General features: G+C 55.5%; 52 protein-coding genes and 1 pseudogene (2 of these 53 only partly in view). 27 read left to right on the top strand and 26 right to left on the bottom strand.

The features are described from left to right. Together ACMGG3_RS18165 and polA are read left to right on the top strand one after the other, a co-directional pair. On the top strand, window positions 1–50 hold the end of the coding sequence (locus tag ACMGG3_RS18165; RefSeq protein ID WP_370978182.1) for a hypothetical protein. It extends 229 nt beyond the left edge of the window; 50 of the gene's 279 nt are visible here — the last part of the coding sequence; its start codon lies off the left edge, out of view; the stop codon is at window positions 48–50. 322 nt (window positions 51–372) lie between these two features. Beyond that, the gene (gene polA / locus ACMGG3_RS18160; RefSeq protein WP_020883988.1) at window positions 373–3,165 is read left to right on the top strand and encodes a DNA polymerase I; all 2,793 of its coding nucleotides are present in this window, start codon (window positions 373–375) and stop codon (window positions 3,163–3,165) included. 312 nt (window positions 3,166–3,477) lie between these two features. Here the strand turns inward: polA and yihA are convergent, their stop codons facing one another. Then, a complete protein-coding gene (yihA, locus tag ACMGG3_RS18155; RefSeq protein ID WP_014172255.1) occupies window positions 3,478–4,107 on the bottom strand; it encodes a ribosome biogenesis GTP-binding protein YihA/YsxC in 630 nt (209 codons plus the stop codon). Between the two features lie 578 nt (window positions 4,108–4,685). Here yihA and yihI point away from each other — a divergent pair. After that, window positions 4,686–5,201: a Der GTPase-activating protein YihI gene (yihI, locus tag ACMGG3_RS18150; protein ID WP_014172254.1), complete on the top strand. Its 516-nt coding sequence runs from the start codon at window positions 4,686–4,688 to the stop codon at window positions 5,199–5,201. Between the two features lie 188 nt (window positions 5,202–5,389). Then, window positions 5,390–6,763: an oxygen-independent coproporphyrinogen III oxidase gene (hemN, locus tag ACMGG3_RS18145; protein ID WP_414149356.1), complete on the top strand. Its 1,374-nt coding sequence runs from the start codon at window positions 5,390–5,392 to the stop codon at window positions 6,761–6,763. A gap of 64 nt (window positions 6,764–6,827) precedes the next feature. Here hemN and ACMGG3_RS18140 read toward each other — a convergent pair whose 3' ends face one another. From ACMGG3_RS18140 to glnA, 4 genes are all read right to left on the bottom strand, one after another. Continuing rightward, a complete protein-coding gene (locus tag ACMGG3_RS18140; protein WP_032670298.1) occupies window positions 6,828–6,938 on the bottom strand; it encodes a YshB family small membrane protein in 111 nt (36 codons plus the stop codon). 110 nt (window positions 6,939–7,048) lie between these two features. Further along, on the bottom strand, window positions 7,049–8,461 hold the full coding sequence (gene glnG, locus ACMGG3_RS18135) for a nitrogen regulation protein NR(I) (RefSeq protein WP_020883985.1): 1,413 nt from the start codon (window positions 8,459–8,461) through the stop codon (window positions 7,049–7,051). Window positions 8,462–8,472: 11 nt separating this feature from the next. Then, window positions 8,473–9,522 (bottom strand): nitrogen regulation protein NR(II), encoded by a 1,050-nt coding sequence (gene glnL / locus ACMGG3_RS18130; protein ID WP_014172250.1) that lies wholly within the window; start codon window positions 9,520–9,522, stop codon window positions 8,473–8,475. 185 nt (window positions 9,523–9,707) lie between these two features. Next, complete coding sequence (glnA, locus tag ACMGG3_RS18125) at window positions 9,708–11,117, bottom strand: glutamate--ammonia ligase (protein WP_014172249.1); 1,410 nt, start codon at window positions 11,115–11,117, stop codon at window positions 9,708–9,710. A 387-nt stretch (window positions 11,118–11,504) separates the two neighbouring features. On the opposite strand from glnA, the gene typA reads away from it, so the two are divergent. Beyond that, window positions 11,505–13,328 (top strand): ribosome-dependent GTPase TypA, encoded by a 1,824-nt coding sequence (gene typA / locus ACMGG3_RS18120; RefSeq protein WP_014172248.1) that lies wholly within the window; start codon window positions 11,505–11,507, stop codon window positions 13,326–13,328. An 83-nt stretch (window positions 13,329–13,411) separates the two neighbouring features. Here the strand turns inward: typA and ompL are convergent, their stop codons facing one another. The 7 genes from ompL to yihU all read right to left on the bottom strand — a co-directional run bounded on the left by ompL (window position 13,412) and on the right by yihU (window position 22,149). Continuing rightward, window positions 13,412–14,098, bottom strand: coding sequence for a porin OmpL (gene ompL, locus ACMGG3_RS18115; RefSeq protein WP_414149355.1), 687 nt, complete (start codon window positions 14,096–14,098; stop codon window positions 13,412–13,414). A gap of 74 nt (window positions 14,099–14,172) precedes the next feature. Beyond that, window positions 14,173–15,597 carry an MFS transporter gene (locus tag ACMGG3_RS18110; RefSeq protein WP_151887105.1) on the bottom strand — a complete coding sequence of 475 codons (1,425 nt, stop codon included), beginning with the start codon at window positions 15,595–15,597 and terminating at the stop codon, window positions 14,173–14,175. 43 nt (window positions 15,598–15,640) lie between these two features. Then, on the bottom strand, window positions 15,641–17,023 hold the full coding sequence (locus ACMGG3_RS18105) for an MFS transporter (protein ID WP_414149354.1): 1,383 nt from the start codon (window positions 17,021–17,023) through the stop codon (window positions 15,641–15,643). Between the two features lie 45 nt (window positions 17,024–17,068). Next, entirely contained in the window at window positions 17,069–19,093 is a 2,025-nt protein-coding gene (locus tag ACMGG3_RS18100) for an alpha-glucosidase (RefSeq protein ID WP_414149353.1), read from the bottom strand. A 16-nt stretch (window positions 19,094–19,109) separates the two neighbouring features. Next, window positions 19,110–20,351: a sulfoquinovose isomerase gene (gene yihS / locus ACMGG3_RS18095; RefSeq protein ID WP_059306256.1), complete on the bottom strand. Its 1,242-nt coding sequence runs from the start codon at window positions 20,349–20,351 to the stop codon at window positions 19,110–19,112. A 14-nt stretch (window positions 20,352–20,365) separates the two neighbouring features. Beyond that, a complete protein-coding gene (gene yihT, locus ACMGG3_RS18090; RefSeq protein ID WP_025202734.1) occupies window positions 20,366–21,241 on the bottom strand; it encodes a sulfofructosephosphate aldolase in 876 nt (291 codons plus the stop codon). A 17-nt stretch (window positions 21,242–21,258) separates the two neighbouring features. Then, window positions 21,259–22,149 carry a sulfolactaldehyde 3-reductase gene (gene yihU / locus ACMGG3_RS18085; protein ID WP_414149352.1) on the bottom strand — a complete coding sequence of 297 codons (891 nt, stop codon included), beginning with the start codon at window positions 22,147–22,149 and terminating at the stop codon, window positions 21,259–21,261. A 155-nt stretch (window positions 22,150–22,304) separates the two neighbouring features. On the opposite strand from yihU, the gene ACMGG3_RS18080 reads away from it, so the two are divergent. The 6 genes from ACMGG3_RS18080 to fabY all read left to right on the top strand — a co-directional run bounded on the left by ACMGG3_RS18080 (window position 22,305) and on the right by fabY (window position 27,053). Continuing rightward, entirely contained in the window at window positions 22,305–23,201 is an 897-nt protein-coding gene (locus tag ACMGG3_RS18080; protein ID WP_414149351.1) for a sugar kinase, read from the top strand. Between the two features lie 34 nt (window positions 23,202–23,235). Continuing rightward, a complete protein-coding gene (locus ACMGG3_RS18075) occupies window positions 23,236–24,036 on the top strand; it encodes a DeoR/GlpR family DNA-binding transcription regulator (RefSeq protein ID WP_032679260.1) in 801 nt (266 codons plus the stop codon). A 122-nt stretch (window positions 24,037–24,158) separates the two neighbouring features. Next, window positions 24,159–24,758 (top strand): glucose-1-phosphatase, encoded by a 600-nt coding sequence (gene yihX / locus ACMGG3_RS18070; protein WP_014172238.1) that lies wholly within the window; start codon window positions 24,159–24,161, stop codon window positions 24,756–24,758. Then, a complete protein-coding gene (locus tag ACMGG3_RS18065; protein WP_014172237.1) occupies window positions 24,752–25,633 on the top strand; it encodes a virulence factor BrkB family protein in 882 nt (293 codons plus the stop codon). Before yihX ends, ACMGG3_RS18065 begins: the two co-directional genes overlap by 7 nt. Next, window positions 25,630–26,067, top strand: a complete 438-nt coding sequence (gene dtd, locus ACMGG3_RS18060; protein WP_020883977.1) for a D-aminoacyl-tRNA deacylase — start codon at window positions 25,630–25,632, stop codon at window positions 26,065–26,067. Before ACMGG3_RS18065 ends, dtd begins: the two co-directional genes overlap by 4 nt. 44 nt (window positions 26,068–26,111) lie before the next feature. Further along, complete coding sequence (fabY, locus tag ACMGG3_RS18055) at window positions 26,112–27,053, top strand: fatty acid biosynthesis protein FabY (RefSeq protein ID WP_020883976.1); 942 nt, start codon at window positions 26,112–26,114, stop codon at window positions 27,051–27,053. Window positions 27,054–27,081: 28 nt separating this feature from the next. On the opposite strand, the gene ACMGG3_RS18050 is transcribed toward fabY, so the two are convergent. The 5 genes from ACMGG3_RS18050 to fdnG all read right to left on the bottom strand — a co-directional run bounded on the left by ACMGG3_RS18050 (window position 27,082) and on the right by fdnG (window position 33,785). Then, a complete protein-coding gene (locus ACMGG3_RS18050; protein WP_073397756.1) occupies window positions 27,082–27,996 on the bottom strand; it encodes an alpha/beta hydrolase in 915 nt (304 codons plus the stop codon). Between the two features lie 265 nt (window positions 27,997–28,261). Then, window positions 28,262–29,191, bottom strand: coding sequence for a formate dehydrogenase accessory protein FdhE (gene fdhE, locus ACMGG3_RS18045; RefSeq protein WP_014172233.1), 930 nt, complete (start codon window positions 29,189–29,191; stop codon window positions 28,262–28,264). Next, complete coding sequence (fdoI, locus tag ACMGG3_RS18040) at window positions 29,188–29,823, bottom strand: formate dehydrogenase cytochrome b556 subunit (RefSeq protein WP_014172232.1); 636 nt, start codon at window positions 29,821–29,823, stop codon at window positions 29,188–29,190. Before fdoI ends, fdhE begins: the two co-directional genes overlap by 4 nt. Further along, entirely contained in the window at window positions 29,820–30,722 is a 903-nt protein-coding gene (gene fdxH / locus ACMGG3_RS18035) for a formate dehydrogenase subunit beta (RefSeq protein ID WP_014172231.1), read from the bottom strand. The genes fdoI and fdxH overlap by 4 nt, the downstream gene beginning before the upstream one ends. Window positions 30,723–30,734: 12 nt before the next feature. Further along, a complete protein-coding gene (fdnG, locus tag ACMGG3_RS18030) occupies window positions 30,735–33,785 on the bottom strand; it encodes a formate dehydrogenase-N subunit alpha (RefSeq protein ID WP_088202997.1) in 3,051 nt (1,016 codons plus the stop codon). A gap of 383 nt (window positions 33,786–34,168) precedes the next feature. Here fdnG and fdhD point away from each other — a divergent pair, with 383 nt between their 5' ends. Together fdhD and ACMGG3_RS18020 are read left to right on the top strand one after the other, a co-directional pair. After that, a complete protein-coding gene (gene fdhD / locus ACMGG3_RS18025) occupies window positions 34,169–35,005 on the top strand; it encodes a formate dehydrogenase accessory sulfurtransferase FdhD (RefSeq protein WP_025202740.1) in 837 nt (278 codons plus the stop codon). Between the two features lie 114 nt (window positions 35,006–35,119). Continuing rightward, window positions 35,120–35,332 (top strand): DUF1471 domain-containing protein, encoded by a 213-nt coding sequence (locus ACMGG3_RS18020; protein WP_008501827.1) that lies wholly within the window; start codon window positions 35,120–35,122, stop codon window positions 35,330–35,332. Window positions 35,333–35,372: 40 nt separating this feature from the next. On the opposite strand, the gene ACMGG3_RS18015 is transcribed toward ACMGG3_RS18020, so the two are convergent. Together ACMGG3_RS18015 and ACMGG3_RS18010 are read right to left on the bottom strand one after the other, a co-directional pair. Next, window positions 35,373–35,696, bottom strand: a complete 324-nt coding sequence (locus ACMGG3_RS18015) for an AzlD domain-containing protein (protein WP_032680064.1) — start codon at window positions 35,694–35,696, stop codon at window positions 35,373–35,375. Continuing rightward, window positions 35,696–36,356, bottom strand: a pseudogene (locus ACMGG3_RS18010) (AzlC family ABC transporter permease). Before ACMGG3_RS18010 ends, ACMGG3_RS18015 begins: the two are co-directional and overlap by 1 nt. A gap of 104 nt (window positions 36,357–36,460) precedes the next feature. Between ACMGG3_RS18010 and ACMGG3_RS18005 the strand changes: the two are divergent. The 4 genes from ACMGG3_RS18005 (at window position 36,461) to ACMGG3_RS17990 (ending at window position 41,560) form a co-directional block, all read left to right on the top strand. Further along, a complete protein-coding gene (locus tag ACMGG3_RS18005; protein WP_014172225.1) occupies window positions 36,461–37,009 on the top strand; it encodes a helix-turn-helix domain-containing protein in 549 nt (182 codons plus the stop codon). Window positions 37,010–37,026: 17 nt separating this feature from the next. Next, on the top strand, window positions 37,027–38,022 hold the full coding sequence (locus ACMGG3_RS18000) for a substrate-binding domain-containing protein (RefSeq protein ID WP_183516918.1): 996 nt from the start codon (window positions 37,027–37,029) through the stop codon (window positions 38,020–38,022). A gap of 104 nt (window positions 38,023–38,126) precedes the next feature. Continuing rightward, window positions 38,127–40,250: an alpha-galactosidase gene (locus ACMGG3_RS17995; RefSeq protein WP_414149350.1), complete on the top strand. Its 2,124-nt coding sequence runs from the start codon at window positions 38,127–38,129 to the stop codon at window positions 40,248–40,250. A 44-nt stretch (window positions 40,251–40,294) separates the two neighbouring features. Then, window positions 40,295–41,560 carry an MFS transporter gene (locus ACMGG3_RS17990; RefSeq protein WP_025202744.1) on the top strand — a complete coding sequence of 422 codons (1,266 nt, stop codon included), beginning with the start codon at window positions 40,295–40,297 and terminating at the stop codon, window positions 41,558–41,560. Window positions 41,561–41,597: 37 nt separating this feature from the next. Here the strand turns inward: ACMGG3_RS17990 and rhaM are convergent, their stop codons facing one another. The 4 genes from rhaM to rhaB form a co-directional block, all read right to left on the bottom strand. Further along, on the bottom strand, window positions 41,598–41,912 hold the full coding sequence (gene rhaM / locus ACMGG3_RS17985) for an L-rhamnose mutarotase (RefSeq protein ID WP_041162913.1): 315 nt from the start codon (window positions 41,910–41,912) through the stop codon (window positions 41,598–41,600). 27 nt (window positions 41,913–41,939) lie between these two features. Continuing rightward, entirely contained in the window at window positions 41,940–42,770 is an 831-nt protein-coding gene (gene rhaD / locus ACMGG3_RS17980) for a rhamnulose-1-phosphate aldolase (protein ID WP_014172220.1), read from the bottom strand. A gap of 109 nt (window positions 42,771–42,879) precedes the next feature. After that, window positions 42,880–44,139: an L-rhamnose isomerase gene (rhaA, locus tag ACMGG3_RS17975; protein WP_020883965.1), complete on the bottom strand. Its 1,260-nt coding sequence runs from the start codon at window positions 44,137–44,139 to the stop codon at window positions 42,880–42,882. Then, entirely contained in the window at window positions 44,136–45,605 is a 1,470-nt protein-coding gene (gene rhaB / locus ACMGG3_RS17970; protein WP_333098150.1) for a rhamnulokinase, read from the bottom strand. Before rhaB ends, rhaA begins: the two co-directional genes overlap by 4 nt. A gap of 301 nt (window positions 45,606–45,906) precedes the next feature. Here rhaB and rhaS point away from each other — a divergent pair, with 301 nt between their 5' ends. Both rhaS and rhaR read left to right on the top strand, forming a co-directional pair. Continuing rightward, a complete protein-coding gene (rhaS, locus tag ACMGG3_RS17965; protein ID WP_025202747.1) occupies window positions 45,907–46,743 on the top strand; it encodes an HTH-type transcriptional activator RhaS in 837 nt (278 codons plus the stop codon). A gap of 73 nt (window positions 46,744–46,816) precedes the next feature. After that, window positions 46,817–47,665: an HTH-type transcriptional activator RhaR gene (rhaR, locus tag ACMGG3_RS17960; protein WP_014172216.1), complete on the top strand. Its 849-nt coding sequence runs from the start codon at window positions 46,817–46,819 to the stop codon at window positions 47,663–47,665. On the opposite strand, the gene rhaT is transcribed toward rhaR, so the two are convergent. Then, the gene (gene rhaT, locus ACMGG3_RS17955; protein WP_020883962.1) at window positions 47,666–48,700 is read right to left on the bottom strand and encodes an L-rhamnose/proton symporter RhaT; all 1,035 of its coding nucleotides are present in this window, start codon (window positions 48,698–48,700) and stop codon (window positions 47,666–47,668) included. 289 nt (window positions 48,701–48,989) lie between these two features. Between rhaT and sodA the strand changes: the two genes are divergently transcribed. Then, window positions 48,990–49,610, top strand: coding sequence for a superoxide dismutase [Mn] (gene sodA / locus ACMGG3_RS17950; protein WP_014833772.1), 621 nt, complete (start codon window positions 48,990–48,992; stop codon window positions 49,608–49,610). A 70-nt stretch (window positions 49,611–49,680) separates the two neighbouring features. Then, window positions 49,681–50,355: a 6-hydroxyaminopurine reductase gene (gene yiiM / locus ACMGG3_RS17945; RefSeq protein WP_025202749.1), complete on the top strand. Its 675-nt coding sequence runs from the start codon at window positions 49,681–49,683 to the stop codon at window positions 50,353–50,355. Between the two features lie 54 nt (window positions 50,356–50,409). On the opposite strand, the gene cpxA is transcribed toward yiiM, so the two are convergent. Together cpxA and cpxR are read right to left on the bottom strand one after the other, a co-directional pair. Then, entirely contained in the window at window positions 50,410–51,783 is a 1,374-nt protein-coding gene (cpxA, locus tag ACMGG3_RS17940; RefSeq protein ID WP_010436910.1) for an envelope stress sensor histidine kinase CpxA, read from the bottom strand. Further along, on the bottom strand, window positions 51,780–52,478 hold the full coding sequence (cpxR, locus tag ACMGG3_RS17935) for an envelope stress response regulator transcription factor CpxR (RefSeq protein ID WP_014172213.1): 699 nt from the start codon (window positions 52,476–52,478) through the stop codon (window positions 51,780–51,782). The genes cpxA and cpxR overlap by 4 nt, the downstream gene beginning before the upstream one ends. A gap of 150 nt (window positions 52,479–52,628) precedes the next feature. Here cpxR and cpxP point away from each other — a divergent pair, with 150 nt between their 5' ends. The 6 genes from cpxP to ACMGG3_RS17905 all read left to right on the top strand — a co-directional run. After that, the gene (gene cpxP / locus ACMGG3_RS17930; protein ID WP_020883960.1) at window positions 52,629–53,135 is read left to right on the top strand and encodes a cell-envelope stress modulator CpxP; all 507 of its coding nucleotides are present in this window, start codon (window positions 52,629–52,631) and stop codon (window positions 53,133–53,135) included. Between the two features lie 153 nt (window positions 53,136–53,288). Then, window positions 53,289–54,182: a CDF family cation-efflux transporter FieF gene (gene fieF, locus ACMGG3_RS17925; RefSeq protein ID WP_020883958.1), complete on the top strand. Its 894-nt coding sequence runs from the start codon at window positions 53,289–53,291 to the stop codon at window positions 54,180–54,182. A 173-nt stretch (window positions 54,183–54,355) separates the two neighbouring features. After that, window positions 54,356–55,318, top strand: coding sequence for a 6-phosphofructokinase (gene pfkA / locus ACMGG3_RS17920; protein ID WP_014172210.1), 963 nt, complete (start codon window positions 54,356–54,358; stop codon window positions 55,316–55,318). A gap of 209 nt (window positions 55,319–55,527) precedes the next feature. Next, the gene (locus ACMGG3_RS17915; RefSeq protein ID WP_032680073.1) at window positions 55,528–56,517 is read left to right on the top strand and encodes a sulfate ABC transporter substrate-binding protein; all 990 of its coding nucleotides are present in this window, start codon (window positions 55,528–55,530) and stop codon (window positions 56,515–56,517) included. 109 nt (window positions 56,518–56,626) lie between these two features. Next, entirely contained in the window at window positions 56,627–57,370 is a 744-nt protein-coding gene (locus tag ACMGG3_RS17910; RefSeq protein WP_025202751.1) for a CDP-diacylglycerol diphosphatase, read from the top strand. Window positions 57,371–57,443: 73 nt separating this feature from the next. Beyond that, window positions 57,444–57,671 carry the 5' portion of an SLC13 family permease gene (locus ACMGG3_RS17905; RefSeq protein ID WP_025202752.1) on the top strand. It continues 1,077 nt past the right edge of the window, so the window shows 228 of its 1,305 coding nt (coding positions 1–228); the start codon lies at window positions 57,444–57,446; its stop codon lies off the right edge, out of view.

Below are 57,671 nucleotides of genomic sequence, written 5' to 3'. Positions count from 1 at the left end.
CAGAAATCAGACAAAATAAGGGTGCTTTCATGCCAGGCGTTGCGGGATAACGCCTGGGAGCAGAAGATTTCGCTATAACGGCATGCGGCCCTGGGCTTATATCCACATAGACTAAATTGTCATCAATTGGCCATAAAGATCAAATGAAACATAATAACTCTATGATATATAGCATCTATTTATTATGAGGTATGTACTTTTAGCGTCTGTTATTCCTATGACGTAAAAGTATGCACAAACTTATCCACAGATTTATTTTTGCGAGCGATCCTCACGATCGCAAAATCTTTTCCTGTATCTGGCGCTAATAACTGATGTTTTCATCCTTCTGTGGCATCCTTTACGCATAAATTGATTAAAGGCACGGACATTATGGTTCAGATCCCAGAAAACCCTCTTATTCTCGTCGACGGCTCTTCTTACCTGTATCGGGCGTATCATGCGTTTCCTCCTCTGACCAATAGCGCAGGGGAACCTACCGGCGCAATGTACGGCGTGCTAAACATGCTGCGCAGCCTGATTCTTCAGTACCAGCCAACCCATGCGGCAGTGGTGTTTGATGCGAAAGGTAAAACCTTCCGCGACGAGCTTTTTGAGCATTACAAATCTCACCGTCCGCCAATGCCTGACGATCTGCGTGCGCAGATTGAACCGCTGCACGCGATGGTAAAAGCGATGGGCTTGCCGCTGCTGGCCGTCTCTGGGGTCGAAGCCGATGACGTAATAGGTACGCTGGCACGTGAAGCAGAAAAAATGGGTCGTCCGGTACTGATCAGTACAGGGGATAAAGATATGGCGCAGCTGGTAACGCCAGGTATTACCCTGATTAACACCATGACCAACACCATCCTTGGGCCTGAAGAGGTGGTCACAAAATATGGCGTGCCGCCAGAGCTGATTATCGACTTCCTCGCGCTGATGGGCGACTCCTCGGATAACATCCCAGGTGTACCTGGCGTGGGTGAAAAGACCGCCCAGGCGCTGCTTCAGGGATTGGGCGGGCTGGATACGCTGTACGCGGAGCCGGACAAAATCGCCGGGCTCTCCTTCCGTGGTGCAAAAACCATGGCCGGAAAGCTGGAAGAGAACAAAGAGGTGGCTTATCTCTCCTATAAGCTGGCAACCATTAAAACCGATGTTGAACTGGAACTGGGTTGTGAGCAGCTTGAAGTGCAGCAGCCTTCCGCAGACGAACTGCTAAGCCTGTTTAAGAAATACGAATTCAAGCGCTGGACCACGGACGTGGAAGCCGGTAAATGGTTGCAGGCAAAAGGGGCCAAACCGGCTGCTAAGCCAAAGGAGACGATTGTCGTTGATGCCGAAGAGCTGGCAGAAGAAGAGGCCATCGCGCTCTCTTTCGACAACTACGAAACCCTCCTTGAAGAGTCACAGCTGGTGGCGTGGATTGAGAAACTCAAAAAAGCGCCGTTCTTTGCCTTCGACACGGAAACCGACAGCCTCGATAACATCTCGGCCAATATGGTCGGCCTGTCATTTGCGACGGAGCCGGGAATGGCGGCCTATGTGCCCGTGGCACATGATTACCTTGATGCGCCTGATCAGATCCCGCGTGAGCGTGTGCTGGAGCTGCTGAAGCCGATTCTGGAAGATGACAAGGCGCTTAAGGTTGGGCAAAACCTCAAATATGATCGCGGCATTCTGCAAAACTATGGCATTGAGCTGCGCGGCATTGCGTTCGATACCATGCTGGAATCTTACATTCTCGACAGCGTGGCGGGTCGTCATGATATGGACTCCTTATCCGACCGTTGGCTCAAGCATAAGACCATTACCTTTGAAGAGATTGCCGGAAAAGGTAAAAACCAGCTCACCTTCAATCAGATTGCCCTGGAAGAAGCGGGTCGCTACGCGGCCGAAGACGCCGATGTCACGCTGCAACTGCACCTGAAGATGTGGCCAAAACTGCAGAAGCACGAAGGTCCGCTGAACGTGTTCCAGCACATTGAGATGCCGCTGGTACCTGTGCTCTCGCGCATTGAGCGCAACGGCGTAAAAATTGATCCGACGGTGCTGCATAACCACTCTGGAGAACTGGCGCAGCGGTTGACCGAGCTTGAGCAGAAGGCGCATGAGCTTGCCGGCGAACCGTTTAACCTTTCGTCTCCGAAACAGCTTCAGACCATCCTGTTTGAAAAACAGGGAATTAAGCCGCTGAAGAAAACCCCTGGCGGCGCGCCATCAACGTCTGAAGAAGTGCTTGAGGAACTGGCGCTGGATTACCCGCTGCCAAAAGTGATTCTCCAGTACCGTGGTCTGGCGAAGCTGAAGTCTACCTATACCGATAAACTTCCGCTGATGATCAACCCTAAAACGGGCCGCGTGCATACCTCGTATCATCAGGCTGTGGCGGCGACCGGTCGTCTCTCCTCGACCGATCCAAACCTGCAGAACATCCCGGTACGCAATGAAGAAGGCCGTCGTATCCGTCAGGCGTTTATCGCGCCAGACGACTACCTGATCGTCTCGGCCGACTACTCGCAAATTGAGCTGCGTATTATGGCGCACCTGTCACGCGACAAGGGGCTGCTGACGGCCTTTGCGGAAGGAAAGGATATCCACCGTGCAACGGCGGCTGAAGTCTTTGGACTGCCGCTGGACAGCGTGACTCATGAGCAACGTCGCAGTGCGAAGGCGATCAACTTTGGTCTGATCTACGGCATGAGCGCCTTTGGCCTTTCGCGCCAGCTCAACATTCCGCGTAAAGAGTCGCAGAAGTATATGGATCTCTACTTCGAGCGTTATCCGGGCGTGCTGGAATATATGGAACGCACCCGTGCGCAGGCGAAGGAGAAAGGCTACGTCGAAACCCTGGATGGTCGTCGCCTTTATCTGCCGGACATCAAATCAAGCAACGCCGCGCGTCGTGCCGGTGCAGAACGTGCTGCCATCAACGCCCCGATGCAGGGGACGGCGGCAGACATTATTAAGCGCGCGATGATCGCGGTTGATGCCTGGCTGGAAAAAGAGAAGCCACGCGTGAAGATGATCATGCAGGTACACGATGAACTGGTATTCGAAGTCCACAAAGATGATCTGGACGCCGTGTCGAAGAAGATCCACGAACTTATGGAAAGCAGCATGACCCTTGACGTGCCGTTGCTGGTGGAAGTGGGCAGCGGTGAAAACTGGGATCAAGCTCACTAAGGGTTCTGCCAATAACGCGCTTTTTATGTAAGTTAGCAACATAACAAAGTGCGTTTTGTGACGATCATTAGAATTCCCTATGTAAAGAATGAAAAAAAACTACAAAAAGTGCTTTTTCTACAGCAAAAAAAGGGGTAGAGTTATTCGCGTAGGGTACAGAGGTAAGATGTTCTATCTTTCAGACCTTTTACTTCACGTAATCGGATTTGGCTGAATATTTTAGCCGCCCCAGTCAGTAATGACTGGGGCGTTTTTTATTGCGGCAAAGAAAAATCCAGGCAAAAAAAAGCGCGGACATCGCCGCGCTCGGTATTACTCTTCTTCCGCTTCCGTCGCGGGTTCCAGCTCGTTGAACCAGCTATCGAGCTTCTGACGCAGCTTGTCGACACCCTGCTTTTTCAGCGAGGAGAACGGCTCTACCTGTACGTCGCCGTTAAAAGCCAGCACCGCTTCGCGAACCATATTCACCTGCGCTTTACGCGCGCCGCTCGCCAGTTTATCCGCTTTAGTCAGCAGTACCAGCACGGCTATCTCACTTGAGACAGCCCAGTCGATCATCTGCTGATCGAGATCTTTCAGGGGATGGCGGATATCCATCAGCACCACCAGACCTTTCAGGCACTGGCGTTTTTCCAGGTATTCACCCAGCGCACGCTGCCATTTGATCTTCATCTCTTCCGGTACTTGCGCGTAACCATATCCCGGTAAGTCGACAAGGCGTTTGCCTTCTGCCACTTCAAACAGGTTAATCAGCTGAGTACGGCCAGGTGTTTTTGAGGTACGCGCCAGGCTCTTCTGATTGGTCAGCGTATTCAGGGCGCTGGATTTCCCCGCGTTAGAGCGGCCAGCAAAAGCCACTTCAATGCCAGTATCAGAAGGAAGGTGGCGGATATCGGGCGCACTGGTGACAAAATGCGTCTGTTGGTAGTTCCAGGTAGTCACGTGGTCGTCTCCAAAATCGTAATCTGAGGGGGATTATACCTGAATGCCGGCAAAAGACTTTTTTGATTGCACAGTGCCTGTAGGTTAAAACCCTGGCGGTTGTGAGAGATCGGCTATGAATACTATGGGAGATTTCAGAGAATTCGCAGGCGTTAAAAAAGCCAAATTGTTTTAAATCATAAGCTTATTCTCGGGTAATTATCTGAAAATCCGTTTTTGTGCCGTTTCGTTGCTTGTCAGTTTAACTGAACAGGGTAAAGTGTGCGTCAGGGCGAGGAAGCCAACAGGAAACAGACTTAAGGATTAGGGTCAGGAGCGCCAGGAGGCGAAGACGCAGGATTGTCAGGATGACCAACGCCTGGAGGCGTTTTAACAGGAAACGGAACCGTATCACGGATGGTATTAGCCAAGGGATAAACAGGGTTTGTTGTTGGCAAACACGGAATGTCTGACCCGTTAAGGGTTGTGAGTCAGGAAAAAAGGCGACAGATTGCTCTGTCGCCTTTTTTCTTTGCTTGCTTTCTGCTAGATTTCGCCGCAATTCTATACTGAAGAAAACGACTTAAAGATAAAACATCATGAAAAAACCGACCTCCGCTGCGGGCGCTAAACGCCCTGCAAAAGCACACCGCAAAACGCGCGAAGAACTGAACCAGGAATCGCGCGATCGCAAACGCGATAAAAAACATCGCGGTCATGCTGCGGGTAGCCGTGCAAACGGTGGTGATGCTTCTGGCGCTTCTGCGAAAAACAAGCAGCAGAAAGACCCACGTATTGGCAGTAAAACACCTGTTCCACTGGGCGTGACAGACACCCCGGTCACTAAGCAGCACAAACCAAAGAGCGAGAAACCTATGCTTTCACCGCAGGCTGAGCTGGATTTGCTGGAGAACGATGAGCGCCTGGACGCGCTGCTGGAACGTCTTGAAGAGGGTGAAACCCTGACCGCCGAAGAGCAGTCATGGGTTGATGCCAAACTGGACCGCATTGATGAGCTGATGCAGAAGCTGGGTCTGTCTTACGACGATGACGAAGATGAAGAAGAAGACGAAAAGCAGGAAGATATGATGCGTCTTCTGAAGGGTGGAAACTAACATTTGCATCCGGCAGGGACGATAGTCCTGCTAATAACCCTTCCGGTTATATGTTATCTGGTGTGGTTATTCGTTAAACTACGGCGGTTGTCGCGGCGACAGAAGTGGCTGCGCACCCGAGTGATGGCCCGCGATGGGGCCAGAACGGGCCGCCGTATGCGAACGCGACACCAACGGAAGGAGTGAGCATGTCTGTACCAACTATCGACTGGGATTTGGCCCTAATCCAGAAATATAACTATTCCGGGCCGCGTTATACGTCATACCCCACCGCGCTGGAGTTCTCCGATAGTTTCGGCGAAGCGGCGTTTCAGCAGGCTGTCGCGCGCTACCCCGAGCGTCCGCTGTCGCTCTATGTCCATATTCCGTTCTGCCACAAGCTCTGCTACTTCTGCGGCTGCAATAAAATCGTTACCCGTCAGCAACATAAAGCCGATCAGTATCTGGATGCGCTGGAGCAGGAAATTCTGCACCGTGCCCCGCTGTTTGCCGGCCGTCACGTCAGCCAGCTTCACTGGGGTGGGGGGACGCCAACGTATCTGAATAAAGCGCAGATCAGCCGTTTAATGACGCTCCTGCGCAACAACTTCCGTTTTAACGACGATGCTGAAATCTCGATCGAGGTCGATCCGCGCGAAATTGAGCTGGATGTACTGGATCACTTACGCGCTGAAGGTTTCAATCGCCTGAGCATGGGCGTGCAGGACTTCAACAAAGAGGTGCAGCGGCTGGTGAACCGTGAGCAGGATGAAGAGTTTATCTTTGCCTTACTCAACCACGCCCGCGATATCGGCTTTACGTCGACCAATATCGACCTGATTTACGGCCTGCCTAAGCAAACGCCGGAGAGCTTCGCCTTCACGCTGAAACGCGTGGCCGAACTCAACCCGGACCGCCTGAGCGTCTTTAACTATGCGCATCTGCCGACGCTGTTTGCCGCTCAGCGCAAAATCAAAGATGCCGACCTGCCTTCTGCCCAACAGAAGCTGGATATTCTGCAGGAAACCATCGCCTCGCTGACCGAAGCCGGTTATCAGTTCATCGGTATGGATCACTTTGCTCGTCCGGATGACGAGCTGGCTATTGCCCAGCGCGAAGGCGTACTGCACCGAAATTTTCAGGGCTACACCACCCAGGGCGACACCGATTTGCTGGGGATGGGCGTCTCCGCCATCAGCATGATCGGGGACTGCTACGCGCAGAACCTGAAAGAGCTGAAGCTTTACTACCAGCAGGTAGATGACGCGGGCAACGCGCTGTGGCGCGGTATCGCGTTAACGCGCGATGACTGCATCCGTCGTGACGTGATTAAGGCGCTCATCTGTAACTTCCGTCTTGATTTCAGCGAGGTGGAAGCGCAGTGGGATCTGCATTTCAGCGATTACTTTGCTGATGACCTGAAGCTGTTAGCGCCTCTGGCAAAAGATGGGCTGGTGGATGTTTCAGAACGTGCAATTGACGTGACACCCAAAGGGCGCCTGTTGATTCGTAATATCTGCATGTGCTTCGACGCCTATCTGCGTCAGAAAGCGCGTCTGCAGCAGTTCTCACGCGTCATTTAAGACATGCCAACATATTTGGCCGGGTAAGGCGAAGCCGCTACCCGGCTTTTTTGTTAGCGACTCTCTAGCTAAACAGTCCAACCAGCGCCGCGCACAGCACAGCAGCAACGGCTGTTTGTGGCGTGTGGCTTTCAGCTGCTCCACTTGAGAGCATATTCACTAATGTTTCCAGCATGATGATCACCCTCACTTTCCGGGCACGATCATACAAAAATCATTGATACAGTAAAGCGCAAAATAGCAGCATTTTGCGCTCAATTAATAACCTTTACACAAGGGTAAAGATCACTCCATGCCAAGTTCTTTCAGCTTACGCGTCAGGGTATTACGTCCCCATCCCAGCAGGCGTGCCGCTTCCTGCTTATGGCCCTGTGTATGGCGGAGTGCGGTGGTCAACAGCGTGCGCTCCATCTCGGGCTGGGCTTCAGACAGCAAGTTTTGATGACCGGAACGCAGCGCGCGATCGGCCCACTGCGCCAGCAGCGTCGCCCAGCTGTCCGGCAATGCATGTCCGGTGCTGCTTTCTGGCGCAGTCGCTTCAAACAGTTCAGCCGGTAAATCCTGAATCAGGACTTCCTGTCCGGCGGCCATTACGGTCAACCAGCGACAGGTGTTTTCCAGCTGACGCACGTTGCCCGGCCACGCCAGGCGGGTGAGGGCGGCATCGGTTTCCGGGTGCAACTGCTTGGCTTCCACGCCCAGCTCACGGGCAGCGACCTGCAGAAAATGACGCGCCAGGCGGGGAATATCTTCACGGCGTTCACGTAGCGGTGGCAAATGAACGCGGATCACGTTCAGGCGATGGAATAAATCCTCACGGAATTTACCTTCCTGGACGCGCTGCTCCAGATTCTGGTGCGTCGCGGCAATAATGCGTACATCGACCTTCACCGGCGCATAGCCACCTACGCGATAAAACTGTCCGTCGGCCAACACGCGCAGCAGACGGGTCTGGACATCCAGCGGCATATCGCCGATTTCATCCAGAAAGAGTGTTCCACCATCAGCCTGCTCGAAGCGACCCTGGCGAATGGTATTCGCGCCGGTAAAAGCCCCTTTCTCATGGCCAAACAGTTCGGATTCAATTAAATCCTTTGGGATGGCGGCCATATTCAGGGCGATAAACGGTGCTTTTGCCCGCGGGCTGTGGCGATGTAAGGCATGCGCTACCAGCTCTTTACCGGTTCCCGATTCACCGTTAATCAGTACGCTGATGGACGAGCGTGACAGACGGCCAATGATACGAAACACATCCTGCATGGCCGGCGCTTCGCCAATGATGTCCGTCGTGGGCCCGAAGTCAGGCGTGTGACGAGGCTGCTGCTGCTCCTGGTAGTGGCTGATCGCGCGCTCAACCAGGGCGACCGCTTCGTCGATATCAAACGGTTTGGGCAGGTAATCGAACGCCCCTTGCTGATAGGCGCTCACCGCGGCGTCCAGGTCGGAATGCGCCGTCATTATGATGACCGGAAGCATAGGATGGCGTTGTTTGATCTGCTTTAAAAGCGCCAGCCCGTCCATTCCCGGCATGCGAATATCCGAAAGCAGCACATCCGGCGTTTTGGTGGTGAGTGCGTCGAGCACTTCGCTGCCGCTCTCAAACGTCGTGCAGCTTAATCCTGCCCCTGTGAGCGCGCGTTCAAGCACCCAACGGATGGAGCTATCGTCATCGACTACCCAGACTATCCCTCGTTGCATAAACGTCACCTTTATTTTTTAATCGGCAGGAAAACCGAAAACTCGGTATGTCCCGGCCAACTGGTAAATTCAATTTTTCCAGAGTGTTGATCGATCAAACTACGGGCAATGGATAACCCCAGACCGGTACCGCCTTCGCGACCGCTGACCATCGGGTAGAACAGGGTGTCCTGAAGATGCGACGGAATACCCGGCCCGTTGTCCTCAACGTCGATGCGGGCAGCCAGACGATAGCGCACGCCGTGCAGTGTGAGCTGGAACGCGGTGCGGGTGCGCAAAATAATTTCGCCCCCTTCCGGCCCCAGTGCCTGCAGGGCATTACGCACAATATTCAGCAAGACCTGCTCAATCTGATCCGGGTCGTGCGCCAGTTCCGGCAGGCTTGGGTCGTAATCACGGACCAGCGTGACGTTCTCCGGCAGCTCCATTGAGACGAGTTTCACAACCCGCTCAGCCACTTTATGAATACTTTCTGAGACATGCATACCGGGTTGTTGTGGCCCAAGCAGACGGTCAACCAGGTTACGCAGGCGGTCTGCCTGCTCAATGATGACGTTGGTGTACTCCGCCAGCGCAGGGTCGGGCAGCGCTTTGGTCAGGAGTTGTGCCGCACCGCGTAAGCCACCCAGTGGGTTCTTGATTTCATGCGCCAGGCCTCGCACCAGGTCACGGGCGGCAATTTGCTGGGCATGCTGAAGTTGCTCCTGGCTCAGGCGGCGCTGATTATCCATCGGCGCCATTTCAAGCAGGATCAGCCCTTCAGGAAGCCGTTGTGCGGTAAGCGATAAAATATGTGAGCGCCCGTCGATCACCAGCGTGACTTCGTTATCGGTAAAGCCCTGACCGGCCTGCAGACTTTCCTGCATCAGGCCAATATTCAGCGAGAAATAGCTCAATAATTCCGGAAGCGGGGTGCCAAACAGTTTGCGTGAACTCTGGGCGAGCAGCTGCTGCGCCGCCGGGTTGGCGTAATGTACGGCCAGCTCGTCGTCGACCAGCAAAATACTGTTAATCAAAGAATTGAGGATCTGCCCAGCATCGGGCAGCGTGCCAGTTGCCATTCAGCAGTCTCCTGGAGTTGGTTGCACTAATTTAGTGCAGTATAGCTTTTTCGTCGTAAAAAGCGCGTGAGATCAGTTTGTTGGTGGAGAAAAAAGCCCATCCGGAGATGGGCTGAAAGTTTCCACGGCAACAAATAAAAGCTTGTGAGATCGCGCGTAAAAGGGCGCGCGAAACTCATTGAAACTTAAACGCTGTAGTACAGTTCGAACTCAACCGGGTGTGGCGTCATACGCACACGGTCGTTCTCTTCAGTACGCAGGGCGATGTAAGCATCGATAGCGTCGTCGGTGAACACGCCACCTGCAGTCAGGAACTCGCGGTCTGCGTCCAGCGCCTGCAGGGCTTCTTCCAGAGAGCCTGCAACCTGTGGGATCTCTTTCGCTTCTTCTGGCGGCAGGTCGTACAGGTTTTTGTCCATGGCTTCGCCTGGGTGGATCTTGTTCTTGATACCGTCCAGACCCGCCATCAGCAGTGCTGCGAAGCACAGGTATGGGTTAGCGGCTGGATCCGGGAAGCGAACTTCGATACGACGCGCTTTAGGAGACGCTACCACAGGGATACGGATAGAAGCAGAACGGTTACGCGCAGAGTACGCCAGCATTACCGGTGCTTCATAGCCTGGGACCAGACGCTTGTAGGAGTTAGTGGTTGGGTTCGCCAGGGCGTTGATCGCTTTAGCGTGTTTGATTACGCCGCCAATGTAATACAGAGCCTGCTCAGACAGACCGGCATATTTGTCACCAGAGAACAGGTTGGTTCCGTTCTTGGACAGAGACATGTGGCAGTGCATACCGGAACCGTTATCGCCGAACATTGGTTTTGGCATGAAGGTCGCGGTTTTACCGAAACGGTGCGCAACGTTGTGCACAACGTATTTGTAGATCTGAATTTCGTCTGCTTTTTTGGTCATGGTGTTGAAGCGGGTTGCCACTTCGTTCTGACCCGCAGTCGCCACTTCGTGGTGGTGAGCTTCAACCACCAGGCCCATCTCTTCCATCACCAGACACATGGTGGAACGGATGTCCTGAGCGGAGTCGACCGGAGGAACCGGGAAGTAACCGCCTTTAACGCCAGGACGGTGACCTTTGTTACCACCTTCGTATTTGGTGGAGGAGTTCCATGCACCTTCGATATCGTCGATGGCAACGTGGGAGCCAGAAATAGAGGCACCGAAACGGATGTCATCAAACAGGAAGAATTCTGGCTCTGGCCCGAACAGTACGGTGTCTGCGATACCGGTTGAACGCAGGTACTCTTCAGCGCGTTTCGCGATGGAGCGTGGGTCGCGGTCGTAGCCCTGCAGTGTGCCTGGCTCGAGGATGTCGCAACGGATGATCAGGGTTGGTTCTTCGAAGAACGGATCAATGACCGCAGTGGAAGCGTCAGGCATCAGAACCATGTCAGATTCGTTGATACCTTTCCAGCCGCCAATGGAGGAGCCGTCAAACATTTTGCCTTCTTCAAAGAATTCGGCGTTTACCTGATGAGCAGGAATAGTGACGTGCTGTTCTTTACCTTTGGTATCGGTGAAGCGCAGATCAACAAACTTCACTTCATGTTCGTTCAGCATCGTCAAAACGTGTTCAGCGGACATACTTAACTCTCCAGATTGGTCATTGTCGTCGTGGTAACGAGGTCTTCAATTTCTGTCTTGGGCTGGCTGTGTGCCATTTTTTTGCCGTATTTTTATAAAGCGAAATCTGTGCCAACTTTTAAAACACCCCAAAAAGGCGTTATCATGCGCACCATAGTGCAAAAGTGCTGCACCACAATGGTTATGTTGCACCAGTATAGTGCTTCAGTGTGAACACTGAGCACCATATTGGTGCAATTTTCGTTAAAGTGCCCTTTTTACGCTCCGTGAAAGCGATCACAAAGCATCTCTGCAATACTTGTTTGCGGGGGATGTTTGTGATCCTGTTTTGTAGTGCGATTAATCCGTGTACAATAACGCGCTATTTCTAATGCCTGAGGCAAAGTTGTGATCGAAAATTTGCGTAACATCGCCATCATCGCGCACGTCGACCATGGTAAAACCACCCTGGTTGATAAGCTGCTGCAGCAGTCCGGTACGTTTGATGCTCGTGCCGAAACTCAAGAGCGTGTGATGGACTCCAACGATTTGGAGAAAGAGCGTGGGATTACTATCCTCGCGAAAAACACCGCTATCAAATGGAATGACTACCGTATCAACATCGTTGATACCCCAGGGCACGCCGACTTCGGTGGTGAAGTTGAGCGCGTGATGTCCATGGTGGATTCCGTGCTGCTGGTAGTTGACGCATTTGACGGCCCAATGCCGCAAACGCGCTTCGTGACCAAAAAAGCATTTGCCCATGGCCTGAAACCTATTGTTGTTATCAACAAGGTTGACCGTCCGGGCGCGCGTCCTGACTGGGTTGTTGATCAGGTGTTCGACCTGTTCGTTAACCTCGACGCGACCGACGAGCAGCTGGACTTCCCTATCATTTACGCTTCGGCGCTGAATGGTATCGCGGGTCTGGATCACGAAAATATGGCGGAAGACATGACTCCGCTGTATCAGGCGATTGTCGATCACGTACCGGCTCCGGATGTTGATCTTGATGGTCCGCTGCAGATGCAGATCTCCCAGCTGGACTACAACAACTACGTTGGCGTTATCGGTATCGGCCGCATCAAACGCGGTAAAGTGAAGCCGAACCAGCAGGTTACTATCATCGATAGCGAAGGCAAAACCCGTAACGGTAAAGTGGGCAAAGTGCTGACTCACCTGGGTCTGGAGCGTATCGACAGCGAACTGGCTGAAGCGGGCGACATCATCGCGATTACCGGTCTGGGCGAGCTGAACATCTCTGACACCATCTGCGACCCGCAGAATGTGGAAGCGCTGCCAGCCCTGTCTGTTGATGAACCAACGGTAACCATGTTCTTCAACGTCAACACCTCTCCGTTCTGTGGCAAAGAAGGTAAATTCGTTACCTCTCGTCAGATCCTTGACCGCCTGAACAAAGAGCTGGTGCACAACGTTGCGCTGCGCGTTGAAGAAACTCAGGATGCTGACGCATTCCGCGTTTCTGGTCGTGGTGAGCTGCACCTGTCTGTTCTGATCGAAAACATGCGTCGTGAAGGTTTCGAAATGGCGGTTTCCCGTCCGAAAGTTATCTTCCGCGAAATCGACGGCCGTAAACAAGAGCCGTTCGAGAACGTAACGCTGGACGTTGAAGAGCAGCATCAGGGTTCTGTTATGCAGGCTCTGGGTGAGCGTAAAGGCGACCTGAAAAACATGAATCCAGATGGCAAAGGCCGCGTACGTCTCGACTACGTGATCCCAAGCCGTGGTCTGATCGGTTTCCGTTCAGAGTTCATGACCATGACGTCCGGTACCGGTCTGCTGTACTCCACCTTCAGCCACTACGACGACGTGCGTCCGGGTGAAGTTGGCCAGCGTAACAACGGCGTTCTGATCTCCAACGGTCAGGGTAAAGCGGTTGCGTTTGCGCTGTTCGGTCTGCAGGATCGCGGTAAGCTGTTCCTGGGTCACGGTGCTGAAGTTTATGAAGGCCAGATCATCGGTATTCACAGTCGTTCTAACGACCTGACTGTAAACTGCCTGACCGGTAAGAAACTGACCAACATGCGTGCGTCCGGTACTGACGAAGCAACGGTTCTGGTTCCACCGATCAAGATGACCCTGGAGCAAGCTCTGGAGTTCATCGATGACGACGAACTGGTAGAAGTGACCCCACTGTCTATCCGTATCCGTAAACGTCACCTGACCGAGAACGATCGTAAACGTGCAATGCGCGGTGCGAAAGAAGAGTAATACGGTCAATCCGTAGGCCGGGTAAGCGCATGCGCCACCCGGCACGTAAAAAGCCGCTGAGCGATCAGCGGCTTTTTTTATTATCAGAACGAATACCTTAACCCCAGGCGGATACGGTACTGCTCGCGGTTGTAATCATTCCATCTGTCCAGCCACTGGAGCTCGAGATAGGGCAGCCAGTTTTTATCGATTTTATAGCTAAATTTGTGAGTGATTTCCCAGTGATGGTCTCTGCCATTTTTGCTGTGGTAATCGTTCACGCGCTGGAAAAAATGCGGTTCAAAGGTATAGAAAAACGCATCCGTGACCTTGAAATTCCAGTAGTTAGCGAATTCGTGGGTGTCGTTTTTATCCATCTGGCCGTTGTAGTCCGGCGTATCGTAATTGTTGTGGTTATAGCGATAACGGAAGGTCAGGTTAAACCAGTCGAGAAATTTATAATTGGTATCCAGATAGATAGCGCCTCCGGACCCGGCGCTGCTGTCATTCAGTAAACCGCCAGGCTGAAAGGTGAGTTTATCGGTCGGTCTAAAAAGCGGATACCACCCTTCAATTTCGTTATAGCTGTGCTTAAGCTCGTCCCATTTGCCCACGTTATAGGCGTTAGTGAACATCAGCCCCGCGCCCTTATCGAAGTTATAGCCGGCACGCAGGATCACTTCGTGCAGTTCAGAGGCCGTATTATAGGCTTCGCGCGTTTCGACATAGGCGCCGGCAACTGCCGAGCAGGACACAGACGACACAACCAGTGCAGTAACGATTCTTTTCATAATCAGTCCATGTATGAGGTACAGAAAGGCCCCCCTCCTGTTACACAGGAAGGGAATCAGGGCCGGATTTATTGTTATAAAGTGACTGCTGACGCTTTATTGTTGGTGGTTAACTCAGGGGGTTTTGCGGGTTGTTTTTTCCGTTTTCCAATCTCCTCAATAATAAAGGCGAAGCGTGCTTCGTTGAGTTTATAAAAGAGTCCCATGGTTATCGCGGCAACGATCGCCAGGCCGCACGGCCAGAGAAAAATTAGCTGACGGAGCCCCAGTAGCGTGCCCGTACTCTGCACGGCGTGTGGAATGTAGCCAATCTGCGTCAACATAATGCCCGGCAGGAAACCGGCGAGGGCGGCGGAGATTTTGCGTGAGAAGGTATAACCGGTATAAACCGATCCTTCGGCGCGAATGCCTGTTTTCCACTCGCCATAATCAACGGTATCGGGCACCAGCGCCCAGTTGAGGCTGTTTACGAATGCCGTACCGAAAAAGGCCATGCAGGAAAAGAGCACAAAGAGCAGGGAGCTGGTTCCCCAGAGGAAGTTCATCACGTCGCCCACGGCCCACAGCGTCAGCCCGCCAAGGTAGACCGGCTTCTTGCCGAAGCGCTTAACCGCGCCCGGCACCAGAAACACGCCAACCAGAATGCAGCCCATACTGAAAAAACCCATCCACGACAGCAGATGCAGATCGTTTAGCACGTACTGGGTGTAATAGACCTGAATCGCCAGTTTGATATTAAACGCGGCGAGGGTGCAAAGGTTGGCGATACACAACACCAGCAACGGCGGGTTGCGGAAAATGGCACAGAAGGATTTCAGGATGCCAGGCTTATGATGATCGGGCGTAACCTCCACATAGCGCTCTTTCACACCGCTGTAGCACCACCACATGCAGAACAGACCGCCGGTGACGAACACCAGTGCGGCCACCAGATAGCCGAGGGAGGGCTGGCTGACAAACAGCGCCTGGATTGGCATAAACCCTACGGTGCAGAGCAATAACCCAACCGTTGCGCCGCCCTGGCGCCAGGCCGCAAGCTGCGCCCGCTCGTTCGGATTTTTAGTGATGGCGGGAACCATCGCGCCGTAAGAGCAGTTCATCAGGCTATAACAGAGGCCAAACATCATGAAGAGCAGGGTGGCGATAGCGGTTTTCACCGTCAGGCTAAAATCGGTGGCCACAAACTGCGCCGTGGCCACCAGGGCAACCGGCACCGAGGCATAAAGAATAAACGGCCTGAATTTGCCTCTGGCACCGATGTTACGCCGCGAATCCAGCAACACACCGGTCAGCATGTCGGTGAATGCGGTAAAGAACTTCGCCACCAGGAAAATAATGCCGCCATAAAAAGCGGGCATGCCCAGTTCATCAGTATAAAACTTCAGCAGATACAGCGTGCCAATACAGAGCATCAGGTTAGAGCCAAAATCGCCCATCCCGTAGGCGCACTTTTCGCGCAGGCTCAGCTTCAGGGTTAACGGATCACTCTTGTGTGTCATGGTCGATCCTCACAGCGCCCCGCAGGGCGCTCTCTCAAGTCAGTTATGCTGTACGTTTGCGCAGTTCAATTTCTTCCACGATGCGCACATACATCTTCTCGTTGAGGTTGTAGAAACAGCCCATCGCCACGATGGTGATGACGGCCAGCAGACTGGGGTAGATAAATATCAGCTGCCGCAGCCCTTCAACCGTTCCGGCGGATTGCACCACGTTTGGCACATAGCCGATTTGCGTGAGCATGATGCCGGGGAAGAAGCCGGCCAGCGCCTGTGAGACCTTCCGGAAGAAGGTAAAGCCGGTATAGATCGTCCCTTCGGATCGCACGCCGGTGCGCCATTCGCCGTACTCCACGGTATCGGACACCAGCGCCCAGTTGAGGCTGTTCACGAAGGCTGAGCCGAAGAAGGCCAGACAGGAGAACGCCACAAAGCTCACCGAACCACCGCCAAAGAAGTAGTTGAGCAGGTCGCCTGCCACCCAAATCAGCAGACCGCTGATATAGACCTTTTTCTTGCCGAAGCGACGCACCGCGCTGGGCATCATAAAGACGCCGATAAAAATGCAGCCCATGCTGAAAAAACCCATGTAGGACAACAGAATAGGGTCGTTCAGCACGTACTGCGTGTAGTAAACCTGAATGGCGAGCTTGACGTTAAAGGCCCCCAGCGTGCACAGGTTGGCGATGCAGAGAATAAACAGCGGTCGGTTACCGGCGATGGCGCGAAACGACTGCAGCAGGCCGGGCTTCTGGGCTGGATTGGCGGGCTGCATCTCAACGTAACGCTCGGTCACGCCCTTATAGCACCACCACATAAAGAACAGCCCGAACAGCGAGAAGAGGGTCGCGGCAAAGATATACCCAAGCTGGTCATTGCCTTCAATCAGGTTCATTACCGGCACAAACCCGACGGTACAGAGCAGCAGGCCAAGCGTGGCGCCACCCTGACGCCAGGCGGCCAGCGAAGCGCGCTCGTCCGGGTTTTTGGTAATGGCCGGCACCATCGCACCGTAGGAGCAGTTCATCATGCTGAAGAACAGGCCGTAAAGCATGAACAGCACGGTCGCCATCACTGTTTTGCCGGTGATTTCAAACGGCGTGCCGACAAAGTTTGCGATGGCCAGTAACGTCACCGGGAACGCCGCATACAGCACGAACGGGCGGAATTTGCCCTTAGGACCGATCTTGCGTCGGGAATCGAGCATGATACCCGTGCCCATATCGGTGAAGGCGGTGAAGAACTTGGCAATCAGGAAGATGATCCCGCCGTAGGTACCAGGCAGGCCAAGAACGTCGGTGTAGAACTTCAGCAGATACAACGTGCCGATATCCAGAAGGATGTTAGAGCCGAGATCGCCCATCCCGTAGGCGAGTTTCTCTTTAAACGGCAGGCGTAGCGTTGCCGGATCGGAAGCGTGTTGACGCATTATTGTTCTCCATCTGCCCGCAGGTTTCCCTGCGGGCGAGCCTTATCAGATATGACGTAAGGTGCTAAACAGGTCTGCCCATTCGCTTTGCTGGCGATAAAACACCGGCGGTTTGCCGAGCGGAGCGTCAACGGTGATGTCACCGCCCTCATGCGTTTCACCCGTCCAGGCATTCACCCAGGTGTCCTCAGGCAAATAGAGCGTCCAGTCACGACGGCCTTCTTCATGGACCGGTGCCACCAGCAGATCGCGGCCAAACAGATACTGGTATTTCAGCGTGTAGCTGCGCGCATCGTTTTCGTAATGCAGGAACAGCGGACGCATCACCGGCAGGCCGCTTTTCGCGTTCTGCGCAACGGCGGCTTTGATGTAGGGCTTCAGGGTAGTGAAGACGGTCGTCATACGCGCAAAGTGGGCGATGGTTTCGCCGTCGCCATCAAACTGCCAGTTATCGCCAGGGCGGTTGCCCTCGTGGGTACGCATCATCGGTGTGAAGGCGCTGAAGTCGCACCAGCGCAGCAGCAGCTCTTTGCTGCGTTTCATCTCAAACAGCGTGGTATAACCGCCGATGTCGCTGTGATGCAGCCCGTGCCCGGTCATTGCCAGTGAGAGTGCCGCAGGAACCACTGACGCCAGACCGTCGTCCAGGCTCCAGTCGACGTTCTGATCGCCGGCCCACATCATCACCGAGTGTTTCTGGCTGCCGGTATAACCCGCGCGCATAAAGAACAGGATCTCGCCGAGCTTGCCGGTCTCTTCCAGCGCCTCGTAGTTACATTTCGCCCATAGCGCAGGCCAGGCGTTGTGCATGATTTCCGCGCTCACGCCGTTGTGCAGGAAGGTATCAGTCGGCAAATATTCACCAAAATCAGCCATCCAGCCGCCACAGCCCAGTTCTATCAGGTTCTTTTTGATGATCTCTTTGTACCAGTCGTAGGCTTCCGGATTCGTCAGGTCGATAACGCCCGCATAGAACTCGCCGAACTCGACGTGATAGTCCTGACCGTCGGCGTTTTTGGTCAGATAACCGCGTTTCGCCGCCTCTTCACAGAGGTCTCTGTCGCTCGCCACGTAAGGGTTGATATAGGAGAGGAACTGCACGCCTTCCTGCTTCCACTGCGGGATACGTGTATCCAGCTGCGGATACAGATCGCTGTTCCACTTCCAGTTCCACATCACGCGTTTGCCAAAGGAGGTCATCCGGATGCCGGACCAGTCCTGCGCCCAGATACCGTTCACCTTCACACCGCCGTTGCGCATGGTGTCGAGCTTTTGCTGGCACACGTCGGTGCCGCCCTGAACGCCCAGCGTTACCCCGTCGTAAACCCAGTCCGGCAGTTCGGGCTGACGGCCCAGTAACCCGGTCAGTTTTTCCAGCAGATCGACATACGTTTGCGCACATTCGAAGCGCAGCGTGGCGTTATCTTCCCAGAAGGCCAGCTCGTGGAACCCCGGCGCGCTGAAGTCGAAATTCATATAACAGCTGTTATCCACGTGGCAGTAGTACTTCTGGGTGCTCACAAAGGTGGGTTGCGGGAAGAAGGTCCAGTAGTAATCGCCGCCCGCGTTCTCTTTGCAGTCTGCCTGCCAGGTGACGTAGGTCTGCTTATTACGGCCCACGCCCTGCTCGCTGGTCCACAACGGGAACGGCTTGCCGCGCAGGTCGAAGTAGGAGAACTGCTCTCCGCAACCATAGATATGATCCTCGGGCTGGGCCGCCAGCCGCAGCCAGATGCGGTTATGGCTGGTGGCATCATTTTTGAGTTTCAGCTCCAGGCGTCCTTCGGCATCCATACCCACCAGTAGCGTGGCGCTGACGGCGTCACCCCGGGTAAAGCGAATCGCCCAGCCCGCATTTTGCGGCGCGACGGTGGCCTCGGTCAGGGCAATTTTTTCGTTGAGTTTGTCTTTGATGCTGAAGTTGCCGCGAAACATCTCGATATCGGCTTCACCCGCACCGATCCACAGGCACGGGGTGTCGGCGGTGTGGGACAGAATCAGACGATCCTGCCAGCTCAGGGTGAAACCATGTTCACTGCTTTTAAGAATAATATTGTGTAGGGTACGCATAAGATCTCCGTTTTTATTATTTGGCCTGGCTATCCAGTAATCCGGCGGCAACGGCCGGGGCTAACCCTGGCGCCAGCGGTAAGCGAGGGATCACCAGGCAATGCAGCAGATGATAAATATCCTGCTTGCCGTCCCAGACTTTGGTGGTCACTTCGTTATGGATATCCAGCTCCTGCCACCATGAACCGTTCTCGTAGTCGATCAGGTATTTGATGCAGTAATCCCACCATTTCTGATACCAGGCTTCGTACTGCGCCTCGCCGGTGACGGTATAGAGCGCATAGGCCGTTCCCATCGCTTCGACAATCGGCCAGCGCACGCGCTCGCGAACGATGGGTTTACCATCCCAGCCAACGGAATAGACAAAACCGTCGGCACCATCGGGTGCCCAGGCGTCGCGGATTGTGGCGTGGAACAAGCCTTTTGCATCTTCCAGCAGCCATGCGGGGGGTGTTTCAAAACGCGCTTCCAGCGCAGCGCGCAGGTGCAGCATCAGGCGGCCCCACTCGATCCAGTGGCCTGGCGTACCGCCGTAGGCGCGAAAACGGTGAGCGGGGTTATCAATGTTGTAATCGCGGATGGGGTTCCATTGCGTATCGAAATGCTCATTAACCCGGTACTCGCCCTTACGTGCCACGTCGTGAATGATCACCGAAGCAATGCGCAGGGCGCGGTCGAGCCATTTACGGTCATGCGTCACGTCATACACAATCAGGAAGGCTTCGACAGCGTGCATATTGGCGTTGCCGCCACGGTACTCTTCGGTTTTGCTGAAGGCCTCATCCCAGGATTCCAGGCACATCTGTTCCTGTTCGCTCCAGAAATAACGCTCAATCACCTCGATGGCATCGTCCAGTAACTTGCGAGCCTGTGGATGGCCCGTGGTGACGGCGCTGGCCGCGCCCAGCAAAACAAAGAAGTGCTGATAGCCCTGCTTGGAGGCATCCATAACGCCTTCATCGTTAATACAGGCGTACCAGCCGCCATATTGCCGGTCACGCAGCGGACCATTCAGGGCGTTGATGCCATGCTCCACCAGGGCATATGCGCCGGGACGCCCCATGTTTGCCGCCACGGCATAAACGTGCAGCATACGGGCGGTGATCCACAGATGCGTGCCCATATCGCTGCGCACCTGACCGTTATTGCCCAGCCAGCCAAAGCCGGTCGGCACGGCGGCGTTTTTACCGAAATCGAGAATGCGGTCAGTCTCTTGTTCAAGCCAGCGGTTATGGCTCAGGGTGTTAAACCATTTCATGTTCGGGTCCTTTCTTAACGGCGAGCCATCATTTCGTCGACGATCTCACCCAAACGCTGCAGTTTCGGCACAGAAATATCACGGAGCATCAGTTCCGTGTCCGGCAGGCCAATCACTGATGACCAGACGGCGCGGCCGGCTAAAAAGCCGGATGCGCCCGCCTGCATCGCAACACTCACCGCCCTTGGGAACAACTTATCGTCCACGCCGGATGAGAGGATCACCCACGGCATGGCGATGTTCTCGTTCAGTTTTTGCGAGGCAGTCAGCAATTCCTGCTGAGAGCCTTTGCCGAACAGGGGCATCTCCACTTTGTAAAGGTCAGCTCCGCTGTCTCCCAGCTCTTTTGCCGCGTCGATAATGGCCTGTTCACGATTAAACGTCGCGCCGCGACGCGGCGGGCGGACTACCGGCTCAATAATGCTAAGTAGTCCATTGTCATGGCACAGCTGATTGAACGCCTTCACCATCTCCAGACGCTGCTGCGGATCTTCGTCGCTACGCCACAGCACCAGTAGCTTCAGCGCTTTACCGCCATCGCGCCTGACCGCCTGAGCATCAACGTTTTTATCGATGACGACGCTGTCAACGGGGATCCCGTTCCCCGGAATAAATTCGTCTGCTGCCACAATCATCGCGCAGCTTTTGGCAACGGCCTGTTGCTCAACGATCTGCTGGTAGCAAAACTGCTGATCGACAAGAATGGCGGAGGCATACGGCGACAGAATTTTGGCCGCGTTGACCTTAAAGTCGGTGAGATGCCGATCGGTGACCGGCACCGGAGCGCCCGCCGCAGCAAACATCAGGCGCATCGCTTCGCGCTGGTCAACGGCCAGCATTGCAAAACCGCCGGAAGGTCGGGTGATATCTTTCAGGGTGTACATCGTCATTCCTCAGTCCTTTCGTATCAGTGTGTTTTTTTCAGCCCGGCGGATGCGCGAACCTGTTCAAGAATGGCTGTCCAGTCTTCGCGCCCGCGTCCGGCGGCCCGCGCCTGGTTGTAGACTTCACGGGAGGCGGCGCCCAGCGGCATCGGGACGTGGAGCTGGTTTGCCACGTCCAGCGCGATCCCCAGATCTTTATGCGCGAGGTCGATCATAAAGGCCGGTGTAAGATCGCCTTTGAGCACCTTGTTAGGCCATGAGGTGGTGAAGTGGCCTTTTCCTGCTGGCGTACCGCTCATGACGCTGAGCGCCACATCGAAAGAGAGGCCGAGGGCTTCACACAGCACGGCGGCTTCAGCGGACAGCGCGTTCAGGGCAATGCTCATGTAGTTATTAATAAGCTTCACGCGGATACCCATGCCTGGCCCACCTGCGTTTATCAGTTCATTGCCCATCGCCATCAACACCGGCGTGGCTCGTTCAACCTGCTGCGCGGTACCGCCAGCCAGAAGGAGTAATGTTCCGGCGACGGCATGGTCCGATGTGCGTCCGACAGGCACATCCATCATGCTGAAACCACGTTCAGCCATGTCGCGGATCAGGGCATCGGTCTGTAGCGGGTGAATAGTGGACATATCAATGACCAGCGCTTCGCGGGATAACCCTTCGCAGACGCCATGCTCACCAAACAAGACTGTGCGAACCAGGTCTCCGTTTGGCAGCATGGTGATGACAAATTCGGCCTCCTTTACTGCCTGTGCAGGCGTGGCTGCAGCCAGGGCTCCACGCGCCACCAGGGCCTGTATCGCCTGCGGGTTTACATCAAAAACGTGAAGCTGGTGGCCCTGTTTAAGCAGATTCGTTGCCATAGGCGCACCCATCTGTCCTAACCCGATAAAGGCAATTGCTGACATGCTTCTCTCCTGTCACATCGTGTCAATTATTGAGCGTTTGTGTTGTCTGTTTTTGATCGTATTTGTAATTTATAGTCAAAAAATTGACAGGGGTCACTTTTTAAACATTTCGTGAAATTAAAATGAGAGCATCAGAAAACGCAGAAGGAATCACCATGACTCGCATCGTTTGTGTCGGCATTACCGTGCTGGATCGCATCTGGTATCTCGATGATTTACCGAAAGAAGGTGGCAAATATGTCGCAAAAGACTATACGGAGGTGGGCGGCGGTCCTGCGGCGACTGCGGCGGTGGCGGCAGCGAAACTGGGGGCTGAGGTGGATTTTATTGGCCGGGTGGGTGATGACGATACCGGCAGAAGACTGCTCGCGGAGCTGGAGTCCCTGAGGGTAAACACGCGCTATACGCGGATGGTGAAAGGAGCCCGTTCATCGCAATCGGCCGTGCTGGTGGATGGTCACGGGGAGCGTGTCATTGCTAACTACCCCAGCCCCGATCTCCCGGCTACGGCGGCATGGCTGCAGGATATCGACTTTTCGCAATGGGATATCGTATTAGCCGACGTGCGCTGGCACGAAGGGGCTAAACAGGCGTTCACCCTTGCCCGCCAGCAGGGCGTCAGTACGCTGCTTGATGCCGATGTCACCCCGCAGGATATTGCTGAGCTGGTCGCCTTAAGCGATCACGCGGCCTTCTCCGCGCCGGGTTTGCGGCGTTTAAGCCAGCTGGACGACACGGAAAACGCGCTGAGAAAAGCACAAACGCTCACAAATGGACATGTCTACGTCACGCAAGGGCGTGAAGGGTGTTACTGGCTGGAGCAGGGCGCGCTTCGTCATCAGCCGGGATTTGCGGTCGACGTGGTGGATACCACAGGTGCAGGGGATGTCTTTCACGGCGCGCTGGCGGTGAGTCTGGCGCAGCAGGGGGCGTCACCAGACGCGGTACGTTTCGCGAGTGCGGTTGCGGCACTGAAATGTACCCGGCCCGGAGGACGGGCGGGTATACCTGACTGTGATCAAACCCGCTCTTTTTTGTCACTTTTTGTATAAAATGCGGGGCGTGATGGTTTTCAGAGGACAGCCCATGAGCCTTACCGAACTGACCGGCAACCCGCGGCACGATCAACTGCTTACGTTGATTGCTGACCGCGGCTATATGAACATTGATGAACTGGCGCAACTGCTGGACGTCTCAACGCAAACCGTGCGCCGGGATATCCGCAAGCTGAGTGAGCAGGGGCTGATCACGCGTCATCATGGCGGCGCGGGCAGGGCATCCAGCGTGGTGAACACCGCGTTTGAGCAACGTGAAGTCTCCTTGACCGAAGAGAAGCGGGCCATTGCCGAAGCGATTGCTGACTACATTCCCGATGGTTCAACCATCTTCATTACTATCGGGACGACGGTGGAGCACGTTGCCCGGGCGCTGCTCAACCATAATCATCTGCGCATCATCACCAACAGTCTGCGGGTGGCGCATATTCTGTATAAGAACCCGCGCTTTGAAGTGATGGTGCCAGGCGGTACGCTGCGTCCGCATAACGGAGGCATTATCGGGCCTGCGGCGACGGCGTTCGTGTCAGGCTTCCGTGCCGATTACCTGGTGACCAGCGTCGGAGCAATTGAACACGACGGCGCGATGATGGAGTTTGACGTTAATGAAGCCAGCGTGGTGAAAACCATGATGGCCCACGCGCGACATATTTTACTGGCGGCCGATCATACGAAATACCACGCCTCTGCTGCCGTTGAAATTGGTAACGTGTCGCAGGCAACCGCGCTCTTCACCGATGAGCTACCGGGATCTGCGCTGCACAATCATCTCAAATCCAGCAAGGTTGAAGTCGTTGAGGTGAATTCAGGCGACGAACAGCAGGCAGGCTAACCCTTCTTAATGGCCCGATATTCAGGCTCGGGCCTTTCCTTTCTGTAAGCTGAATCTGGCGCATAGCCAAACCTTATCTTTCCCGCTACAGTTACTTTTCCACGGCGAGCAGGAGATAAAAAATGCTTTATATCTTTGACTTAGGAAATGTAATCGTCGATATCGATTTTAATCGGGTGCTGGGCGCATGGAGCGACTTTAGCCGTGTCCCGCTGGCGACGTTAAAGCAGAGTTTCGCCATGGGCGAGACCTTCCATCAGCACGAGCGGGGCGAAATTAGCGATGAAGAATTTGCTGAACGTCTGTGTCATGAAATGGATGTGCCGTTAAGTTACGAGCAGTTTTCCCATGGCTGGCAGGCAGTGTTCGTCGCGATCCGCCCTGACGTGATCGCCATTATGCATAAACTCCGCGAGCAGGGGCATCGGGTTGTGGTGCTGTCGAATACTAACCGTCTGCATACCACGTTCTGGCCTGACGAGTATCCTGAGGTGCAGGCGGCGGCCGATAAAATCTACCTCTCCCAGGAGATGGGGATGCGTAAACCCGAAGCGCGTATCTATCAGGCGGTTCTGCAGGCGGAAGGATTCACCGCGGCCGATGCGGTCTTTTTCGACGACAATGCCGATAATATAGAGGGAGCTAACCAGTTGGGTATCACGTCAATTCTGGTGACCGGAAAGGAGACGATACCAAACTATTTTGCGAAGCAGTTATGCTAAAAACCGTTCATCAAAAAGCCACGCATCATACTCGTCCGCTCAGGGCGTGGCTGAAACTGCTCTGGCATCGCATTGATGAGGACAACATGACCACGCTGGCGGGTAACCTCGCCTACGTGTCACTGCTCTCGCTTGTGCCGCTGGTGGCCGTCATTTTTGCGCTATTTTCCGCTTTTCCGATGTTTGCAGATGTCAGCCTGCAGCTTCGCCACTTTGTCTTTGCGAATTTTATTCCCGCCACCGGGGACGTCATACAGAACTACATTGAACAGTTTGTCGCTAACTCCAGCAAAATGACGGCGGTCGGGGCGTGTGGCCTGATCGTCACGGCGCTGTTATTGATGTACGCCATAGATAACGCGCTGAATGCCATCTGGCGGAGTAAAAAGGCGCGGCCCAAGGTTTATTCCTTTGCGGTGTACTGGATGATCTTAACGCTGGGGCCCTTGCTGGCCGGTGCGAGTCTGGCTATCAGTTCGTATCTGCTTTCGCTGCGCTGGGCCAGCGATCTCAACGGCGTTATCGATAACCTGTTGCGTATCTTCCCGCTGATTTTATCGTGGCTCTCTTTCTGGCTGCTTTACAGCGTGGTACCGACCACGCGCGTGCCTAACCGCGATGCGGTCGTGGGCGCGCTGGTCGCGGCATTGCTCTTTGAACTGGGCAAAAAAGGGTTTGCCCTTTACATCACCATGTTCCCGTCTTATCAGCTGATTTACGGCGTGCTGGCGGTGATCCCCATTTTATTTGTCTGGGTCTACTGGACCTGGTGTATCGTCTTGCTTGGTGCCGAAATAACTGTCACTCTCGGCGTATACCGCGAACTTAAAAAAGCAGCAGAAGCTGAAAAACAACAAGAAGCAGACCAACCATGATTGCATTGATACAGCGCGTAACCCGTGCCAGCGTCACCGTGGAGGGAGAGGTGACGGGTGAAATTGGCCCAGGACTTTTAGTGTTGTTAGGTGTCGAAAAGGATGATGACGAACAGAAAGCCAACCGCTTGTGCGAGCGCGTGCTGGGCTACCGCATTTTCAGCGATGCGGAAGGTAAGATGAACCTGAACGTTCAGCAGGCGGGTGGCAGCGTGCTGGTGGTCTCCCAGTTTACGCTGGCGGCCGATACCGAGCGCGGCATGCGCCCGGGTTTCTCTAAAGGTGCCGCACCGGATCGTGCAGAAGCCCTTTACGAGTACTTTGTGGCGCGTTGTCGTCAACAGGACATGAATACGCAAACCGGACGATTCGCTGCAGATATGCAGGTATCGCTGGTGAACGATGGCCCCGTCACATTCTGGCTCCAGGTATGAGCCAACTGGCGGCGTGGCCGCGGGTAACAAGAGAGAGTACAGCTATGTATCACCTTCGAGTACCGCAAACGGAAGAAGAGTTAGAAGCCTATTACCAGTTCCGCTGGGAAATGTTACGCAAGCCATTACATCAGCCAAAAGGGTCTGAGCGCGACGCCTGGGATGCGATGGCCCATCACCAGATGGTGATGGACGAAGAGGGTAACCTCGTCGCCGTCGGGCGTTTGTACATCAATGCCGATAACGAAGCTTCAATCCGCTTTATGGCGGTTCATCCTTCCGTGCAGGATAAAGGCCTCGGCACCTTGATGGCGATGACCCTTGAGTCCGTCGCCCGTCAGGAAGGGGTTAAGCGCGTCACCTGTAGCGCCCGCGAAGACGCCGTCGAATTCTTCGCCAAACTCGGTTTTGTTAACCAGGGGGAAATCACCGCCCCGCAAACCACGCCGATTCGTCACTTTTTGATGATCAAACCCATCGCTACGCTGGATGATATTCTCCATCGCGCCGACTGGTGTGGGCAGCTCCAGCAGGCCTGGTATCAGCACATTCCCCTGAGTGAAAAAATGGGCGTGCGTATTCAGCAGTACACCGGGCAAAAATTCATTACCACCATGCCGGAAATCGGCAATCAGAACCCCCATCACACCCTGTTTGCCGGCAGCCTGTTTTCACTCGCCACGCTGACCGGCTGGGGGCTTATCTGGCTGATGCTCCGCGAACGCCATCTTGGCGGCACCATTATTCTGGCCGATGCCCATATTCGTTACAGCGCGCCGATCAGTGGTAAGCCGAGCGCCGTTGCCGATTTGGGCGCACTTGGGGGCGATCTCGACCGCCTGGCGCGCGGGCGTAAAGCGCGCGTACAGATGCGCGTTGAGCTGTTCGGCGATGAAACGCCGGGTGCTGTCTTTGAAGGTACCTACATCGTTCTTCCTGCGAAGCCGTTTGGCGCGTTTGAAGAGGGTGGAAATGAAGAAGAGTAGGTTCCGTCATCCCGGCAGGATTGCCGGGCTAATTCCCCGCGCCGATCCGTCTGGCAATATCCCTTAGAAGATCGCGCGCAGACGGGCTGACCCCGCCAAGCTGGAAAAATCCATGGATAACCCCCAGCCACCGCTGAGCCGTACACGTGACGCCTTGCTCAGTCAGGCGCTGATATAGCGCTTCACCTTCGTCGCAAAGCGGATCAAACTCGGCAGTAATGATGTGCACGGGAGGCAGGCCGCTAAAATCCTTTCGCCAGAGCGGGCTCGCTTCAGGATGCTGGCGTTCCGTGTTGGCCAGATAGAGCTCATATCCGCTCAGCAGCGTATCGCGGGTGATGACGTAATCCGCGCCGTTACGGGTATAACTTTCAAAATAGGCCGTGGCATCCAGCATCGGGTAGATAAGAATGAGCTGCGCAGGCTGCCAGAGTCCGGAAGACGTGAGCCGCAGGGCAGTCACCAGTGCCAGATGGCCTCCTGCGCTGTCCCCGCACAGGGTGATACGGTTTTTATCCACGCCAAACATATCCGCGTATTGCCAGACCAGATGTGCGCCTCTTTCTGCATCATCATGGGCGGCAGGGTAGGTATGTTCAGGAGCAAGTCTGTACTGGATCGCAATGACGCGGCAGTTGCCATAAAACGCTAACTGGCGCAGTTGATTATCGTGAGTATCGAAGCCGCCGCTTATGAAGCATCCCCCGTGGTAGTAGATAACGGTCGGCAGCTTTTCAGCAGCATCTGGCGGAGAGAAGACGCGATATGTGATGCCTTCGAGGTTCAGCGTTTCTACGTCAACGCGCGTTTCTGTCTCACCGGCAAGCGCCGTGCTGGCAATATAGCCTGCTCTCCGGTCATCAATACTTTGGCTACGCGCAGAAGGGCGTCCTGCTGCGATGAACGCCTGAACCAGCGTATCAATCCCTTTTTCGAGTGCCATGTGGGTCCCTTTAATCTGTATGAATATACAGTGTTATAACTCAGTTTGCTGTCGAGTGAAACAGGGAAAATGAGGCTGAAAACGATTCTGGAAAGCGGCTCGCAAAAGTAAACATGGATGTTAAATTTGGCTTTAGTCCTGAATAACGCACGTGTAGTTTGCCTGAACAGTGATGCTGGAAGATATGCGAGAGGAAGGCGAGGATGTTTCAGTCAACCAGATACAGGCCGGGCAAACCAACGTTGCCCGGCACTGTGAGTGGGGATTACTCCCCTTCACCCGGGAACAGGAACGGGTTAATAGAGCTGCGGGCAAAGCCCTCTTGCTCCATTTTGGCGTCCAGAATCAGCGAGGCGAGATCGTCGGCGACGGCTTCGACTTTCGGGTCTTTTTCCTGATAAAGGATCTTCAGGTAGGTACCGCAGTCGCCGCAGCTTTCAGCTTTGACCGCCGCGTCTTCATTTTCCAGCGACCAGTAGTTGAGATCGCGCGTCTGCTCGCAGTTGCTGCATTTAATACGCACCACGTGCCACTCGGTTTCACACAGGTTGCAGTGCAGATAACGCAGCCCCTGAGTGGTACCGATCTGCACCATGCTGGACACCGGCATTGAGCCGCATACCGGGCAGAATTGACGCGCTTCGCCGTATTCGGCGCGGGCTTTACCCGGGATCAGGCTGGCCATTTGCGCCCAGTAAAGCGACAACGCCGCCCAGATGAACGGCGCTTTATCGCTGCTGACCAGGGAGAAATCGGACGCAAACAGCGCGCTCGCCATCTCTTCCAGCTCCTGATCGGAGGCTTTTTCCAGATTCTCAATAACCGCCAGCGCGGTACCGCTCATCTCGGGTTTCAGCTCGGCAATCAGGGAGTGCAGCAGCGTATGCCAGTGCTTATCGCGCGGCAGAACGTGGATATCCAGCGGAGGCTTACCCTGCTCGCTGGCCTCTTTGATGCGCGCGGTCAGGTCAATTTGCAGCGGGTGGTCGTACAGCACCACTTCCTGCGCATGGGCAACCAGCGCGGCAAAACGCAGAAAATCGCCCAGTGGGTTGTTCTCTGCCAGCTCGCGCAGACGCTCTGCGCGGCGGTTATAGAGGTTCTTGAGTCTGGGGAATAACAACGGCGGAATATAATCCGCCGTGCGTTTCTCGCTCGAACCCAGCTCATCTTGCGGGATTATGCGAATACTCATTCAGATGACTTTTCCTGTTTCTGGCGGACCTCTCGGTACCAGCGCGGGTGATGTTTCTTCGCCCACGTACTGGTTACCCAGCCTTCCACCATCGCGGTAATGGTGCCTTTCACCCAGAGGGCGGCGTAAATATGCACCATGATAACCACAATTAACGCCACTGCGGCAAATGAATGCAGCATCAGCGCGAATCGGATCACCGGGATTGAGAAAGCAGGCGCAAAATACGGACGCCAGATGATCACGCCGCTCACCAGCAACAGGACCAGGAAGATAATCGCCGCCCAGAATACGCACTTCTGGCCGAAGTTATAACGCCCGGTATCACCCACTTCCTCGTTGACGACGATCTTACGAATATTCTTCGCCCAAAAGATATCATCCCGATTGATTAGGTTATGGTGCCAGTATCGGAAAAACATGATGATGAACGACGCGAACATGATGACGCCAACAAACGGGTGCAGTATACGCGCCAGTTGTGGTGTCCCCATGATCTGCATCAGCCAGTTGAAGGAGGGGAAGAAGAACCCCAGCCCGCTTATCGCCGCCAGCATGAAGCAGAAGGCGGTGACCCAGTGGTTAATGCGTTCCGGCGCGGTATAGCGCACGATGGTGTCACGTTTTTTCATTTGCGCACCTCGTCTTTCTCTTCATGCAGGTTGTCGTCTTCCTCTTCCGCGCGGTTCGGACCGACACCGACATAGTGGAAGATGCTCGCTGCGAAGGTGGCAGCAAAACCCACCGCTGCCAGCGGTTTCCAGATGCCTTTCCAGAACTTCACGGTCGCGCTGATTTCCGGGTTCTCCGGCAGGCCGTGATACAGATTCGGCTTATCTGCGTGGTGCAGCACATACATCACGTGCGTGCCGCCCACGCCGGCCGGATCGTACAGGCCTGCGTTGTCGTAGCCACGGGTTTTCAGTTCGCCCACGCGTTCAGCCGCCAGCGTTTTCATATCCTCTTTGGAACCAAAGTGGATAGCGCCCGTCGGACAGGTCTTCACGCACGCAGGCTCCTGGCCGACGTTTACACGGTCTACGCACAGCGTGCATTTGTAGACGCGGTTGTCTTCCGGGTTCATGCGAGGGACATCGAACGGGCAGCCCGCTATGCAGTAGCCGCAGCCAATGCACTGCTCGGACTGGAAGTCGACGATACCGTTAGCATACTGAATGATAGCCCCTTCTGACGGACATGCCTTCAGGCAGCCCGGATCCGCACAGTGCATACAGCCGTCTTTGCGGATAAGCCATTCCAGTTTGTCGTTCTGTTCCACTTCCGAGAAACGCATCACCGTCCAGGACTTGGCGGTCAGGTCAGCCGGGTTGTCGTACACCCCGACGTTGTGACCCACTTCATCACGGAGGTCGTTCCACTCAGAACAGGCCACCTGGCAGGCTTTACAGCCGATACAGGTGGTCACGTCGATAAGCTTCGCCACTTCCTGCTGGTGGTCCCGCGCCTGAGGCGCGGGCGTGAAACCGTTAGTCGCGGAACGACGGATAATGTCTTGAGATTGATAAGCCATAAGTCGTCTCCGTTACACCTTTTCCACGTTCACGAGGAAGGCCTTAAACTCCGGCGTCTGCGTGTTCGCATCACCGACGAACGGCGTCAGGGTGTTCGCAATGAACCCTTTCTTCGCCACGCCCTCATAACCCCAGTGAATCGGAATCCCGATGGTATCCACCTGCTGACCGTGAACGTTCAGCGTGCGAATACGCTTGGTCACCACCGCCTTGGCCTTGATGTAGCCACGGTTAGAAGAGACCTTCACGGTATCGCCATGGGCAATGCCGAGCTTGTTCGCCAGCTTCTCGCCGATCTCCACAAACTGTTCCGGCTGCGCGATAGCGTTAAGCAGCGCGTGCTTGGTCCAGTAGTGGAAGTGTTCGGTCAGACGGTAAGTGGTGCCCACATACGGGAACTTGTCTTTTTTACCCAGCGCGTCGAAATCGCCCTTAAAGATGCGGGCTGCCGGGTTAGAGACCACGTTCGGGTGCAGCGGGTTGGTGCCCAGCGGCGTCTCAAACGGCTCGTAGTGTTCCGGGAATGGCCCTTCCGCCATCTTATCGATAGCAAACAGGCGTCCCATCCCTTCAGGCTGCATGATAAACGGCCCGACATCGCTGCCTGGAGGGGCAGTACTGTAGTCCGGAATATCCACACCGCCCCATTTCGCGCCGTCCCATTTCAGCAACTGACGCTTCGGATCCCACGGATTACCCTGCGGGTCAGCGGAAGCACGGTTGTAGAGAATGCGGCGGTTCAGCGGCCATGCCCAGGCCCAGCCCAGCGTATTGCCGAGTCCTGACGGGTCAGCATTATCGCGGTTGGCCATCTGGTTACCTTTCGGCGTCCAGCTACCGGCAAAGATCCAGCAGCCACTGGCGGTCGTGCCGTCATCACGCAGGTGCGCGAAGGTACTGAGCTGATCGCCTTTCTTCGCCAGCACCGTTCCGGTGGCCGGGTCGATAACATCTGCCAGCGCTTTACCGTTGCTCTCCATCGCCACTTCTTCCGGCGCTGGGTTTTCCGGCGTCGAGTAGTTCCAGGTCATGTTCAGCACCGGTTCCGGGTTCGCACCGCCTTCTGCCGCATACATCTTACGCAGGCGTAAGAAGATACCGGCCAGGATCTCGCCGTCGTTCATGGCGATGCCCGGGGCGTCCGCACCTTTCCAGTGCCACTGCAGCCAGCGGCCAGAGTTCACGATGGAACCGTTCTCTTCCGCGAAGCAGGTAGAAGGCAGACGGAACACTTCAGTCTGAATCTTCGATGGGTCAACATCATTCGACTCACCGTGGTTCTGCCAGAAGGTCGACGTCTCGGTGTTGAGTGGGTCAATCGTCACCAGGAACTTCAGTTTCGACAGCGATTCAACCACCTTGTTCTTGTTCGGGAATGAGGCGACCGGGTTAAAGCCCTGGCACAGATAGCCATTCACCTTGCCCTGATGCATCATCTCGAAGTACTGCAGAACGTCGTAACCTTTGTCCCACTTCGGCAGCCAGTCAAAGCCCCAGCTGTTTTCTGCTGTCGCTTTGTCACCGAAGAAGGCTTTCATCATCGAGACGAAGAACTTCGGATAGTTGCCCCAGTAGTTCACCTGACCTTCGAGCAGCGGTTTAGGCGTGCTGGCTGTGAGGTAGGTTTGCAGGTCGGTCTGTTTTTCGCTTGGCAGGTTCATGTAACCCGGCAGGCTTTGAGACAGCAGACCAAGGTCGGTCAGACCCTGAATGTTGGAGTGACCACGCAGGGCGTTCACGCCGCCGCCAGCCATCCCCATGTTGCCGAGCAGCAGCTGAACCATCGCCATGGTACGGATGTTCTGCGCGCCGACAGAGTGTTGGGTCCAGCCGAGCGCGTAGAGGAACGACGCCGTTTTGTCTTTCGCGCTGGTTTCGGCGATAAGCTCGCACACCTTCAGGAAGTCTTCCTTCGGCGTACCACAGATGTTTTCGACAACGTCCGGCGTGTAGCGGGAAACGTGCTCTTTCAGCAGGTTCCACACGCAGCGCGGATGCTGCAGCGTCGTATCACGCTTCGCAAAGCCTTTCTCATCCAGCTCATAGTTCCAGCTGGTCTTGTCGTATTTGCGTTTTTCGGCGTCATAACCGCTGAACAGTCCATCTTCGAAGTGGTAATCCTCACGCACGATCAGGCTGGCGTTGGTATAGGCTTCGGTGTATTCGCGGTTATACTTTTCGTTGGTCATCAGGTACAGCAATACGCCTGACAGGAAAGTGATGTCAGTACCTGAACGAATAGGGGTGTAGAAATCCGCCACTGACGCAGTACGCGTAAAGCGGGGATCGATCACAATCAGTTTCGCACCGTTGTGGATTTTGGCTTCCATCGCCCAGCGGAACCCGACAGGGTGCGCTTCAGCGGCGTTACCGCCCATCACCACAATAAGGTTGGCGTTCTTGATGTCGACCCAGTGGTTGGTCATCGCACCGCGACCAAATGTTGGAGCAAGACTTGCTACCGTTGGTCCGTGTCAGACACGCGCCTGGTTGTCGACCGCGAGCATACCGAGTGCACGCGTAAATTTCTGGGTTAAATAGCCGGTTTCGTTACTGGAAGCAGAGGCACACAGCATCCCGGTGGAGAGCCAGCGGTTGACGGTGACGCCTTCAGCGTTCTTCGCAATAAAGTTGGCATCGCGGTCTTCTTTAATCAGTTTAGCGATGCGGTCAAATGCGTCTTCCCAGCTGATTTGCTGCCATTTATCGGAACCTGGCGCACGATATTCAGGGAATTTCAGGCGGCTTTCGGAGTGGATAAAGTCAACCAGGCCGGCACCTTTCGGGCACAGCGCGCCGCGGTTGACCGGATGGTCCGGGTCACCTTCGATATGGAAGATAGACGCTTTGGCGTTTTTAGCACCGTCGCCGAGGCTATACATCAACAGCCCGCAACCGACAGAGCAGTACGTACAGGTATTACGGGTTTCACGGGTGCGCAGCAGTTTATATTGCCGCGTCTCCGCCAGCGCTACACCGGGTGCAAAACCCAGTGCCGCCGCCGTGGTGCCTGCCATACCGCCAGCGCAGATCTTAAAGAACTGCCTTCTGCTGACCTGCATGGGTCACTCCTTGTTTCGACATTGCTTACATATGTAGTTTTGACTTCGCGGTTGAACGGTGACCGCAAAGGAGAAAAATTTGCGTTAATCCCTCAGTTCTACGAGGGATATCATCAGAATACCACAATGTCGGTACGCCTGTTCCAATGGCGTTAATACAAAGTGAACGTATTATCACTGTGTTGATTATAAAGTGTGACACGAGTCACATTATTGCCCCGGCATGTTAAAGGGCTGTATCACCGCCTCGGTTGCGCCTCTCCCAAATGAGTAGGTAAACTTGATGAGGATGGGTGCTGAAAAGTTGATCCATACTATGCGTATGGCCTGCGGTTTGTGATGCAATAGCAGGCTCACCTCCGTGGTTGTTCAGGAATACCGCTGTGTCTAAACAAAACCGTGTTACCCACCCGTCGCCACTGCCTGCCGGTATCGTGGAACTGTCGGTACACAGACCGCCCCACATTACCCACACCACGCCTGATTTTCTGGCGGAGGAAGTGCCCGTTGCTCTGGTTTACAACGGTATTTCCCATGTGGTGATGATGGCCTCGCCGAAAGATCTGGAGCTGTTCGCGATTGGCTTTTCCCTCTCGGAAGGCATCATTGAGCACCCGCAAGAAATTTACGGTATGGATGTGGTGAAGGCCTGTAACGGCCTTGAAGTGCAAATCGAACTCTCAAGCCGCCGGTTTATGGGGCTCAAAGAGCGGCGACGCGCGCTGGCCGGGCGTACCGGATGCGGGGTTTGCGGGGTAGAGCAGCTCAATGATATCGGTAAGCCTGTCGCACCTCTGCCGTTTACCCAGACCTTCAATCTGGCCCATCTCGACCATGCCCTTGAACATCTGAATGACGTGCAACCTGTCGGCCAGCTGAGCGGATGCACGCATGCGGCGGCATGGGTTCTGCCATCGGGCGATATTGCCGGGGGGCATGAGGATGTCGGCCGCCATGTGGCGCTGGATAAACTGATGGGCCGCCGGGCGCGCGAAAGCGAACTCTGGCAGCAGGGAGCGGCACTGGTCTCCAGCCGCGCCAGCTACGAGATGGTGCAAAAGTCGGCGATGTGCGGCGTTGAAATCCTTTTTGCCGTATCGGCCGCGACCACGCTGGCGGTAGAAGTGGCGGAGCGCTGTAACCTGACGCTGGTGGGATTTTGTAAGCCGGGAAGGGCGACGATTTATACCCATCCGCAGCGATTAATAGTTAATCAGTAAATTTGAAGAAGAATAGCAAATCCTTCCGCTTTTAGTTGTTCATGATGAGGTCTACTATTTATCTCATCAAGGCACGGTGCCTTAAACAAACAACTAATTGAAAGGGTTTATATCATGAAAAGCATCAAAACTTTTGTCGCAGTAATCGCTCTGGCTACGTCTTTCGGTTCTTTCGCTGCACAGACTGTGACCGCAACCGCCTCTACCATTGATGGCGCAGAAGCGAAAATTGCTGCACAGGCTCAGGAAGCGGGCGCGTCATCTTACAAAATTACGCAGGCGTTTACCGGTAACCGCGTACACATGACCGCTGAACTGAACAAATAAGCTGCCACACCGTCGAAAGAGCGCCCCCGGGGCGCTTTTTTTATTGGATACCCGCCAGACGCAGCAAGGCAGTCACGACCGCTGCCGCCACGATCACCACAATTAACGGCATTTTTCGCCATGCCAGAAACACTGCAAACGCCACGCCCAGTACGCGCGCCATACCGGCAAAATGCTCACCTTCATAGAAGGTGGTCGCCAGCGCGACGGAAAACAGCAAAACCGTTGCCGCATCTGAAAGCAGAGCCTGAGAGCGGTCTGACAGCGCCAGTCGGTTGCCGAGTTTTGCCCCACCGAGACGCATTAAATAGGTTCCCACGGAAAGCACGGCGATACCGAGAATAAAGACCGTCATATTCCCCATTATTTTTTCCTCGCAGCAAGACCCAGTAAAGAGAGCAGAACCGGTAAACCCACCGGGGCAAACGGCACGGCGGCCAGTGACAATGCAGCACCGCTGCAGGCGCGGATCAGGGTGGTGCGATTTTTAAAAGCCGGCACCACTAACGCCAGTAAAATCGCCGGGAATACCGCATCCAGCCCGATGGTTTCAAGGTCCGGCAACAGTTTGCCAACCATGGTGCCCAGCAATGTACCCAGCGGCCAGACGATCGCCACGCCTAAACCGCATAGCCAGTATGCCGCCTTACGCTGTTCGGACGTTTTTTGCGACAACCCGAACACCACGCTTTCGTCGTTCATAATGTGGCAACCCAGAAAACTCAGGCCACGTTTACCCACCAGTTCACGCACCGTCACCCCAAACGGTACATGACGTGCATTAACCAGTAATCCGGCAGCCGCCGCTGCCAGAGGGTTACCGCCGCTTGCCACAATGCCGATAAACATAAATTCAGAGGCACCCGCCAGCACGGTAATGGAGAGTAAAAACGGGACCCAGACCGGGAAACCGTAGGCCATTGCCAGCGAGCCATAGGACATCCCGACGACGCCTACCGCGAGACACACCAGGATGATCTGCTTTTATCGTGTCGCCTTTCAGGGTGGAGAGATGATGCTTCATACTATTTTAGCCATATCGAACGTATTTCCATTATAATGAACGCATCAGAACCGTTTTTCAAGGCGAACGATTCGTTCGATTTATAGAACAAAGGGGCCGTTTTTATGACGCAGCCAATCAGCGTGATCGCTAAAAGTCTGGTGCGAGAACGCCTGCGAACCGGACTTTCACTGGCGGAAATCGCGCGCCGTGCCGGGATCGCTAAATCCACGCTGTCGCAGCTGGAGTCCGGCAACGGGAATCCCAGCCTGGAGACGCTCTGGTCACTCTGTGTGGCGCTGGACATTCCTTTTGCCCGTTTGCTCGAACCGCAGCAGCCGACCACTCAGGTGATCCGCCGTGGAGAAGGAACGAAGGTGGTTGCCGGACAGGCCAACTATGAAGCCATTTTGCTGGCGGCGTGCCCGCCGGGCGCGCGTCGTGACATCTACCTGTTACTCACCCAGCCGGGTGCCGACCGCATTTCTCAGCCACATCCGGCAGGCTCAGTGGAGCATATTATTGTGACGCAGGGTAGAGCGCTGGTTGGTCTGATCGACGCGGCGGAAGAGCTTGGCCCGGGGGATTACATTTGCTATCCCGCTGACCAGCCGCATATCTTTAAGGCCCTGGAGCCGGATACGCACGCGCTTCTGGTGGCTGAACAAAATTAACGCAGATACGGAAAATCATGTCGCTTAAAGCCATTGCCAAAGAACTGGGGCTGTCTGTTACCACCGTCAGCCGCGCCCTTAACGGGTATGACGATGTCTCCCGCGAGACGCGCGCCCGCGTCGAAGCGGAGGCTCAGCGCCGTGGCTACCGGCCAAACACCTTCGCGCGTCGCCTGAAGATGGGCAAAATCGACGCCGTGGGTCTGGTTTTTCCGGTGCATCCTGTTCCGCTCAATAACAGCGTCTTTATGGACATGGTCGGCGAAATTAGCCACGAACTGGCGCGACATGAAATCGATCTCCTGCTGATTGCCGATGACGATCTGGCGGATAAGCACAGCTATATGCGTATGGTGCAAAGTCGTCGCGTGGATGCGCTGATTGTGGCGCACACGCTGGATCATGACCCGCGGCTGGAACAGCTTCAGGCCGCCGGTTTTCCCTTTCTCGCGCTCGGACGCAGCCAGCTACCGCAGCCCTATGCGTGGTTTGATTTCGACAACTATGCCGGCACGTACAATGCCACCCGCTGGCTGATTGAAAAGGGGCATCGCCGCATCGCCTTGCTGGGTGAAAGCAACAATCAGGCCTTCATCACCCAGCGCCGCCAGGGTTATCTGGATGCGCTACGCGAAGCCGGGTTATCCAGCGAATGGCTGCGCGCCATGCCGCCTTCGCGCCGCGTGGGTTACGCCACGACGAATGAACTTCTCTCCCTGCCGCAGCCCCCCACGGCCATCATTACCGACTGCAACACTCACGGCGACGGCGCGGCCATGGCGCTGGCGCAGCGGGGTCTTCTCTGCGGTGAAAACGCCGTTTCGCTGGTGGTTTACGACGGCTTACCGCAGGACAGCATTGTCGATGTTGAAGTGGCGGCGGTTATTCAGTCCACCCGCCAGGGCGTAGGGAAACAGATCGCTGACATGGTGCGTCAGTTGATTAACGGCGACGATATCGCTCAGCTTCAGGTGCTCTGGCAGCCAGAATTCTTCCCGGGCCAGACGGCCTAAACACAGCAAAATTCCAAAGCCGATCACAGATCCGAAACGTTTTGGTTTGTATCCGAAACGTTTCGGATCAACACTCAGATCATCCCGATGACAGGAGAGGTCTGATGCACGATTCCATTTTTCGACTCGAAAGTAAGGCGGTTGACCTGGTGATCACCACGCACCCGTTCGCCGAAATTCTCTACTGGGGGCCGCACCTTCACCACTTTTCACCGCAAGATGTGGTAAGTCTGTCTCGTCCTGTGGCGAACGGCAGGCTCGACGTTGACGCCCCGGTGACGCTGATGGCGGAGCTGGGATACGGTCTGTTTGGTTCGCCCGGTATTGAAGGGCACCGCCAGGGGCTGGACGGGTCTCCTGTCTTTAAAACCACCCATGTGCAGCACGAGGGGCAAACCCTGACGTTAACGGCGGAAGATGAACATGCCGGGTTGCGTCTGACCAGCGAGCTGGCACTGGATGCAAGCGGGGTACTGGTGGTGCGTCACGGTTTAACTAACCTGCGGGCGCAGGCGTGGCAGGTTGATCGTTTCGCCGTGACGCTACCGGTCGCTGAACGCGCGCAGGACGTGATGGCGTTCCACGGACGCTGGATCCGTGAGTTCCAGCCGCATCGCGTGAAGCTTGAACACGACAGCGTTGTGATTGAAAACCGCCGCGGCCGGACCTCTCACGAACACTTCCCGGCGCTGATCGCCGGTACGTCCTCATTTAACGAAATGCACGGCGACGTCTGGGGCGTGCATCTGGGCTGGAGCGGCAACCACCGCCTGCGTGCGGAAGTCAAAACCGACGGACGCCGCTATCTGCAGGCCGAAGCCCTCTACCTGCCGGGAGAAATGGCGATTGAAGAGGGGGAAACGCTCTGGACACCACGCCTGTATGCGAGCTACTCCGCACGGGGTCTGAACGGCATGAGCCAGTCGTTCCACCGGTATCTGCGCGACAACGTTATCCGCTTCCCTGAAAACAAACCGCGCCCGGTACATCTCAATACCTGGGAGGGGATCTACTTCAGCCATGACCCGGCGTACATCATGCGCATGGCCGATGAGGCTGCGGCGCTGGGCGTGGAGCGTTTTATCATCGACGACGGCTGGTTCAAAGGCCGTAACGATGACCACGCGGCGCTGGGTGACTGGTACCTGGACGAGAAAAAATACCCGGACGGGCTGACGCCGGTGATTAACCATGTGAAAAAGCGCGGCATGGAATTTGGTATCTGGATTGAGCCGGAGATGATTAACCCGGACTCGGATCTGTATCGTGCCCATCCCGACTGGGTGCTGGCGCTGCCGGGCTACACCCAGGCAACGGGCCGTCATCAACTGGTGCTCAACCTGAATATTCCGCAGGCTTTTGATTATCTGGTCGAGCGCATGAGCTGGCTGCTGGGCGAACATGCCATCGACTACGTTAAGTGGGATATGAACCGCGAACTGGTACAGCCCGGGCACCACGGCAAAGCCGCCGCGGATGCGCAGACGCGGCAGTTTTATCGTCTGTTAGACGTGCTGGGCGAGCGTTTCCCGCACATTGAATTTGAGTCCTGCTCCTCGGGCGGCGGGCGAATCGACTATGAAGTCCTGACCCGCAGCCACCGCTTCTGGGCCTCTGATAATAACGACGCGCTGGAGCGCAATACCATCCAGCGTGGCATGAGCTACTTCTTCCCGCCGGAAGTGATGGGCGCGCATATCGGTCATCATAAATGTCACGCCACCTTCCGCCAGCACAGCATTGCTTTCCGCGGCCTGACGGCACTGTTTGGCCACATGGGACTGGAGCTTGATCCACTCACCGTCGATGCTCAGGAGCGTGAAGGCTATCGCCATTACGCCGCGCTGCACAAGCAGTGGCGAGAAGTCATCCATCACGGTACCCAGTGGCGCGTGGATATGCCGGATGCCAGCACGCTGGCGCAGGGTATAGTGAGCGAAGACAAAACGCAGGGGTTGTTTATGGTCAGCCAACTGGCCATGCCGGATTACACGCTCATGATGCCGCTGCGCATGCCGGGGCTCGACGCGCAGGCGCAGTACCGCATCACGCTGCTCGATCACCCCAACATTCGACTCACCGGTGAGGGCGGGCACACCATGCGCAAGCTGCCGGCGTGGATGGAAACGTCCCAGACGGCCAGCGGTGAGTGGCTGATGCAGGCGGGGATCGCACTGCCGATTCTGGACCCGGAAACCGCCATTCTGATTGGCGTTGAACGCGTGTAAGGGTGATGGGCCGGGAGACTGGCCCTCCGTTGAGGATAAAAATAATGAACACAACAACCTGTACCCACAAAGACAACCCTAACTTCTGGATCTTCGGGCTGTTCTTCTTTCTCTACTTCTTCATTATGGCCACCTGCTTTCCGTTTCTGCCGATCTGGTTGTCGGATGTCATCGGCCTGAACAAAACCCATACCGGGATCGTATTCTCCTGTATCTCGCTTTCGGCCATCGCCTTCCAGCCCGTGCTTGGGGTCATTTCGGATAAGCTGGGGCTGAAAAAACACCTGCTATGGATTATCACGGTGCTGCTGTTTCTGTTCGCGCCGTTCTTCCTGTATGTCTTTGCGCCACTGCTGAAAACCAGTATCTGGCTGGGGGCGCTGAGCGGCGGTCTGTATATCGGTTTTGTCTTCTCCGCAGGTTCAGGCGCAATTGAGGCCTACATCGAACGCGTGAGCCGTAACAGCTTGTTTGAATACGGCAAGGCGCGCATGTTCGGCTGTCTAGGCTGGGGGCTGTGCGCTTCAACGGGCGGTATTCTGTTTGGCATCGACCCGTCGTATGTCTTCTGGATGGGGTCAGCGGCTGCGCTGCTGCTGATGCTGTTGCTGGTGGTTGCGAAACCGAAGCCAAACCAGACTGCGCAGGTGATGAATGCGCTGGGGGCTAACCAGCCGCAGATCACCGCCAGGACGGTCTTTAATCTGTTCCGTCAGCGCAGAATGTGGATGTTCATTCTGTACGTCATCGGTGTGGCCTGCGTGTATGACGTTTTTGACCAGCAGTTTGCCACCTTCTTTAAAACCTTCTTCGCCACGCCGCAGGAGGGAACGCGAGCCTTTGGTTTTGCCACCACGGCGGGGGAAATTTGCAACGCGATCATCATGTTCTGCTCGCCGTGGATCATCAACCGTATCGGCGCGAAGAATACGCTGCTGATTGCCGGGCTGATTATGGCGACGCGCATTATCGGCTCGTCGTTTGCCACCACCGCGGTGGAGGTCATTGCCCTGAAGATGCTGCACGCGCTGGAGGTTCCGTTCCTGCTGGTGGGGGCGTTCAAATACATCACCGGCGTGTTCGATACCCGTCTGTCGGCCACTATCTATCTGATTGGCTTCCAGTTTGCCAAACAGTCGGCGGCGATTTTCCTCTCTGCTTTTGCCGGGAATATGTATGACCGGATCGGTTTCCAGGAGACCTACCTGATGCTGGGCTGTTTTGTACTGGCGATTACGGTGGTCTCGGCCTTTACGCTGAGCAGTAAGCAGGAGATTGCGGCGCGCCGCGCTGCGGTGGAGGCAAACTAACGCAGGACGCTGCCGCGGATGCGGCAGCGTTAACGCTTTAGGGCAGGTAAAACACCGCTTTCAGTTCGGCACTCACCGGGCTGTTGTCGGGGTTCGAGGGCATAACCTCACCCATGTATTTCCACCAGCGCTGACAAACGTCGGTCTTTGCCACCGCGTTCCAGCGCGCTTCCGATTCAATTTCAACGCTCGCAAACAGCAGGTTACGCGCCTCATCGAGATAGATAGCGTAGTGGTGCGCACCGTGGTCTTTTAATACCGCCTCCAGCTCTGGCCAGATGGGGTTATGGCGACGCGCGTACTCGTCGCGCGCGTCAGGGTTCACCTGCATCACAAATGCTTTGCGGATCATCATGCCTCCAGCCGCTTTCGCGGGCCGCTATGGGTACAAATCCAGTGCCGACTGCATCGGCGTGACGCCAAAGCGTTTACCGAGTGCAATCAGCTCTTCCCGGGTGATGGTCTGCTTCATGCCGCCCATCGACAGGACCTTCACCAGCACCTCGGCGGACTTCTCGGCGGTATCAATCAGACCAAACGTTTCGTCGAGCGTCGGCCCGCTGCCGAATACCCCGTGGAACGGCCACAGCACCAGGGAGTGGGACTGCATTTCGATGGCGGTGGCCTGGCCGATTTCGTCGGTACCCGGCACCATCCACGGCAGAATGCCGACCCCGTCGGGGAAAACCACCAGACATTCGGTGCTGCCTTCCCACAGCTTCCGCGTGAGGTAGTCGCTACTGTTTTCCAGCACGTAGGTCAGGGCGATCAGGTTGGTGGCGTGACAGTGCATGATCACCCGGTCTTTGCCGTGGGTTGCCTTGATACGCTCACAGTGAGAGAGGAAGTGCGCCGGGAGTTCAGACGTGGGCACTGCATCGTCCGTCAGCCCCCAGAGGATGTGATAGCCTGCGCCGTCGCTGTCCACTCTCACCACCCCGAGGTTGGCCTGCGGGTCGAGCTGCACGTTACGGAAGAATTTACCGGAACCGGTAACGATAAACGGCGTGCTGGCGAGCTGCGGCATTGGCTGGCTCAGGGCGATATAGCGCGGCTTCTGATGGAACTCGGCGGCGAACGGTTCAATGTCGGCATCATCCAGGCGCAGCGTCAGGTTACCGCCATTGCGCTCGTCCCAGCCTTTCAGCCAGGCGTCGGAGGTGGCTTTAATCATGCCCTGGACGAACCAGGCGTTAGTGATGGTCTGCATAGTGTTTCATTTCCCGTGATCGTGGTGAGCGTTTCCCTCACCCCGGCCCTCTCCCACAGGGAGAGGGGGTAAAAGTGGTCTCTTCCACAGGAAGAGGGTGAGGGCATATTTATCCGCGCTGACTCAGCACGTCTTTCTCATACATCCGCACGTTATCCAGCCACTGACTGCCCGCTGGGGTGTCGTTACGCTGGCAGTACATCTCCCACACCGCCTGCCACGGCAGGGTTTTCTGCTCTTCCAGCAGCACCAGGCGCGCGGTGTAATCGCCGTTCTCTTCCAGCTGCTTGAGGGCGCTGGTGGGCTCCAGCAGCGCACGCAGCAGGGCTTTTTTCATGTTGCGGGTGCCAATCACCCAGGCCGCGATGCGGTTGATGGAGGCATCAAAGAAGTCGAGGCCAATGTGCACGCGGTCAAACAAATCGTGGCGAATGATTTCGCTGGCAATGGCCTGGGTTTCGTCATCCAGCAGCACCACGTGGTCGCTGTCCCAGCGTACGGGACGGCTCACGTGCAGCAGCAGGCGGGGTACGTAGAGCATGGCGGCGGAGATTTTGTCGGAGATCACCTCTGTCGGGTGGAAGTGGCCGGCATCCAGGCACAGCGCGGTCTGGCGGCTGGTGGCGTACCCCATGTAAAACTCGTTCGAGCCCACGGTGTAGCTTTCCGCACCAATACCGAACAGCTTGCTCTCTACGGCGTCGATGTGGTGCGCCGGGTTCAGTTTTTCGCTGATGGCTTCATCCAGCGCCGCCAGCAGGCGCTGACGCGGGGCCAGACGGTCAACGGTGATGTCTTTCATGCCGTCCGGGATCCAGATGTTCATCACCGACGGCGTGCCGAGCTGCTCGCCAAAGTATGCGGAGACGCGGCGGCTGGCTTTTACGTGGTCAATCCAGAACTGGCGGATATCGTCGTTCGCGTGGGCAAGGGTAAAACCGTCGGCGCTCAGCGGGTGCGAGAAGCAGGATGGGTTGAAATCCAGGCCCAGCTGGTTGGCTTTCGCCCACGCCACCCAGTTTTTAAAATGCGCAGGTTTGATCTCGTTACGCGCGACCGGCGTGTCAGATTCCAGATAGATAGCATGCAGGTTCAGCCGCTTAGGCCCCGGGATCAGGCTCAGCGCCAGCTCCAGGTCGGCGCGCAGCTCGGTGGCGTTACGCGCTTTGCCCGGATAGTTGCCGGTGGCCTGAATGCCCCCCGTCAGCGAGCCTCCCGGGTTTTCAAAACCGGCAACGTCGTCGCCCTGCCAGCAGTGCATGGAGACCGGCAGACGATCGAGCTGGCGCAGCGCCTCATCGACATCCACGCCGACGGCGGCGTAACGCTGTTTAGCCAGGTCCCAGGCTTGTTCAAGTTGAGTGGTCATGCGCAAAGCTCCTTAGTCAGTCGGTTTTGCTGAAACTGCGCCCGATAGCGGGCAATTTCATGGCAGGGATTGGGGATGAACGTGGTCAGCGTGGCGTTCGACGAGACCACCGTGCGGAAATCGTCCACGCTGGCAAGTTCGTCCAGGGTCATGAGCTGAATGCCAATATTGCCGAGCGTTGACGCTTCAATCGGGCCCGCCACCACGGTGATCCCGCAGGCATCGGCGCAGAGCTGGTTCAGAAGCTGGTTCTGGCAGCCGCCGCCGACAATATGCAGCTGAGTGAACGGCCGGCCACGAAGGTCGGCCAGCTCGCTCAGGATCTCGGCATACAGCAGGGCGAGGCTGTCGAAAATACAGCGTGCCAGTTCTGCCGGTTTCGATGGCACGGGCTGCCCGGCGTCGACGCAGGCGGCCTGGATTTCGGCGCTCATGTCCGCCGGGTTGATAAAGCGGTCATCATTGGGATTGATCAGGAAACTGCAGGCTTTCAGTCGTTCGGTGTCGGCAATAAGCGCGGGCAGGTCGGTAATGTTTTGCTCTTTAAGCACTCGCTGGAGCAGCCACAGACCCATGATGTTCTTCAGCACGCGGTAGCGCCCTTCGGCACCGCCTTCGTTGGTGATGTTCGCGGCCAGCGCGGCATCGCTGGTGTAGGGGGTTTTGCTCTCAAAGCCCATCAGCGACCAGGTCCCGGAAGAGAGGTAGGCCGCGTCGTTACCGGCAAGCGGTGATGCAATGACGGCGCTGGCGGTATCGTGACTCGCAACCGCCACCACCGGGATCGCATTACCCTGCGGGCACATCCATTGACCGATCACATTGCCAGGGTGCGTCGGCGTGCCGAACCAGGAGGGGGAAGCCCCGGTCCAGGCCAGCAGGTGTTCATCCCAGTTATCGGAGTTGATGTTCACCAGTTGCGTGGTGGTGGCGTTGGTGTATTCCCAGTTCATGTTGCCGGTCAGGCGGTAGCTGAAGTAGTCCGGGATCAGCAGCGCATGCGCCACGTGGGGAACCAGCGCCGGCTGCTGTTCGACCAGCGCGCGCAGTTGATAGAGCGTATTGAATGGCAGGAACTGAATGCCGCTGCGGCCATAAATATTCTCTTTGCCAAGCCCGGCAATCGCTCGCGCCATCAGGCCGTCGGTGCGGCTGTCGCGATAGGCTATCGGCAAACCAACGCGTTCACCGTTGCTGTCCAGCAGTACATAATCGACGCCCCAGGTATCGATGCCGATACTGTCGATACGGATCCCCGCATCGCAGACCTTCTGCAGTCCGGTGCGGATCGCTGCCTCAAGGCTGTCGATATCCCACACCTCACAGCCGTCCTGCTTTTGCAGGCAGTTAACAAAGCGGTGCATCTCGCGAAGCGAAAGCGTCTGCCGCTTGCCGTCATAAGTGGCCAGCATTACACGGCCGCTGGATGCACCGAGATCGACAGCCACGCAATGGCGAAAAGTCATGGTTGTGTCCTTCTTAAAGTCATTAGCGGTGAGTGTAAAAAAAGGAACCCATCACCACCTTCTCGCCAGTGACAGCGGTTTTCCGGGGCTGGCAAGAAAGCAAAGGTGAACGTGAGGGAGTTCACAGTTTCCAGGCGTGACGGGGTTTGCAGGCAGTGTGACGCTTCCCGCATTTCCTGATCTTTCAGCCTGTTTCTTGAAAAACGGACAGTTTTTGCGAGGTTTACGGTCGAAAATTTAAGGTGAGGGGACGGGGCCTTAATTACTATTTTGAGAACATTTCTCATTGGTGGGGGCCGTTATGACCGTACTGCACAGCGTGGATTTTTTTCCTTCGGGTGGGTCGTCTGTCGCGATTGAACCGCGACTCCCTCAGGTGGCGTTCCCTGAGCATCATCATGATTTTCACGAAATTGTGATTGTTGAACACGGAACGGGGATCCATGTGTTTAACGGCCAGCCGTATACCATCAGTGGTGGGACGGTCTGCTTTGTGCGCGATCATGACCGGCACTTATATGAACATACCGACAACCTGTGCCTGACTAACGTGCTCTACCGTTCGCCCGATGCGTTCCAGTTCCTGTCCGGGCTGAACCATCTCCTGCCGCAGGAGAAGGACGGCATCTATCCTTCGCACTGGCGGGTGAATCAGTCCACGCTGCAGCAGGTGCGCCAGCTGGTGAGCCAGATGGAACAGCGTGACGAGGGACAGGAGACCCACGTTATCGCCACGCGTGAGCTGTTGTTTATGCAGCTGCTGGTGCTGCTGCGCCGCAGTAGCATGGTGGCCGGGCTGGGGAATAACGATGCGCGTTTGACTCAACTGATGGCCTGGCTGGAGGACCATTTCGCCGAGGATGTCTGCTGGGAAACGCTGGCGGATGATTTTTCGCTGTCGCTTCGGACCTTGCATCGTCAGCTGAAGCAGCAAACCGGGCTGACGCCCCAGCGCTATCTGAACCGTCTGCGCCTGATTAAAGCGCGCCATCTGCTGCGTCATACCGATGAGAGCGTCACGGATATCGCCTATCGTTGCGGTTTCGGCGACAGTAACCACTTTTCGACCCTGTTTCGCCGGGAATTTAGCTGGTCACCGCGCGATATTCGCCAGGGAAAGGACGCGTCACTGCAGTAACGCGAGGGTTGTCACCGTTTCCCGTGGGCAAAAACGCTAATAATGTCAGGTTATTTGCTGTCGAGGTGGTGTCGTGGTTGCTCAGCTAATGCTTCGCAAAGTGGATTTTTTTGCCTCCGCCGGCCAGGCCGTCGCGGTGGCGGATCGCTATCCGCAAAACGTCTTTGCCGAGCACACTCATGAGTTCTGCGAGCTGGTGCTGGTGTGGCGGGGCAATGGCTTGCATATCCTCAACGACCGGCCCTACCGCATTACGCGTGGGGATCTGTTTTACATCCGTGCTGAAGACAAACACGCCTACGCTTCGGTCAACGACCTGGTCCTGCAGAACGTGATTTACTGCCCTGACAGGCTGAAACTCAACGTCGACTGGGCGGCTTACATTCCGGGTTTTAATGATACGAAGTGCGCGGCGCACTGGCGACTGAGCAGTAACGGCATGACGCAGGTGCGACAGGTGATTTCTCAGCTGGAGCAGGAGAGCCAGAAAAGCGATCCTGAGGCTCACCAGATGGCAGAACTGCTTTTCGCCCAGCTGGTCATGACGTTGACGCGCCATCGCTACGCCATTGATAACCCGTCGGCTACCGCGCAGGAAGCCCTGCTCGATAAGCTCATTACCACCCTGGCGGGCAGCCTTAACAAAAGCTTTGTGCTGGAGAAATTCTGCGAGCAGGCGCAGTGCAGCGAGCGCGCGTTGCGCCAGCAATTCCGCACCCAGACCGGGATGACGGTGAACCATTATCTGCGCCAGCTGCGCATCTGCCATGCCCAGTACCTGCTTCAGCATACGGAACTGATGGTCAGCGATGTGGCGATGCGTTGCGGCTTTGAGGACAGTAACTATTTTTCGGTGGTCTTTAACCGCGAGGTGGGGATGACGCCGGTTCAGTGGCGTCATCGCAGCCGTAACGCGGCGTAATCAGTTCGCCATGCCGAGGCCCACAATGTTGGCCGCAATAATGATCACCACGCACCCCAGACTCAGCACGCCCACCGGGCGACGCCCGGCGTTGTTCCACTCTTTCAGAAGCAGACCCACCAGCCCACCGCACAGCACGTAGAAGCTCATGTGCAGCATCCAGCTCATATAGTCATACTGCGCCGGAATACTGGCGTGACCCCACGCGTAGAAGAAGAACTGGAGATACCACATCAGCCCACCGAGCGCCGAGAGCAGCACGTTCCCGATAATCATCTGTTTAGCCAGCGAGAAGTCGGCTTTCAGTGACAAGGTCTTCACGTTTGCCAGACGGAAAAAACAGAAACCGAGGTTAACCACCGCTCCGCCACCCATGATCACCACGTAGCTTGGCAGTGCCACGTACAGCGGGTCGACGCCCAGTGCGGCAGCAGCTTCATGCATCGGTTTGGCGGCGTTCATCGCGAATGACATGCCTGCGGAGAAGATCCCGCACATCACCGCCAGCAGCAGGCCTTTCTTCAGGTTGAACTCTTCGGCTCTGATGCCCATTTTGCGCTCTTTCAGCTGCCCTGCGCGGGTGACAATGCCCACGCCAATAACGGCCACCAGCACGCCCAGCAGCGTCATCTGGCCGCCTTTGGTGTTGATGAGCACGTCGACGTTGCCGTTGAGGATCGGCGTCATCAGGGTGCCGACAATCAGCGTAATACCAATCGCGATGCCAATGCCCATCGACATGCCGAGGTAGCGCATGGTGAGGCCATAGTTAATGTTACCGACGCCCCACATGGCGCCAAAGAGAAAGACCGGCAGCAGGGTGGAGGCGTTAAAGGAGGAGAAGTAGCCCCAGAAATCCGGGAGCAGCATGGCGCTGATGGTCCAGGGAAGAATTATCCACGAGACTACACCGCCGACGGACCACATGGTTTCCCATGACCACTGTTTGACCTGTTTAAACGGGGCATAGAAACAGGCTGCACTGGCCGCGCCTATCAGATGCCAGAAAATACCCATCGTAATCGCATGATTCATGTTTACATCCTCATCGTTTTTATATGCCGGTGGCTTCCCACCGACTCGATGAGTGTAAAAATTAAGCAGTCGGGTAACCTTCGGAAGGTTGCCGCACTTTGGTTTTGAATGGCAATCAACGCGTTAACCGGGTGAGCAGACTCACAATTTCAGCAATAACCGAAAACCGAATAACCTTATAAAAACTACGGCATTGATAATCATTTTCAATATCATTTAATTAACTATAATGAACCAACTGCTTACGCGGCATTAACAGCTGTGCCGCCCGACAATAATGGAGAGGATTATGAGTTATACACTGCCATCCCTGCCGTATGCCTACGACGCACTGGAACCGCATTTCGACAAGCAGACGATGGAAATCCATCACACCAAACACCACCAGACCTATGTGAACAACGCGAACGCCGCGCTGGAAAGCCTGCCAGAGTTCGCTAGCCTGCCTGTTGAAGAGTTGATCACTAAACTGGACCAGCTGCCAGCTGACAAGAAAACCGTTCTGCGTAACAACGCAGGTGGTCACGCTAACCACAGCCTGTTCTGGAAAGGCCTGAAAACCGGTACCACCCTGCAGGGCGACCTGAAAGCGGCTATCGAGCGCGATTTCGGTTCTGTAGACAACTTCAAAGCGGAATTCGAAAAAGCCGCTGCGACCCGTTTCGGCTCTGGCTGGGCGTGGCTGGTTCTGAAAGGTGACAAACTGGCGGTTGTTTCAACGGCTAACCAGGATTCCCCGCTGATGGGTGAAGCAATCTCTGGCGCATCCGGTTTCCCTATCCTGGGTCTGGACGTGTGGGAACACGCTTACTATCTGAAATTCCAGAACCGTCGCCCGGACTACATCAAAGCCTTCTGGGACGTGGTGAACTGGGACGAAGCAGCAGCGCGTTTCGCCGCGAAAAAATAAGGTTGCATTGACGCCTGTGAGAAGCGAGTCTGATGACTCGCTTTTTTTGTATCTGCAGAAAGGAGCAGCGATGCATTTTCCGGTGAATGTCTTTACAGGCAAGGTAAGGGAGTACGACGGCAGCCGCCCGAGCGCCATCGCGAAAGTTCAGGTCGACGGCGAGTTGACGTTAACCGACCTCGGGCTGGTGGGCGATGAGCAGGCCGAAAAGAAAATCCATGGCGGGCCTGACCGCGCGCTGTGCCACTATCCGCGGGAACACTATCAGCACTGGATAACCGAGTTTCCCGAACAGGCGGATATGTTTGTCGCGCCAGCGTTTGGTGAGAATCTCTCAACGGAAGGGCTGACCGAGAAAAACGTCTTTATCGGCGATATCTACCGCTGGGGCGATGCCCTGATTCAGGTGACGCAGCCGCGCTCGCCGTGCTTCAAACTAAACTATCATTTCGGCATCAGCGACATGTCTGCCCGGCTGCAGAGCGCGGGTAAAACGGGCTGGTTATATCGGGTGGTGCTGGCAGGTCAGGTATCGGCAGATGCGCCGCTGGTGCTGGCATCGCGCCTGAGTGATGTCTCGGTATATGACGCCTGCGCGATCGCCTGGCATATGCCGTTTGATGACGACCAGTACCATCGGCTTTTGTCCGCTGCAGGGCTGTCCACGAGCTGGACCCGAACGATGCAGAAACGCCGTTTAAGTAGCAAGATCGAAGATAATTCGCGGAGATTGTGGGGGAAATAGTTTCCCTGCAGGAGAGGCAAGCCGGGTCAGCGATACCGCTGCCCGGCTAAACGACTACGAACGTTTATACAACGGCAGCCACAGCGTTAACCGTAACCCACCCAGCGGGCTGTCATCGGCCTTCACCCAGCCGCGATGCTGCTGCATGGCGGTTTCAACAATCGCCAGACCCAGCCCCGTGCCGCCAGATTCACGGTCACGCGCCTCGTCGGTACGGTAGAACGGACGGAAAATCTGTTCGCGGTCTTCCGGGCTTACCCCAGGACCATCGTCATCAACGATAATGGTAATCCCGTCTTTATCCACCGAGAAGGCTACCTCAATCTTCGTGTGCGAATAGCGCAGGGCGTTACGCACGATGTTCTCCAGCGCGCTTTCCAGCGTGTTGGGGTTACCGTACAGCGGCCATGGCCCCGGCGGGAAGTTGACGGTAAAGGATTTCCCCATCTGCTCCGCTTCGAACGCCGCGTTATCCAGCACTTCATGCCACAGGTGGTTGGCTTTCACCGTTTCGCTCACCAGCGCATTTTTCTGCTGATTGCGCGACATGACCAGCAGGTCGTTAATCATGCTGTCCAGACGATGCGCTTCCGTTTCAATACGTTCCAGCTCTTTGCTCTCACCGCTGCGGCGACGCAGCAGCGCGGTGCCGAGCTGTAAGCGCGTGAGCGGCGTGCGCAGCTCGTGCGAGATATCCGACAGCAGGCGTTGCTGTGCCGTCATCATGCGGTCGAGGGCGCTCACCATCTGGTTAAAACTGGTCCCGGCGGCAAGGAACTCCTGTGGACCGGCTTCCAGTTCAGGGTGTTGTCGCAGGTTACCCTGCGCCACTTCGTCCGCCGCGTTTTTCAGCTTACGCGCCGGTTTCGCCAGACTCCACGCCAGCCACAGCAGCAGAGGTGAGCTAACCAGCATGGTGACAATCAGCAGCAGAAGCGGACGGTCAAACAGCAGGTTGATGAAATCGGACTGGGAGTTGCTCGCCGGGCGGATCAGGTAAAGCTGGTAATTATCCTCGCCATCTCTGACGGAGAAGGGGCCTACCATCTCAACCCGACCGTATTTTTTCTTCTGAGGATGGTCGGCGTTATCCGCCTGACCAATGAAGTTACGGATGATCTGCATTTCATTGCGATCGGCGCCAATCACGCGCCCTTCGCTGGTCACCAGCAACAGGCGCTGTCCTGGCGGTGCCCATTTGTCGATAGCGCGAAACAGCCTGCGCCACCACATTAAATCGTTCGGCGGGTCGTTTGCCAGCTCGGCTTCCACGTGCTGCTCGATCATCACGCCCTGACGTTGCTCGCTGTCGAGAAGCTCCGTCATCTGGCGTGAGTCGAGTTTTGGCAACATCAAAACGAGCATTAAAACCAGTGCCAGCGTCAGCCAGAAAATGGCGAAGATGCGGGCTGTTAAGCTTCCTATCATGAAGCGGAAACCATCAGATAACCGCGACCACGCAGGGTTTTAAACCACGGGTGCCCGTCCTTGCGTTCCGGCAGCTTGCGGCGCAGGTTCGAGATATGCATATCGATGGCGCGATCAAACGGGGTGAGGCGTTTGCCAAGCACTTCCTGGCTCAAATGTTCACGCGATACCACCTGGCCGAGGTGCTGGGCCAGCAGATACAGCAGGGTGAACTCGGTGCCAGTCAGTTCCAGCGTTTCACCGTCAAAACTCGCTTCCTGACGGCCCGGATTCAGGCTCAGGGAGTCGACTTCCAGCGTCGGTGAACTGTTGTCGCTGTTCTGCTGCTGTTCGCTCCAGTGAGAACGACGCAGGATAGCGCGAATACGGGCAACCAGTTCACGGTCGTTAAACGGCTTTGGTAAATAGTCATCCGCGCCCAGCTCAAGGCCAAGTACACGGTCAAGTTCGCTGCCGCGAGCGGTCAGCATAATTACGGGCGTCTGGTGTGTCTGGCGAAGCTCTTTCAACGTATCAATGCCGTTTTTCTTCGGCATCATAACGTCGAGCAAAAGTAAATCGATGCTGTCGTCAAGGAGACTCAGCGCCTGCTCGCCATCATGGGCAACCAGAACGTTGAAACCTTCCATGTCGAGCAACTCCTTTAAAAGGGATGTGAGCTCTCGGTCATCATCAACTAACAGGATTTTATTCATTGTTTAAATACCTCCGAGGCAGAAATTACGACATCAAGGCTATCTAATCCATGACTTTACGTTGTTTTACACCCCCTGACGCATGTTTGCAGCCTGAATCGTAGACTGTCTCTCGTTGAATCGCGACACGAAAGATTTTGGGAGCAAGTGATGCGCAAAGTTACCGCTGCCGTCATGGCCTCAACGCTGGCGTTCAGTACATTAAGCCAGGCCGCTGTAGCTATCCCCGGCGATAACGGGCCCTCAACGGAGGGGGCAACGCAGCACAGCAGCCAAAGCCATATGTTTGATGGCATAAGTTTAACCGAACATCAGCGTCAACAGATGCGAGATCTGATGCAGAGGGCACGACACGACCAGCCCCCTGTTAATGTTAGCGAAATGGAGACAATGCACCGCCTTGTCACCGCAGAAAAATTTGACGAAAGCGCTGTACGCGCTCAGGCCGAAAAAATGGCACAGGAGCAGGTTGCCCGCCAGGTAGAGATGGCGAAGGTCCGCAACCAGATGTTCCACCTGCTAACGCCCGAGCAGCAAGCGGTTTTGAACACAAGACATCAGCAGCGAATGGACCAGTTGCGTGAGGTTGCACGGATGCAGCGAAGCTCAGAAACAACGTTTTTCAGTAGCAATAGCAGTACCCGTAGTAACCAGTAAACCCTGTTTTCCTTGCCATAGACACCATCCCTGTCTTCCCCCACATGATGTGGGGGTTTTTTTTGCCCTTCATTCTGCTTTGTTAACCGTTTATTCATCCTTTGACTCCCCATGCTTCCGTTATACTAGCGGCATGACATGACAGGAGCGTTTATGAATCAATCCTATGGAAGACTGGTAAGTCGGGCAGCGATTGCAGCAACCATCGTGGCTTCAAGCCTGTTAGTGATTAAAATTTTTGCGTGGTGGTATACCGGCTCAGTCAGTATTCTCGCGGCGCTGGTGGACTCGTTGATGGATATTGCCGCCTCGCTGACGAACCTGCTGGTTGTGCGTTACTCGCTGCAACCGGCAGATGAAGAACACACGTTTGGGCACGGGAAAGCCGAATCGCTGGCCGCGCTGGCGCAAAGCATGTTTATTTCCGGCTCCGCGCTGTTTCTGTTTTTAACCGGTATTCAGCATCTCGTCTCGCCGTCACCGATGAACGATCCCGGTGTGGGTGTGGTCGTGACGATTGTGGCACTTATATGCACACTTGTTCTGGTAACGTTCCAGCGCTGGGTTGTTCGCAAAACGCAAAGCCAGGCTGTACGGGCGGATATGCTTCATTATCAATCTGATGTTATGATGAACGGCGCTATTCTTATTGCGCTCGGTCTGGCCTGGTATGGCTGGCATCGGGCCGATGCGTTGTTTGCGTTAGGGATTGGCATCTATATTTTATATAGCGCCTTACGGATGGGGTATGAAGCGGTGCAATCGCTTCTGGACCGCGCCCTCCCGGACTCAGAACGTAATGAAATTTTTTCTATCGTGACCTCCTGGCCTGGTGTCAGAGGTGCACACGATCTTCGAACGCGGCAGTCAGGGCCGACCCGCTTTATTCAGATTCATATTGAAATGGAAGACAACCTGCCACTGGTTCAGGCTCACGTTATTGCTGAGCAGGTCGAGCAGGCGATTTTGCAGCGTTTTCCTGGTTCAGACGTCATTATTCACCAGGATCCCTGCTCGGTTGTACCCGGACATGTTGAGCTTTCGTAATTGGTTGTAAAAAAGTGAGCCAGGCCAGCATTTTGTGTATAAATTACCGCCATTTGGTCTGACCTGAATCAATTCAGCTGGAAGTGATTGATATACTATTTGCAGTATTCGTTGGTCGATAAATTCTTCCGGCAACAGATTTCAATTTTGCATTCCTAAGTTCAGAGGTAGTCATGATTAAGAAAATCGGTGTGTTGACAAGCGGCGGTGATGCGCCGGGCATGAACGCGGCAATTCGTGGGGTTGTCCGTTCAGCGCTGACGGAAGGCCTGGAAGTTTTTGGTATCTATGATGGTTATCTGGGCCTGTATGAAGATCGCATGGTTCAGCTCGACCGTTACAGCGTGTCCGACATGATCAACCGTGGCGGTACCTTCCTCGGTTCTGCGCGCTTCCCGGAATTCCGTGATGAACACGTCCGTGAAGTGGCTATTGAGAACATGAAAAAACGTGGCCTCGACGCACTGGTTGTTATTGGTGGTGACGGCTCGTACATGGGTGCAAAACGTCTGACTGAAATGGGCTTCCCGTGCATCGGGCTGCCGGGTACGATCGACAACGACATCAAAGGCACTGACTACACCATCGGTTATTTCACCGCACTGGGCACCGTTGTTGAAGCGATTGACCGCCTGCGCGACACCTCTTCTTCCCACCAACGTATCTCCATCGTGGAAGTGATGGGCCGTTACTGTGGTGACCTGACGCTGGCTGCGGCCATCGCCGGCGGTTGTGAGTTCGTAGTGGTTCCGGAAGTGGAATTCAGCCGTGAAGATCTGGTGGCTGAAATCAAAGCGGGTATCGCAAAAGGCAAGAAACACGCCATCGTAGCCATCACCGAGCATATCTGTGACGTTGACGAGCTGGCGAAGTACATCGAAACCGAAACCAAACGTGAAACGCGCGCTACCGTTCTGGGCCACATCCAGCGCGGGGGTTCCCCGGGTCCATACGACCGCATCCTGGCATCACGTATGGGTGCATACGCCATTGAACTGCTGCTGCAGGGTCATGGCGGTCGTTGCGTGGGTATTCAGAACGAAAAACTGGTTCACCATGACATCATCGACGCCATTGAAAACATGAAGCGTCCGTTCAAGGGTGACTGGCTGGACTGCGCAAAAAAACTGTACTGAGCGGTGACTTTCCCCCGGTCACGCTGAGTTAACCGGGTCTGCAGTCCACGCTCATAAAGGCCGGGTAAGGCAATATCGCCGCCCGGTTTTTTTATGCCTGCTCGTTTTTTATTCCTCTACGTTATAGCCAATCTTTTTTTATTCTTTAATCATTGGTTAGCTTTCTGGCACGCTGCAAGCATCAAAACACTACACAAGAGATCCGGGCGATGAATAAATGGGGCGTGGGGTTAACATTATTGCTGGCATCGACCAGCGTTTTGGCTAAGGACATCCAGTTACTGAACGTGTCATACGACCCGACGCGTGAGCTGTACGAGCAGTACAACAAAGCCTTCGCGGCACACTGGAAACAGGAAACCGGCGACAACGTGGTGGTGCGTCAGTCTCATGGTGGCTCCGGTAAGCAGGCGACCTCAGTCATCAACGGGATTGAAGCCGACGTGGTTACCCTGGCGCTGGCCTATGACGTCGACGCCATCGCCGAGCGTGGGCGTATCGATAAAAACTGGATCAAACGCCTGCCAGACAATTCAGCGCCTTACACCTCGACCATTGTTTTCCTGGTGCGTAAGGGCAACCCAAAACAAATTCATGACTGGAACGATCTGGTTAAGCCGGGCGTTTCCATTATCACCCCGAACCCGAAAAGCTCGGGTGGCGCACGCTGGAACTACCTGGCGGCCTGGGGCTACGCGCTGCATCACAACAACGGTGACCAGGCGAAAGCCCAGGCGTTCGTGAAAGCGCTGTATAAAAACGTTGAGGTGCTGGACTCTGGCGCACGTGGTGCCACGAACACCTTCGTTGAGCGTGGGATTGGCGACGTGCTGATCGCATGGGAAAACGAAGCCCTGCTCGCCACCCACGAACTGGGTAAAGACAAGTTCGAGATCGTTACGCCAGGCGAATCTATCCTCGCCGAACCTACCGTTTCTGTGGTTGATAAAGTGGTTGAGAAGAAAGAGACCAAAGCGGTGGCGGAAGCGTACCTGAAGTATCTATACTCGCCAGAAGGCCAGGAAATTGCGGCGAAAAACTACTATCGTCCACGCGATCCGGCAGTGGCGAAGAAATATGAAAGCGTCTTCCCGAAACTGAAGCTTTTCACCATTGATGAAGAGTTCGGCGGCTGGGCGAAAGCGCAGAAAGAGCACTTCTCTAACGGCGGAACTTTCGACCAGATCAGCAAGCGCTAAACGTTAGCAGGACAGGCACGGTGACCCGGCGCGAGAAATCCGCCGGGTTTTTTATTTGGTCATCATTTTGCGTTACTCTTTCGCCACTATCGAAAACAGGGAACGCATTGTGAAAAAAATACTATTACTGATTCTGGTTGTCATCATTCTTGCCGCGGGTGGCTGGTACTGGATGAAAGCGGGTAATCCGAATGCGTTGCGTCATATCGTTCTCGACCAGTGTCTGCCGAATCAACTCCAGCACCGTAACCCGGCCCCGTGCGCGCAGGTGAAGCCTGATGCGGGTTATGTGGTGTTTAAAGACCGCAACGGGCCGCTGCAGTATCTCCTGATGCCGACTTACCGTATCAAAGGAACCGAAAGCCCGCTGTTGACCGAGCCGAATACGCCCAACTTCTTTTGGCTGGCCTGGCAGTCACGCAACTTTATGAGCATGAAGCGCGGGGCCGAGGTGCCGGACAGCGCAATTTCGCTCACCATTAACTCCCCGACAGGCCGTACGCAGAACCATTTTCATATCCATATCTCCTGCCTGCGCCCGGACGTGCGCGAGAAGCTTAATGCTGCGCAGGGGCAAATCAGTACCCAGTGGTTACCGTTCCCGGGCGGGCTGGAAGGGCATGAGTACCTCGCCCGTCGCGTGACGGAAAATGAGCTGGTACAGCGCAGTCCGTTTATGATGCTGGCTGAAGAGCTGCCGGAAGCGCGTGACCATATGGGGCGCTTCGCGCTGGCCATGGCGCAGCAGTCGGATGGATCGTTTGTCTTACTGGCGACCGAACGTAACTTGCTGACCCTGAATCGCGCGTCGGCTGAGGAATTGCAGGATCATCAATGCGATATCCTGAAGTGACCTCACCATAAATAGCGTTTACTCGTCCTGCCTGTCGCCGTAGACTTGCTGAAAAAAACGACAGGAGACAGGAATGTCGCTCTGGTTAACGCATCCTCTGTTTGTGCCCTCATTGATAGTCGGCGTCACCATCGTGCTGTGGGCGACGTCGCTATTGCCGGAATTTATCACCGCGCTGCTGTTTTTCACGGCAGCGATGACCGCCAGAATCGCCCCGGCGGAGGTGATTTTTGGTGGTTTTGCCTCGTCTGCATTCTGGTTAGTGTTTAGCGGCTTCGTGCTGGGGGTGGCAATCCGTAAA

It is taken from the genome of Enterobacter sp. BNK-18 (assembly GCF_047456135.1).
Lineage (GTDB): Bacteria > Pseudomonadota > Gammaproteobacteria > Enterobacterales > Enterobacteriaceae > Enterobacter > Enterobacter ludwigii.
This window is presented reverse-complemented; position numbering and strand designations above follow the sequence as displayed.

Bases quoted from the DNA above. Each gene is read 5' to 3' on its own strand.
- polA (WP_020883988.1), top strand. From the start codon at position 373: ATGGTTCAGATCCCAGAAAACCCTCTTATTCTCGTCGACGGCTCTTCT.
- yihI (WP_014172254.1), top strand. From the start codon at position 4,686: ATGAAAAAACCGACCTCCGCTGCGGGCGCTAAACGCCCTGCAAAAGCA.
- hemN (WP_414149356.1), top strand. From the start codon at position 5,390: ATGTCTGTACCAACTATCGACTGGGATTTGGCCCTAATCCAGAAATAT.
- ACMGG3_RS18140 (WP_032670298.1), bottom strand. From the start codon at position 6,938: ATGCTGGAAACATTAGTGAATATGCTCTCAAGTGGAGCAGCTGAAAGC.
- glnG (WP_020883985.1), bottom strand. From the start codon at position 8,461: ATGCAACGAGGGATAGTCTGGGTAGTCGATGACGATAGCTCCATCCGT.
- glnL (WP_014172250.1), bottom strand. From the start codon at position 9,522: ATGGCAACTGGCACGCTGCCCGATGCTGGGCAGATCCTCAATTCTTTG.
- glnA (WP_014172249.1), bottom strand. From the start codon at position 11,117: ATGTCCGCTGAACACGTTTTGACGATGCTGAACGAACATGAAGTGAAG.
- ompL (WP_414149355.1), bottom strand. From the start codon at position 14,098: ATGAAAAGAATCGTTACTGCACTGGTTGTGTCGTCTGTGTCCTGCTCG.
- ACMGG3_RS18110 (WP_151887105.1), bottom strand. From the start codon at position 15,597: ATGACACACAAGAGTGATCCGTTAACCCTGAAGCTGAGCCTGCGCGAA.
- ACMGG3_RS18105 (WP_414149354.1), bottom strand. From the start codon at position 17,023: ATGCGTCAACACGCTTCCGATCCGGCAACGCTACGCCTGCCGTTTAAA.
- ACMGG3_RS18100 (WP_414149353.1), bottom strand. From the start codon at position 19,093: ATGCGTACCCTACACAATATTATTCTTAAAAGCAGTGAACATGGTTTC.
- yihS (WP_059306256.1), bottom strand. From the start codon at position 20,351: ATGAAATGGTTTAACACCCTGAGCCATAACCGCTGGCTTGAACAAGAG.
- yihT (WP_025202734.1), bottom strand. From the start codon at position 21,241: ATGACGATGTACACCCTGAAAGATATCACCCGACCTTCCGGCGGTTTT.
- yihU (WP_414149352.1), bottom strand. From the start codon at position 22,149: ATGTCAGCAATTGCCTTTATCGGGTTAGGACAGATGGGTGCGCCTATG.
- ACMGG3_RS18080 (WP_414149351.1), top strand. From the start codon at position 22,305: ATGACTCGCATCGTTTGTGTCGGCATTACCGTGCTGGATCGCATCTGG.
- ACMGG3_RS18075 (WP_032679260.1), top strand. From the start codon at position 23,236: ATGAGCCTTACCGAACTGACCGGCAACCCGCGGCACGATCAACTGCTT.
- yihX (WP_014172238.1), top strand. From the start codon at position 24,159: ATGCTTTATATCTTTGACTTAGGAAATGTAATCGTCGATATCGATTTT.
- ACMGG3_RS18065 (WP_014172237.1), top strand. From the start codon at position 24,752: ATGCTAAAAACCGTTCATCAAAAAGCCACGCATCATACTCGTCCGCTC.
- dtd (WP_020883977.1), top strand. From the start codon at position 25,630: ATGATTGCATTGATACAGCGCGTAACCCGTGCCAGCGTCACCGTGGAG.
- fabY (WP_020883976.1), top strand. From the start codon at position 26,112: ATGTATCACCTTCGAGTACCGCAAACGGAAGAAGAGTTAGAAGCCTAT.
- ACMGG3_RS18050 (WP_073397756.1), bottom strand. From the start codon at position 27,996: ATGGCACTCGAAAAAGGGATTGATACGCTGGTTCAGGCGTTCATCGCA.
- fdhE (WP_014172233.1), bottom strand. From the start codon at position 29,191: ATGAGTATTCGCATAATCCCGCAAGATGAGCTGGGTTCGAGCGAGAAA.
- fdoI (WP_014172232.1), bottom strand. From the start codon at position 29,823: ATGAAAAAACGTGACACCATCGTGCGCTATACCGCGCCGGAACGCATT.
- fdxH (WP_014172231.1), bottom strand. From the start codon at position 30,722: ATGGCTTATCAATCTCAAGACATTATCCGTCGTTCCGCGACTAACGGT.
- ACMGG3_RS18020 (WP_008501827.1), top strand. From the start codon at position 35,120: ATGAAAAGCATCAAAACTTTTGTCGCAGTAATCGCTCTGGCTACGTCT.
- ACMGG3_RS18015 (WP_032680064.1), bottom strand. From the start codon at position 35,696: ATGGGGAATATGACGGTCTTTATTCTCGGTATCGCCGTGCTTTCCGTG.
- ACMGG3_RS18005 (WP_014172225.1), top strand. From the start codon at position 36,461: ATGACGCAGCCAATCAGCGTGATCGCTAAAAGTCTGGTGCGAGAACGC.
- ACMGG3_RS18000 (WP_183516918.1), top strand. From the start codon at position 37,027: ATGTCGCTTAAAGCCATTGCCAAAGAACTGGGGCTGTCTGTTACCACC.
- ACMGG3_RS17995 (WP_414149350.1), top strand. From the start codon at position 38,127: ATGCACGATTCCATTTTTCGACTCGAAAGTAAGGCGGTTGACCTGGTG.
- ACMGG3_RS17990 (WP_025202744.1), top strand. From the start codon at position 40,295: ATGAACACAACAACCTGTACCCACAAAGACAACCCTAACTTCTGGATC.
- rhaM (WP_041162913.1), bottom strand. From the start codon at position 41,912: ATGATCCGCAAAGCATTTGTGATGCAGGTGAACCCTGACGCGCGCGAC.
- rhaD (WP_014172220.1), bottom strand. From the start codon at position 42,770: ATGCAGACCATCACTAACGCCTGGTTCGTCCAGGGCATGATTAAAGCC.
- rhaA (WP_020883965.1), bottom strand. From the start codon at position 44,139: ATGACCACTCAACTTGAACAAGCCTGGGACCTGGCTAAACAGCGTTAC.
- rhaB (WP_333098150.1), bottom strand. From the start codon at position 45,605: ATGACTTTTCGCCATTGCGTGGCTGTCGATCTCGGTGCATCCAGCGGC.
- rhaS (WP_025202747.1), top strand. From the start codon at position 45,907: ATGACCGTACTGCACAGCGTGGATTTTTTTCCTTCGGGTGGGTCGTCT.
- rhaT (WP_020883962.1), bottom strand. From the start codon at position 48,700: ATGAATCATGCGATTACGATGGGTATTTTCTGGCATCTGATAGGCGCG.
- sodA (WP_014833772.1), top strand. From the start codon at position 48,990: ATGAGTTATACACTGCCATCCCTGCCGTATGCCTACGACGCACTGGAA.
- yiiM (WP_025202749.1), top strand. From the start codon at position 49,681: ATGCATTTTCCGGTGAATGTCTTTACAGGCAAGGTAAGGGAGTACGAC.
- cpxA (WP_010436910.1), bottom strand. From the start codon at position 51,783: ATGATAGGAAGCTTAACAGCCCGCATCTTCGCCATTTTCTGGCTGACG.
- cpxR (WP_014172213.1), bottom strand. From the start codon at position 52,478: ATGAATAAAATCCTGTTAGTTGATGATGACCGAGAGCTCACATCCCTT.
- cpxP (WP_020883960.1), top strand. From the start codon at position 52,629: ATGCGCAAAGTTACCGCTGCCGTCATGGCCTCAACGCTGGCGTTCAGT.
- fieF (WP_020883958.1), top strand. From the start codon at position 53,289: ATGAATCAATCCTATGGAAGACTGGTAAGTCGGGCAGCGATTGCAGCA.
- pfkA (WP_014172210.1), top strand. From the start codon at position 54,356: ATGATTAAGAAAATCGGTGTGTTGACAAGCGGCGGTGATGCGCCGGGC.
- ACMGG3_RS17915 (WP_032680073.1), top strand. From the start codon at position 55,528: ATGAATAAATGGGGCGTGGGGTTAACATTATTGCTGGCATCGACCAGC.